The 50,403-nt window shown below is 57.3% G+C and carries 70 protein-coding genes and 6 pseudogenes (2 of these 76 only partly in view); 28 read left to right on the forward strand and 48 right to left on the reverse strand.

Annotated features, from left to right (window positions below):
- The 5 genes in view from DK870_RS03330 to DK870_RS03350 are tightly spaced (at most 58 nt apart) and all read right to left on the reverse strand, a layout consistent with a single transcriptional unit that may run on beyond the window.
- Window positions 1–426, reverse strand: the beginning of a protein-coding gene (locus DK870_RS03330; RefSeq protein ID WP_161547908.1) for an FAD-binding oxidoreductase. The gene continues 834 nt to the left of window position 1, outside the view; the window shows 426 of its 1,260 coding nt (coding positions 1–426); its start codon is at window positions 424–426; its stop codon lies beyond the left edge, outside the window.
- 2 nt (window positions 427–428) lie between these two features.
- On the reverse strand, window positions 429–2,000 hold the full coding sequence (locus tag DK870_RS03335; protein ID WP_161547909.1) for an aldehyde dehydrogenase (NADP(+)): 1,572 nt from the start codon (window positions 1,998–2,000) through the stop codon (window positions 429–431).
- A 58-nt stretch (window positions 2,001–2,058) separates the two neighbouring features.
- Window positions 2,059–3,006: a dihydrodipicolinate synthase family protein gene (locus tag DK870_RS03340; protein ID WP_060752744.1), complete on the reverse strand. Its 948-nt coding sequence runs from the start codon at window positions 3,004–3,006 to the stop codon at window positions 2,059–2,061.
- 35 nt (window positions 3,007–3,041) lie between these two features.
- Entirely contained in the window at window positions 3,042–3,968 is a 927-nt protein-coding gene (locus DK870_RS03345) for a 4-hydroxyproline epimerase (RefSeq protein WP_161547910.1), read from the reverse strand.
- Window positions 3,969–3,979: 11 nt separating this feature from the next.
- Complete coding sequence (locus DK870_RS03350; protein ID WP_161547911.1) at window positions 3,980–5,605, reverse strand: APC family permease; 1,626 nt, start codon at window positions 5,603–5,605, stop codon at window positions 3,980–3,982.
- Window positions 5,606–5,792: 187 nt separating this feature from the next.
- Here DK870_RS03350 and DK870_RS03355 point away from each other — a divergent pair, with 187 nt between their 5' ends.
- Both DK870_RS03355 and treS read left to right on the forward strand, forming a co-directional pair.
- The gene (locus DK870_RS03355; protein ID WP_161547912.1) at window positions 5,793–6,551 is read left to right on the forward strand and encodes an AraC family transcriptional regulator; all 759 of its coding nucleotides are present in this window, start codon (window positions 5,793–5,795) and stop codon (window positions 6,549–6,551) included.
- Between the two features lie 84 nt (window positions 6,552–6,635).
- Complete coding sequence (gene treS / locus DK870_RS03360; RefSeq protein ID WP_161547913.1) at window positions 6,636–8,702, forward strand: maltose alpha-D-glucosyltransferase; 2,067 nt, start codon at window positions 6,636–6,638, stop codon at window positions 8,700–8,702.
- Here treS and DK870_RS03365 read toward each other — a convergent pair.
- Window positions 8,680–9,294: a cysteine hydrolase gene (locus DK870_RS03365; protein WP_161547914.1), complete on the reverse strand. Its 615-nt coding sequence runs from the start codon at window positions 9,292–9,294 to the stop codon at window positions 8,680–8,682. The two genes, treS and DK870_RS03365, sit on opposite strands and share 23 nt — an antisense overlap.
- 141 nt (window positions 9,295–9,435) lie before the next feature.
- On the opposite strand from DK870_RS03365, the gene DK870_RS03370 reads away from it, so the two are divergent.
- Window positions 9,436–10,305 carry a S9 family peptidase gene (locus DK870_RS03370; protein WP_161547915.1) on the forward strand — a complete coding sequence of 290 codons (870 nt, stop codon included), beginning with the start codon at window positions 9,436–9,438 and terminating at the stop codon, window positions 10,303–10,305.
- 6 nt (window positions 10,306–10,311) lie between these two features.
- Here the strand turns inward: DK870_RS03370 and DK870_RS03375 are convergent, their stop codons facing one another.
- From DK870_RS03375 to DK870_RS03385, 3 genes are read right to left on the reverse strand one after another with little or no spacing between them, the layout of a single operon-like run.
- Window positions 10,312–11,055 (reverse strand): 2OG-Fe(II) oxygenase, encoded by a 744-nt coding sequence (locus DK870_RS03375; protein WP_372241638.1) that lies wholly within the window; start codon window positions 11,053–11,055, stop codon window positions 10,312–10,314.
- Window positions 11,039–11,311 (reverse strand): Ada metal-binding domain-containing protein, encoded by a 273-nt coding sequence (locus DK870_RS03380; RefSeq protein WP_161547916.1) that lies wholly within the window; start codon window positions 11,309–11,311, stop codon window positions 11,039–11,041. The genes DK870_RS03375 and DK870_RS03380 overlap by 17 nt, the downstream gene beginning before the upstream one ends.
- A complete protein-coding gene (locus DK870_RS03385) occupies window positions 11,304–11,900 on the reverse strand; it encodes a 2OG-Fe(II) oxygenase (RefSeq protein WP_161547917.1) in 597 nt (198 codons plus the stop codon). The genes DK870_RS03380 and DK870_RS03385 overlap by 8 nt, the downstream gene beginning before the upstream one ends.
- A 168-nt stretch (window positions 11,901–12,068) precedes the next feature.
- Here DK870_RS03385 and DK870_RS03390 point away from each other — a divergent pair, with 168 nt between their 5' ends.
- Complete coding sequence (locus tag DK870_RS03390) at window positions 12,069–12,620, forward strand: GNAT family N-acetyltransferase (RefSeq protein ID WP_161547918.1); 552 nt, start codon at window positions 12,069–12,071, stop codon at window positions 12,618–12,620.
- A 2-nt stretch (window positions 12,621–12,622) separates the two neighbouring features.
- Here DK870_RS03390 and DK870_RS03395 read toward each other — a convergent pair whose 3' ends face one another.
- Window positions 12,623–13,534 carry a LysR family transcriptional regulator gene (locus DK870_RS03395; protein ID WP_104993875.1) on the reverse strand — a complete coding sequence of 304 codons (912 nt, stop codon included), beginning with the start codon at window positions 13,532–13,534 and terminating at the stop codon, window positions 12,623–12,625.
- A 273-nt stretch (window positions 13,535–13,807) separates the two neighbouring features.
- On the opposite strand from DK870_RS03395, the gene DK870_RS03400 reads away from it, so the two are divergent.
- On the forward strand, window positions 13,808–15,526 hold the full coding sequence (locus DK870_RS03400) for a hydrogenase maturation protein (protein ID WP_161547919.1): 1,719 nt from the start codon (window positions 13,808–13,810) through the stop codon (window positions 15,524–15,526).
- A gap of 116 nt (window positions 15,527–15,642) precedes the next feature.
- Entirely contained in the window at window positions 15,643–17,238 is a 1,596-nt protein-coding gene (locus DK870_RS03405) for a histidine kinase famiy protein (RefSeq protein WP_104993873.1), read from the forward strand.
- 24 nt (window positions 17,239–17,262) lie between these two features.
- On the opposite strand, the pseudogene DK870_RS03410 reads toward DK870_RS03405, so the two are convergent.
- Window positions 17,263–17,779: pseudogene (locus DK870_RS03410) on the reverse strand (DNA cytosine methyltransferase); the annotation flags it as partial.
- A 56-nt stretch (window positions 17,780–17,835) separates the two neighbouring features.
- On the opposite strand from DK870_RS03410, the gene DK870_RS29545 reads away from it, so the two are divergent.
- Window positions 17,836–18,654 carry a DUF1799 domain-containing protein gene (locus DK870_RS29545; protein ID WP_256679798.1) on the forward strand — a complete coding sequence of 273 codons (819 nt, stop codon included), beginning with the start codon at window positions 17,836–17,838 and terminating at the stop codon, window positions 18,652–18,654.
- Between the two features lie 98 nt (window positions 18,655–18,752).
- Here DK870_RS29545 and DK870_RS03420 read toward each other — a convergent pair whose 3' ends face one another.
- The 3 genes from DK870_RS03420 to DK870_RS03430 all read right to left on the reverse strand — a co-directional run bounded on the left by DK870_RS03420 (window position 18,753) and on the right by DK870_RS03430 (window position 19,680).
- A complete protein-coding gene (locus DK870_RS03420; RefSeq protein ID WP_161547920.1) occupies window positions 18,753–19,031 on the reverse strand; it encodes a hypothetical protein in 279 nt (92 codons plus the stop codon).
- 70 nt (window positions 19,032–19,101) lie between these two features.
- Window positions 19,102–19,329 carry a hypothetical protein gene (locus tag DK870_RS03425; protein WP_161547921.1) on the reverse strand — a complete coding sequence of 76 codons (228 nt, stop codon included), beginning with the start codon at window positions 19,327–19,329 and terminating at the stop codon, window positions 19,102–19,104.
- Window positions 19,330–19,380: 51 nt separating this feature from the next.
- Window positions 19,381–19,680, reverse strand: a complete 300-nt coding sequence (locus tag DK870_RS03430; RefSeq protein WP_161547922.1) for a hypothetical protein — start codon at window positions 19,678–19,680, stop codon at window positions 19,381–19,383.
- Between the two features lie 1,002 nt (window positions 19,681–20,682).
- Between DK870_RS03430 and DK870_RS03435 the strand changes: the two genes are divergently transcribed.
- From DK870_RS03435 to DK870_RS03460, 8 genes and pseudogenes are all read left to right on the forward strand, one after another.
- Entirely contained in the window at window positions 20,683–20,907 is a 225-nt protein-coding gene (locus DK870_RS03435; RefSeq protein WP_161547923.1) for a hypothetical protein, read from the forward strand.
- Between the two features lie 141 nt (window positions 20,908–21,048).
- Complete coding sequence (locus DK870_RS03440) at window positions 21,049–21,666, forward strand: hypothetical protein (RefSeq protein ID WP_161547924.1); 618 nt, start codon at window positions 21,049–21,051, stop codon at window positions 21,664–21,666.
- A gap of 72 nt (window positions 21,667–21,738) precedes the next feature.
- Window positions 21,739–22,029 (forward strand): hypothetical protein, encoded by a 291-nt coding sequence (locus DK870_RS03445; RefSeq protein ID WP_256679799.1) that lies wholly within the window; start codon window positions 21,739–21,741, stop codon window positions 22,027–22,029.
- A 62-nt stretch (window positions 22,030–22,091) separates the two neighbouring features.
- Window positions 22,092–22,265, forward strand: a pseudogene (locus DK870_RS29550) (tail assembly protein); the annotation flags it as partial.
- 166 nt (window positions 22,266–22,431) lie between these two features.
- Window positions 22,432–22,794: a phage tail protein gene (locus DK870_RS29555; RefSeq protein WP_256679800.1), complete on the forward strand. Its 363-nt coding sequence runs from the start codon at window positions 22,432–22,434 to the stop codon at window positions 22,792–22,794.
- A 12-nt stretch (window positions 22,795–22,806) separates the two neighbouring features.
- Window positions 22,807–23,001, forward strand: a pseudogene (locus tag DK870_RS29560) (tail fiber assembly protein); the annotation flags it as partial.
- Window positions 22,988–23,521, forward strand: a pseudogene (locus DK870_RS03455) (glycoside hydrolase family 19 protein). The pseudogenes DK870_RS29560 and DK870_RS03455, both read left to right, overlap by 14 nt.
- Window positions 23,518–24,039 (forward strand): annotated as a pseudogene (locus tag DK870_RS03460) (lysis protein). Before DK870_RS03455 ends, DK870_RS03460 begins: the two co-directional pseudogenes overlap by 4 nt.
- 13 nt (window positions 24,040–24,052) lie before the next feature.
- Here the strand turns inward: DK870_RS03460 and DK870_RS03465 are convergent.
- Window positions 24,053–24,661, reverse strand: coding sequence for a hypothetical protein (locus DK870_RS03465; protein WP_161547926.1), 609 nt, complete (start codon window positions 24,659–24,661; stop codon window positions 24,053–24,055).
- Window positions 24,662–24,751: 90 nt separating this feature from the next.
- A pseudogene (locus DK870_RS03470) lies at window positions 24,752–25,397 on the reverse strand (SOS response-associated peptidase family protein).
- An 83-nt stretch (window positions 25,398–25,480) separates the two neighbouring features.
- Here DK870_RS03470 and DK870_RS03475 point away from each other — a divergent pair.
- A complete protein-coding gene (locus tag DK870_RS03475; protein WP_161547927.1) occupies window positions 25,481–25,690 on the forward strand; it encodes a hypothetical protein in 210 nt (69 codons plus the stop codon).
- 101 nt (window positions 25,691–25,791) lie between these two features.
- Here the strand turns inward: DK870_RS03475 and DK870_RS29565 are convergent, their stop codons facing one another.
- The 9 genes from DK870_RS29565 to DK870_RS03510 all read right to left on the reverse strand — a co-directional run bounded on the left by DK870_RS29565 (window position 25,792) and on the right by DK870_RS03510 (window position 30,052).
- Window positions 25,792–26,157 carry a hypothetical protein gene (locus DK870_RS29565; protein ID WP_256679801.1) on the reverse strand — a complete coding sequence of 122 codons (366 nt, stop codon included), beginning with the start codon at window positions 26,155–26,157 and terminating at the stop codon, window positions 25,792–25,794.
- A 312-nt stretch (window positions 26,158–26,469) separates the two neighbouring features.
- Window positions 26,470–26,712, reverse strand: coding sequence for a hypothetical protein (locus DK870_RS29570; protein ID WP_256679816.1), 243 nt, complete (start codon window positions 26,710–26,712; stop codon window positions 26,470–26,472).
- 318 nt (window positions 26,713–27,030) lie between these two features.
- On the reverse strand, window positions 27,031–28,065 hold the full coding sequence (xerC, locus tag DK870_RS03485; protein ID WP_161547928.1) for a tyrosine recombinase XerC: 1,035 nt from the start codon (window positions 28,063–28,065) through the stop codon (window positions 27,031–27,033).
- Window positions 28,066–28,278, reverse strand: a complete 213-nt coding sequence (locus tag DK870_RS03490) for a DUF4224 domain-containing protein (protein WP_161547929.1) — start codon at window positions 28,276–28,278, stop codon at window positions 28,066–28,068.
- Between the two features lie 2 nt (window positions 28,279–28,280).
- Window positions 28,281–28,499, reverse strand: coding sequence for a hypothetical protein (locus tag DK870_RS03495; protein ID WP_161547930.1), 219 nt, complete (start codon window positions 28,497–28,499; stop codon window positions 28,281–28,283).
- A gap of 34 nt (window positions 28,500–28,533) precedes the next feature.
- On the reverse strand, window positions 28,534–28,689 hold the full coding sequence (locus DK870_RS29295) for a hypothetical protein (protein ID WP_178126852.1): 156 nt from the start codon (window positions 28,687–28,689) through the stop codon (window positions 28,534–28,536).
- A 36-nt stretch (window positions 28,690–28,725) separates the two neighbouring features.
- Window positions 28,726–29,127 carry a hypothetical protein gene (locus DK870_RS03500; RefSeq protein WP_161547931.1) on the reverse strand — a complete coding sequence of 134 codons (402 nt, stop codon included), beginning with the start codon at window positions 29,125–29,127 and terminating at the stop codon, window positions 28,726–28,728.
- 51 nt (window positions 29,128–29,178) lie between these two features.
- Window positions 29,179–29,637, reverse strand: a complete 459-nt coding sequence (locus tag DK870_RS03505; protein WP_161547932.1) for a hypothetical protein — start codon at window positions 29,635–29,637, stop codon at window positions 29,179–29,181.
- Window positions 29,638–29,686: 49 nt separating this feature from the next.
- Window positions 29,687–30,052, reverse strand: a complete 366-nt coding sequence (locus DK870_RS03510) for an HNH endonuclease (RefSeq protein WP_161547933.1) — start codon at window positions 30,050–30,052, stop codon at window positions 29,687–29,689.
- A 128-nt stretch (window positions 30,053–30,180) separates the two neighbouring features.
- On the opposite strand from DK870_RS03510, the gene DK870_RS03515 reads away from it, so the two are divergent.
- The 3 genes from DK870_RS03515 (at window position 30,181) to DK870_RS29300 (ending at window position 32,454) form a co-directional block, all read left to right on the forward strand.
- On the forward strand, window positions 30,181–30,426 hold the full coding sequence (locus DK870_RS03515; RefSeq protein WP_161547934.1) for a hypothetical protein: 246 nt from the start codon (window positions 30,181–30,183) through the stop codon (window positions 30,424–30,426).
- Window positions 30,427–31,701: 1,275 nt separating this feature from the next.
- The gene (locus DK870_RS29575) at window positions 31,702–32,001 is read left to right on the forward strand and encodes a hypothetical protein (protein ID WP_256679802.1); all 300 of its coding nucleotides are present in this window, start codon (window positions 31,702–31,704) and stop codon (window positions 31,999–32,001) included.
- 180 nt (window positions 32,002–32,181) lie between these two features.
- The gene (locus DK870_RS29300) at window positions 32,182–32,454 is read left to right on the forward strand and encodes a hypothetical protein (protein ID WP_178126851.1); all 273 of its coding nucleotides are present in this window, start codon (window positions 32,182–32,184) and stop codon (window positions 32,452–32,454) included.
- A gap of 133 nt (window positions 32,455–32,587) precedes the next feature.
- Here DK870_RS29300 and DK870_RS03520 read toward each other — a convergent pair whose 3' ends face one another.
- The 3 genes from DK870_RS03520 to DK870_RS03530 form a co-directional block, all read right to left on the reverse strand.
- Entirely contained in the window at window positions 32,588–32,878 is a 291-nt protein-coding gene (locus DK870_RS03520) for a hypothetical protein (protein ID WP_256679803.1), read from the reverse strand.
- A gap of 372 nt (window positions 32,879–33,250) precedes the next feature.
- Window positions 33,251–33,763: a DUF4406 domain-containing protein gene (locus tag DK870_RS03525; RefSeq protein WP_256679804.1), complete on the reverse strand. Its 513-nt coding sequence runs from the start codon at window positions 33,761–33,763 to the stop codon at window positions 33,251–33,253.
- Between the two features lie 446 nt (window positions 33,764–34,209).
- On the reverse strand, window positions 34,210–34,989 hold the full coding sequence (locus DK870_RS03530; protein WP_161547935.1) for a DUF2786 domain-containing protein: 780 nt from the start codon (window positions 34,987–34,989) through the stop codon (window positions 34,210–34,212).
- An 80-nt stretch (window positions 34,990–35,069) separates the two neighbouring features.
- Between DK870_RS03530 and DK870_RS03535 the strand changes: the two genes are divergently transcribed.
- Window positions 35,070–35,801, forward strand: a complete 732-nt coding sequence (locus tag DK870_RS03535; protein WP_161547936.1) for a hypothetical protein — start codon at window positions 35,070–35,072, stop codon at window positions 35,799–35,801.
- A gap of 69 nt (window positions 35,802–35,870) precedes the next feature.
- Here the strand turns inward: DK870_RS03535 and DK870_RS03540 are convergent, their stop codons facing one another.
- The 13 genes from DK870_RS03540 to DK870_RS03595 form a co-directional block, all read right to left on the reverse strand.
- Window positions 35,871–36,686: a YfdQ family protein gene (locus tag DK870_RS03540; protein ID WP_161547937.1), complete on the reverse strand. Its 816-nt coding sequence runs from the start codon at window positions 36,684–36,686 to the stop codon at window positions 35,871–35,873.
- 45 nt (window positions 36,687–36,731) lie between these two features.
- Window positions 36,732–37,079 carry a hypothetical protein gene (locus tag DK870_RS03545; protein WP_161547938.1) on the reverse strand — a complete coding sequence of 116 codons (348 nt, stop codon included), beginning with the start codon at window positions 37,077–37,079 and terminating at the stop codon, window positions 36,732–36,734.
- A 78-nt stretch (window positions 37,080–37,157) separates the two neighbouring features.
- On the reverse strand, window positions 37,158–37,628 hold the full coding sequence (locus DK870_RS03550; RefSeq protein WP_161547939.1) for a hypothetical protein: 471 nt from the start codon (window positions 37,626–37,628) through the stop codon (window positions 37,158–37,160).
- Window positions 37,625–37,867: a hypothetical protein gene (locus DK870_RS03555; RefSeq protein WP_161547940.1), complete on the reverse strand. Its 243-nt coding sequence runs from the start codon at window positions 37,865–37,867 to the stop codon at window positions 37,625–37,627. Before DK870_RS03555 ends, DK870_RS03550 begins: the two co-directional genes overlap by 4 nt.
- Before the next feature lie 7 nt (window positions 37,868–37,874).
- Window positions 37,875–38,438 (reverse strand): siphovirus Gp157 family protein, encoded by a 564-nt coding sequence (locus DK870_RS03560; RefSeq protein ID WP_161547941.1) that lies wholly within the window; start codon window positions 38,436–38,438, stop codon window positions 37,875–37,877.
- Window positions 38,435–39,178 carry a hypothetical protein gene (locus DK870_RS03565; protein WP_161547942.1) on the reverse strand — a complete coding sequence of 248 codons (744 nt, stop codon included), beginning with the start codon at window positions 39,176–39,178 and terminating at the stop codon, window positions 38,435–38,437. Before DK870_RS03565 ends, DK870_RS03560 begins: the two co-directional genes overlap by 4 nt.
- Window positions 39,178–40,272, reverse strand: coding sequence for a hypothetical protein (locus tag DK870_RS03570; protein WP_161547943.1), 1,095 nt, complete (start codon window positions 40,270–40,272; stop codon window positions 39,178–39,180). Before DK870_RS03570 ends, DK870_RS03565 begins: the two co-directional genes overlap by 1 nt.
- A gap of 162 nt (window positions 40,273–40,434) precedes the next feature.
- The gene (locus tag DK870_RS29580; RefSeq protein WP_256679805.1) at window positions 40,435–40,806 is read right to left on the reverse strand and encodes a prominin family protein; all 372 of its coding nucleotides are present in this window, start codon (window positions 40,804–40,806) and stop codon (window positions 40,435–40,437) included.
- Window positions 40,803–40,952 (reverse strand): hypothetical protein, encoded by a 150-nt coding sequence (locus DK870_RS29305; RefSeq protein WP_178126853.1) that lies wholly within the window; start codon window positions 40,950–40,952, stop codon window positions 40,803–40,805. Before DK870_RS29305 ends, DK870_RS29580 begins: the two co-directional genes overlap by 4 nt.
- Window positions 40,949–41,140: a hypothetical protein gene (locus tag DK870_RS03580; RefSeq protein WP_161547944.1), complete on the reverse strand. Its 192-nt coding sequence runs from the start codon at window positions 41,138–41,140 to the stop codon at window positions 40,949–40,951. Before DK870_RS03580 ends, DK870_RS29305 begins: the two co-directional genes overlap by 4 nt.
- Window positions 41,137–41,568 (reverse strand): hypothetical protein, encoded by a 432-nt coding sequence (locus DK870_RS03585; protein ID WP_161547945.1) that lies wholly within the window; start codon window positions 41,566–41,568, stop codon window positions 41,137–41,139. Before DK870_RS03585 ends, DK870_RS03580 begins: the two co-directional genes overlap by 4 nt.
- A 25-nt stretch (window positions 41,569–41,593) precedes the next feature.
- Window positions 41,594–41,845: a hypothetical protein gene (locus DK870_RS03590; protein WP_161547946.1), complete on the reverse strand. Its 252-nt coding sequence runs from the start codon at window positions 41,843–41,845 to the stop codon at window positions 41,594–41,596.
- A 100-nt stretch (window positions 41,846–41,945) separates the two neighbouring features.
- Window positions 41,946–42,161, reverse strand: a complete 216-nt coding sequence (locus DK870_RS03595; protein WP_161547947.1) for a hypothetical protein — start codon at window positions 42,159–42,161, stop codon at window positions 41,946–41,948.
- 109 nt (window positions 42,162–42,270) lie between these two features.
- Here DK870_RS03595 and DK870_RS03600 point away from each other — a divergent pair, with 109 nt between their 5' ends.
- Window positions 42,271–42,528, forward strand: coding sequence for a hypothetical protein (locus tag DK870_RS03600; protein ID WP_161547948.1), 258 nt, complete (start codon window positions 42,271–42,273; stop codon window positions 42,526–42,528).
- A gap of 9 nt (window positions 42,529–42,537) precedes the next feature.
- Here DK870_RS03600 and DK870_RS03605 read toward each other — a convergent pair whose 3' ends face one another.
- Window positions 42,538–42,720: a hypothetical protein gene (locus DK870_RS03605; RefSeq protein WP_161547949.1), complete on the reverse strand. Its 183-nt coding sequence runs from the start codon at window positions 42,718–42,720 to the stop codon at window positions 42,538–42,540.
- 549 nt (window positions 42,721–43,269) lie between these two features.
- Here DK870_RS03605 and DK870_RS03610 point away from each other — a divergent pair.
- Window positions 43,270–43,581 carry a DUF1654 domain-containing protein gene (locus DK870_RS03610; RefSeq protein ID WP_161547950.1) on the forward strand — a complete coding sequence of 104 codons (312 nt, stop codon included), beginning with the start codon at window positions 43,270–43,272 and terminating at the stop codon, window positions 43,579–43,581.
- Window positions 43,582–43,630: 49 nt separating this feature from the next.
- Here DK870_RS03610 and DK870_RS03615 read toward each other — a convergent pair whose 3' ends face one another.
- The 6 genes from DK870_RS03615 to DK870_RS03640 form a co-directional block, all read right to left on the reverse strand.
- Window positions 43,631–44,113 carry a hypothetical protein gene (locus DK870_RS03615; RefSeq protein WP_161547951.1) on the reverse strand — a complete coding sequence of 161 codons (483 nt, stop codon included), beginning with the start codon at window positions 44,111–44,113 and terminating at the stop codon, window positions 43,631–43,633.
- 154 nt (window positions 44,114–44,267) lie between these two features.
- Window positions 44,268–44,486, reverse strand: a complete 219-nt coding sequence (locus tag DK870_RS03620) for a hypothetical protein (protein ID WP_161547952.1) — start codon at window positions 44,484–44,486, stop codon at window positions 44,268–44,270.
- A gap of 143 nt (window positions 44,487–44,629) precedes the next feature.
- On the reverse strand, window positions 44,630–44,947 hold the full coding sequence (locus DK870_RS03625) for a hypothetical protein (RefSeq protein ID WP_119739681.1): 318 nt from the start codon (window positions 44,945–44,947) through the stop codon (window positions 44,630–44,632).
- Complete coding sequence (locus DK870_RS03630; protein WP_161547953.1) at window positions 44,947–45,351, reverse strand: hypothetical protein; 405 nt, start codon at window positions 45,349–45,351, stop codon at window positions 44,947–44,949. Before DK870_RS03630 ends, DK870_RS03625 begins: the two co-directional genes overlap by 1 nt.
- A 403-nt stretch (window positions 45,352–45,754) precedes the next feature.
- Window positions 45,755–45,994, reverse strand: coding sequence for a hypothetical protein (locus DK870_RS03635; RefSeq protein WP_161547954.1), 240 nt, complete (start codon window positions 45,992–45,994; stop codon window positions 45,755–45,757).
- Between the two features lie 4 nt (window positions 45,995–45,998).
- Window positions 45,999–46,835 (reverse strand): S24 family peptidase, encoded by an 837-nt coding sequence (locus tag DK870_RS03640; protein WP_161548167.1) that lies wholly within the window; start codon window positions 46,833–46,835, stop codon window positions 45,999–46,001.
- A 112-nt stretch (window positions 46,836–46,947) separates the two neighbouring features.
- On the opposite strand from DK870_RS03640, the gene DK870_RS03645 reads away from it, so the two are divergent.
- The 6 genes from DK870_RS03645 to DK870_RS03670 form a co-directional block, all read left to right on the forward strand.
- Complete coding sequence (locus tag DK870_RS03645) at window positions 46,948–47,184, forward strand: hypothetical protein (RefSeq protein WP_017479602.1); 237 nt, start codon at window positions 46,948–46,950, stop codon at window positions 47,182–47,184.
- Window positions 47,185–47,264: 80 nt separating this feature from the next.
- Complete coding sequence (locus DK870_RS03650; protein WP_065905519.1) at window positions 47,265–47,690, forward strand: phage regulatory CII family protein; 426 nt, start codon at window positions 47,265–47,267, stop codon at window positions 47,688–47,690.
- Window positions 47,691–47,759: 69 nt separating this feature from the next.
- Complete coding sequence (locus DK870_RS03655) at window positions 47,760–48,581, forward strand: Rha family transcriptional regulator (RefSeq protein ID WP_161547955.1); 822 nt, start codon at window positions 47,760–47,762, stop codon at window positions 48,579–48,581.
- Window positions 48,581–49,375, forward strand: coding sequence for a Pyocin large subunit-like protein (locus DK870_RS03660; protein ID WP_161547956.1), 795 nt, complete (start codon window positions 48,581–48,583; stop codon window positions 49,373–49,375). The genes DK870_RS03655 and DK870_RS03660 overlap by 1 nt, the downstream gene beginning before the upstream one ends.
- Window positions 49,372–50,085 (forward strand): replication protein P, encoded by a 714-nt coding sequence (locus DK870_RS03665; RefSeq protein ID WP_161547957.1) that lies wholly within the window; start codon window positions 49,372–49,374, stop codon window positions 50,083–50,085. The genes DK870_RS03660 and DK870_RS03665 overlap by 4 nt, the downstream gene beginning before the upstream one ends.
- Window positions 50,082–50,403: the 5' portion of a hypothetical protein gene (locus DK870_RS03670; RefSeq protein WP_161547958.1), read on the forward strand. 221 nt of this gene lie beyond the right edge of the window; 322 of the gene's 543 nt are visible here — the first part of the coding sequence; its start codon is at window positions 50,082–50,084; its stop codon lies beyond the right edge, outside the window. The genes DK870_RS03665 and DK870_RS03670 overlap by 4 nt, the downstream gene beginning before the upstream one ends.

The raw sequence follows: 50,403 nt of genomic DNA on the forward strand, positions 1-50,403 counted from the left end.
CGAGCCGTCTGCACGCAGCAGTTGCGCTTGTTCAATCGACTGCAGCAAGCGCTGCCAGGCCCCGAGGCTGGCCTCATTGAGCGCACGGATGCCCGCCACCGTTTGCCGGTAGCGGGCCGGGCGCAGGTTCAGCAGCAGGCGCGCAAACCAGGGCAGGGCGCGCGGCAGGTATTTCCAGTCCAGGCGCAAGGGGCCCATGGGGTCCATCAGCATGGCCGGCAGGCGTTTGAGGATAGAACTATCGGCAATCGGGAACACCTGCTCGGTCGCCAGGTGCCCGGCATTGCCATAGGAGGCGCCCATGCCCGGGGCCTGCGGGTCGACGACTACCACGCGGTGGCCCTGACGCGCCAATTGCAGGGCACAGGCGACGCCGATAATGCCGGCGCCGACGACCGCGATATCGGCCGTGTTGGAAGCGCCCATGGCTACACCTCTCTCCGGCCGTTGAGCAAGCGCCGCAGCTGCAGCGGATTGGCCTGCTCAAGTGCGTGGGGCAGCAGGCTGTCCGGGAAGTCCTGATAACACACCGGGCGCAGGAAACGCAGGATCGCCGCCGTCCCCACCGAGGTACTGCGGGCGTCGGAGGTCGCCGGGAACGGGCCACCGTGGACCATGGCGTCGCAGACTTCCACGCCGGTCGGCCAGCCGTTGACCAGCAGGCGCCCGGCTTTGCGTTCAAGCACCGGCAGCAAGGCGCTGGCGCTGGCCAGGTCGGCTGCCTCCAGATGCAGGGTGGCGGTGAGCTGGCCTTCCAGATGCTCGCACACCTGGCGCACTTGCACATCGTCGGCACACACCACCAGCAGGGCGCTGGCCCCGAAGATCTCCGCTTGCAGGTGCTGGTTGGCGAGCAACGCGTCGGCCTGGGTGATGAACAGATGCGCCTGGCCCTGGTTCGGACCGGTGGCCGGCAACCCCTGGGCGACGACCTGTGCATGTTCCGCCAGTGCACTCACACCGGTGGCATAGGCATTGAAAATGCCGGGCGTGAGCATGGTCTGCGCCGTGCAGCCTTGCAGTCGCTCGCTCGCGGCACCGATGAAGCGATCCAGCGCCTCGCCTGCGCGGGCAATCAACAGACCGGGGTTGGTACAAAACTGCCCGGCCCCCTGGGTCAACGACGCCACAAAGCCCTCAGCCAACGCGGATGCGCGGGCTTGCAGCGCTGCGGGGAACAACAACACCGGGTTGATCGAGCTCATCTCGGCATACACCGGGATGGGTTCGGGCCGCGCCTGCGCCGCCTGGGTCAAGGCCAGACCGCCGCTGCGCGAGCCGGTAAACCCGACGGCCTTGATCCGTGCGTCGGTCACCAGCGCGATTCCCACTTCACGGCCCGAACCGTACAGCAGGGAGAACACGCCCGGCGGCAGACCGCAGGCACTCACCGCCCGGGCCACTGCGCGCCCGACCAGCTCGCTGGTGCCTGGGTGCGCGCCGTGGGCCTTGACGATCACCGGGCATCCCGCCGCCAGCGCCGACGCGGTGTCACCGCCGGCCACGGAAAAGGCCAGCGGGAAATTACTCGCACCGAAGACCGCTACCGGTCCGAGCGGCACCTGGCGTTGGCGCAGGTCCGCACGCGGCAGCGGTTGTCGCGCAGGCTCAGCGGTATCCACGCGTACGTCCAGCCATTCACCCGCACGCACGGTGCGCGCGAAGGTGCGCAATTGCCCGCAGGTACGGCCGCGCTCACCCTGGATGCGCTGGGGCGGCAGGCCGGTTTCGGCCACGGCGCGTTCGATCAGTTCATCGCCGAGCGCCTCGATGTGCTCGGCAATGCTTTCGAGAAAACTCGCGCGAACCTCCAGTGAGGTTTCACGAAAGGTGTCGAACGCCGCCCAGGCCAGGGCACAGGCGCGTTCGACGTGCTCGCCACTGCCGCCGTGATAGGCGGGCTCCAGCGGCCTGTTGGTGGCGGGGTTGATGGCCCGGATCGCTTCGCGATTGCCGTAAACGGCGTGCTGTCCGATCAGCATACTACCCGTCAGAGTCATGGAGTCGTCCTGCAAAAAAGGAAGGGGCCGCCGTGACCGTCACGGCGGCGCGAAAGGCTCAGGCGACGTTCTGTTCAGCCGACCAGTTGGCGTACCACTGGCGGAACAGGGCGTACTGGTTTTCGGCATAACGGCGTTGAGCGTCACTGAGTACGTCGGTTTCATTGAAGTGCAGGGCGTATTGCCGCTCGCCGTTGAGGACCATCAGGTGCTTGTAATACAGCACCAGGTCACAGCCTTCATCGAACGACGACAACACGCCCAGCGCCGCTTCCAGCTCACGGGCCAGGCGTCGAGCCTTGGCGTCGCCCTTGGCGGCTTGTTTGCTCAGTGCGACCAGTTGCAGCACTTCCCGAGGCAGCGCGTTGCCGATGCCGGTGATGGCGCCGGTGGCGTTGCAGTTGACGAAACCGTGGACCACTTGGGTGTCGACACCCACCATCAGGGTCACGTCATCGTCTTTGGAGGTGATGTTTTCCGCCGCATAACGCAGGTCCGCGCCACCGCCGAATTCCTTGAAGCCGATCAGGTTCGGGTGTTCGCGGCGCAGTTCGAAGAACAGGTCGGCGCGGGTGGCGAAACCGTAGTAAGGGCTGTTGTAGATCACCGCCGGCAGGTTCGGCGCCGCCTTGAGGATCGCCGCAAAGTGGGCCTTTTGCGCAGTGGCACTGGCACCACGCGACAGCACCCGGGGAATCACCATCAAACCGTGGGCGCCGACCTTGGCCGCATGGGCTGCGTGGGCCACCGCTTCACGGCTGTTCACTGCGCCGGTGCCGACAATCGTCGGTACCCCGGCCGCTACCAGGCGTGCCACACCTTCCTGGCGTTCGGCTTCGGTGAGCAACGGCCAGTCGCCCATCGAGCCGCAATACACCACGGCGCTCATGCCGATATCGACCAGTTCGCGGCCTTTGGCAACCAGCGCATCGAAGTCCGGTTTGCGTTCTGGGGTGCACGGGGTCATCAGGGCGGGGATGCAACCGGTGAAGATATTGTCGCTCATTGTTTTAGCTCCGTTCAGTTGAAGAGGCGGGGGGCTCAGATGCCCCAGGCAAAAGGGTCCTGTGCGTCGATCAGCAAGGTGCTGTCGGCGGTCATATAGGCGCGGCCGGTAATGAAGGGGCGTACGTGTTCGCCGTCCCACTCATAGCGGCCTTCGAATTGGCTGCCGGTGATGCTGGCTTGCACCCAGGTTTCACCCTCGGCGAGTTTTCCATCAGCGGCCAGGCACGCGAGTTTGGCGCTGGTGCCGGTGCCGCAAGGCGAGCGGTCGTAAGCGCCGCCGGGGCACATGACGAAGTTGCGGCTGTCGGCCTGGGCGTCATCGGCGAACAGCTCGATATGGTCGATCACGGCACCGTCTGCGCCAGAAATGCCCTGGGTGCGCAGCGCCTTGAGCAGCGTCCGGGTGTAGTCACTCAGGACGTCGACGTTATCCATCTGCAACGTCTGGCCGTGGTCCGACACCAGGAAAAACCAGTTGCCGCCCCAGGCGATATCGCCCTGCACCACGCCATGCCCAGGCACCTGCACCGACACGGCTTGGCGATAACGATAGGCCGGCACGTTGCGCAGGGTCACGGCACCGTCGGCGTGCAGCGTGGCGGCGACCGGGCCGACTGGCGTGTCGATGTGGTGGACGCCGGGTGCGATATCACCCAGGTGGTACAGCGAGGCCACCAGGCCGATGGTGCCGTGGCCGCACATGCCGAGGTAGCCGGCGTTATTGAAGAAGATCACCCCGCAGGTCGCGCCGGGTGTGATCGGCGCGCAGTACAGCGCGCCGACCAGCACATCATTGCCACGCGGTTCGAGCAGGCAGGCGCGGCGCCATTGGTCGTGATGGGTGCGCAGATAGTCGAGTTTTTCGGCGAGGGTATCGCCGACCAGTTCAGGAAAGCCGTCCATGACCAGGCGTGTGGGTTCGCCGCCGGTGTGGGAGTCGATAACGTGCAACCGTTTCATAAAACGCTCCATCAAGGGGTAGCCGGGGACAGGGGGGCGCTGTAGTGCGTGGCGCTCACGGCTTCGCTTTCGTCGTCTTCGTTTTCCAGGCGCACGAGGTGCGCAGGCACGCCGGTGGCGGCGCCCCAGTAATAAATCCCCAGGGCACAGGCCGCGACGACCAGCGTGTCGAATGGATGACTGAGCACGCCGATACCACCGAAACTGCCGAGCTTGGAGAGCAGGATGGTCACCGCGTAGAAACCGATCAGCCAGGCCGACGAGCGCACTTGCTGCTGCAGGTTCAGGTGCGCGGTCGGCACCCACCGGGCACACAGCAGGTACACCGCAAACATCAGGATTTGCAGGCCGAGCAGCCAGGACACGGTGCTCCAGCCGGACCAGTACACGATCAGTGCGGCAATGATGAACGACAGCGGGCCGAGCACCGCCATGCCCTTGACGCGGAACGGGCGCAGCATGTGCGGCGCATTGCGGCGCAGCGCGGCGACGGTCACCGGGGCTACCGCGTAACTGAGGATCAGGGCGGCGGAGACCACATTGATCAGCGCTTCCCAGGAGGGGAACGGCAGGGTCCAGAACACCGACAAGCCAAAGGTCAGCCACAGCGCCGGGCGCGGGATGCCGGATTTTTCATCGATGCGGGTGAAGACCTTGAAGAAGGTGCCGGTCTGCGCCCAGCCGTACACCACACGCGGCGTGGCATTCATGTAGATATTGCCGCAGCCGCTGGGGGAGATCACCGCGTCGGCCACCACCAGGTACGCCAGCCAACCCACACCCAGCGCCAGGGCGATGTCGCGATACGGCAGGGCGAGTTCCTTGCTGATTCCGGCCCAGCCGTTGGCGAGCATTTGCGTCGGCACACCCCCGAGGAAGGCGGTTTGCAGCAACACGTAGATTGCGGTGGACAGCAACACCGAAAGGATCAGTGCAATCGGAATCGTGCGTTGCGGGTTCTTCACTTCACTGGCCACCGAGATGATCGGCGTGAGGCCCAGGTACGCAAAAATCACACCGCCGGCCGACACGGCCATTTCAATTCCCGAAAGACCAAAGGGTGCGAAGCCATGCACCTGGAAATTCTCCGGCTTGAAGAAGGTGAACAGCACGCCGATTACCAGCAGCGGCACGATGAACTTGAACACGCTCACCAGGTTATTGGCGATGGCGAAGGTTTTCACGCTGCGGTAGTTGAGGATGAAAAACAGGCACAGCAGGGCAAACTGCACCAGCCAACCGAGGGTGGTCGGGTCGCTGGAACCGGCTTGGGTCAGCTCGGGAAACCAGGCCGCCGCATATTGGCGCGAGGCAACCACTTCAATCGCCACCAGGCTGGAAAACGCGATCAGCGTGATAAAACCCATCAGGTAGCCGAGCAGTGGGCCGTGGGAATACACCGGGTAGCGCACCACACCCCCGGCTCGGGGCAGAGCGGCGCCGAGTTCGCAGTACACAATGCCCAACAGCAGCACCGCGAAGCCACCCAGCAACCAGGAGAAAATCCCTGCGGGGCCGGCGATTGCAGACACGTGGCTGGCCGCAAACAACCAGCCCGAACCGAAGATGGCGCCCAGCCCGATAAAGGTGAGGTCCATCAGTGAAAGTTGTTTCTTGAACTTGCCTTGAGCAGACATGGCGGCGCCTTCTTGTGAGTTATTGGATAGGCATGCAGTGGCGCTATCCTGAACGCATCAAGGGGGGCGGCGATTGATGTTTTACGCGGATGTGAATGACGAATTCGGCACAATTTGCCGCGCTCGACAGGCGTGCGAACATGGCGCAATCTGCTCGGCGTCAAAGCCCAAACGAGCGGTTGAAATCATGATGCAGAGCGCGTTTACGGCCCTTCTCCAGGGGGCACGCCCACACAGCATCGAGCAGCTACTGGCGGGTATGGCGCAGCTGTTGCCGATGCTGGACGTGATCCCCAATGCCGCGATTTTCATCAAGGATGTCGACGCCCGTTACCTACTCGCCAACCACACGCTGGTGCAACGTTGCGGCCTCAAACAGCTGCAGCCGCTGTTGGGCAAGACCAGCGCCGAAGTGTTTCCGGCGCAGTTGGGGCCGGGTTACACCGAGCAGGATCGGCGCGTGCTGGAGCAAGGGTATGTGCTGGAGGATCAGCTTGAACTGCACCTGTATGGCACTCGCGAGCCGGGCTGGTGCCTGACCCATAAATGGCCCTTGTATAACCACGAAAACCAGATCATCGGCTTGGCGGGCATTTCGGTAGACCTGCAGTCGGCCAGCGAAAAACATCCGGCCTATCAGCGGCTCGCGGCTGTGGACGAGTATATCCGGCACAACTTCAATCGACGTGTCACCCTCGGTGAGTTGACGCGCATTGCCGGCATTTCTGTGGCGCAGCTCGAGCGTTATTGCAAGCGTGTCTTCCACCTCACGCCGCGCCAGATGATCCAGAAGGTGCGCTTGGAGAACGCCCATCGGCTGCTGCATACCGAACTGCCGATCACCGATGTGGCATTGCAGTGCGGCTATACCGACCACAGTGCGTTTACCCGGCAGTTCAAGGCGTCGACCGGGTTCACCCCGCGCCAATATCGGCAGTTGGAATAGTTAGCGCCAACGCAATGCAACGAATGACCGCCGTTGACCCTCCTATGCTTACCAATACCCTTTCACCACACAGGTATCAGGCTTATGACGGCGGTAGACAACGATCATGTGAACTGGCTAGTTGAGCAATCGATGCTGCACGCGGCACGCCAGCGGGCCAAGCTGTATTCCGGGCAGGGGCGCTTGTGGCAGCAGCCCTACGCGCAGACCCGGCCCCGTGATGCGTCAGCGTTGTCGTCTGTGTGGTTTACCGCGTACCCGGCGTCTATCGTGACCCGTGAAGGCGGCACGGTGCTGGAGGCGTTGGGGGATGAAAGCCTGTGGCACGCGCTGTCCAAGATCGGTATTCAGGGGATTCACAACGGCCCGCTGAAAAAATCCGGCGGGCTTTCCGGTACCCGGCATACGCCGACCATCGACGGCAATTTCGACCGCATCAGCTTTGAAATCGACCCGGAGCTGGGCACCGACGCGCAGTTGCAAGCGTTGACGCGCATGGCCGCAGCGCACAACGCGGTGGTCATCGATGACGTCATCCCCTCGCACACCGGCAAAGGCGCGGATTTTCGCCTGGCCGAGATGGCCTACGAAGACTATCCCGGCCTTTACCACATGGTGGAAATCCGCGAGGAAGACTGGCCGTTGCTGCCGGACGTCGCCCCGGGCCGCGATGCGCAGAACCTCAGCCCGACCCAGGTCGACGCCTTGCGCGACAAGCATTACATCGTCGGCCAGCTGCAACGGGTGATCTTCTTCGAACCGGGAGTCAAGGAAACCGACTGGAGCGCAACGCCCGTGGTGCAAGGCGTGGACGGCAAGCCGCGGCGCTGGGTGTACTTGCATTACTTCAAGGAGGGGCAGCCTTCGCTCAACTGGCTGGACCCTTCGTTCGCCGCGCAACAAATGATCATCGGTGACGCCTTGCATGCCATCGATGTGATGGGCTCCAAGATCCTGCGCCTGGACGCCAATGGCTTCCTGGGTGTGGAGCGCAAGCTTGATGGCACGGCCTGGTCGGAAAGCCACCCGCTGGCCGTCACCGGCAACCAGTTGTTGGGCGGGGCGATCCGCAAGGCGGGCGGCTTCAGCTTCCAGGAGTTGAACCTGACCGTGGACGATATCGCCGCCATGTCCCACGGCGGCGCGGACCTTTCCTATGACTTCATCACCCGGCCGGCCTACCAGCATGCCTTGCTGGTGGGTGACACGGAGTTTTTGCGCTTGATGCTGCGCGAGATGCACAGCCAGGGCATCGACCCCGGTTCGTTGATCCACGCGCTACAGAACCACGATGAACTGACCCTGGAGCTGGTGCATTTCTGGACCCTGCACGCCCATGACACTTATCTCTTTCAAGGCCAGACCTTCCCCGGCAATATCCTGCGCGAACATATCCGCGAGCAGATGTACGAACGCCTGGCCGGCGAACAGGCGCCGTATAACCTCAAGTTCGTGACCAACGGGGTGTCCTGCACTACGGCGAGCATCATCACGGCCGCCCTGGGTATTCGTGATCTGGAGGCGATCACCGCTGCCGATATCCGGCAGATCCGCCAGATACATCTGCTGCTGGCGATGTACAACGCGATGCAACCTGGGGTGTTCGCCTTGTCCGGCTGGGACCTGGTGGGCGCGTTGCCGTTGGCGGCGCAGGACGTGGCGCACCTGATGGCCGATGGCGACACACGCTGGATTCATCGCGGGGCCTACGACCTGGTGGACCTGAACCCGCAGGCCGAGCTGTCGGCGGGGCAAATGCCGCGCGCGCGAACCTTGTACGGCAATCTCAATGAACAGTTGCAGGACCCCGAATCGTTTGCCTCGCAACTGCAAAAGATCCTCGCGGTGCGCCGCGCCTATGACATTGCGGCCAGCCGTCAGATCCTGGTGCCGGACGTGGAGCATCCGGGCTTGCTGGTCATGGTTCACGAGTTGCCGGCGGGCAAGGGCACCCAGATCACAGCGCTCAACTTCGGCGCCACGCCGATTACCGAAACCTTGCACCTGCCGGATATCGCGCCAGGGCCGGTGGTCGACATCATCAACGAACGGGTTGAGGGCGACCTGACCGCCGAGGGGGAATTCACCCTCACGCTGGATGCCTATGAAGGCCTGGCGCTGCGGGTGATCAGCCATTCTCCGATGCTTTGAGTGCCGTCAGAAACGCGCTGTGTTTGAGGGTTTGGGAAAACATCGGTAGCGTGAAGTGCTCGGCCGCGTGCTGTTGTTCATCGCTGAATGTGGCCGTGCAGTCGGTGAGGGTGATCACGTCGTAGCCTTTTTCGTAACCCGATCGAACCGTGCCTTCGACGCAGCAATTGGTCAGGAACCCCGCGACCACCAGGTTCTGGATGCCGTTGTTACGCAGCACCAGGTCCAGGCCGGTGCTGGCGAACGCGTCCAGCCCACGCTTGCCTTCGACCAGGATGTCGGCAGGGTCGCGGCTCAGGGCGTCGCTGATCTCGGCGCCCCAACTCCCGGCCCGGAAGGCGCCGGCGTCGACGACACCTTTGAGAATCCCGTAGGCGCGCAAGGTCAGCTCAGGGTAGCCGACGGCAAACTGGATCGGCATATGGATGATGGTCACGCCGAGCTTGCGCGCCTGCTCAATGGTGGTGGCAGTGTTGGCCAGCATGTTGGAGGTTTGCATCACGTCTTTCACGGCGTCGTGGAACACGCCACCGGACGTGGTGAAGTCGTTCTGGAATTCGATCAAGACGATTGCTGTTTTGTGGGCCTGCATGGTGTTTCTCCTGATGCTGGAATAGGTGTGTGCGCTTAATCGTAGGCGATAGGCGTCGTCACTGCTGCGTCACGAGATGGCAACAGGGGACTGTCAAAGTGCCGCATCGGCACTCGGATGTGCTTTTTCCAGGATTGAATCATGCGCGGTTCCCTCAGCCTGTTATTGGGCCTGTTTGTGTTGTTGCCCACGCTCGTCCTCGCTGATGCCGTCAGCTTCACTACCCACGCAGTCCAATTTTCCAACGCCGGTATTACGCTCTCCGGCACGGCTTTACTGCCCGAGCATCCGGTTGTCGGTGTGGTGCTGGTGCACGGTTCCGGTCAGGAAAAGCGCATGATGAATTTCGCGACGCTACTGGCGGGTCATGGCATTGCGGTACTGACCTATGACAAGCGCGGCGTCGGGCAATCGGAAGGTGTCTATGTCGGGCCGGAGGTGGGCACTAATAATCTCGATGCGGCCAACCTGCAAACCTTGGCTGGTGATGCGAACGCAGCGGTCGCGGCCTTATCAACCCAGGTTGCGGCCACTGCGCTGCCGATTGGGCTGGTGGGGTTCAGCCAGGCCGGCTGGATCATCCCCATCGCTACCGAGCACAACCATGCCGTGAGCTTCATGGTGCTGTTCAGCGGGCCGCTGCTGACAACGCGTGAGCAGTTGCGCTTTCAGTTTCTGACCCAGGGCAAGGCGGATTTCTGGACCCAGTACAGTGAAGCGCAGGTGCGCAAACATATTGCGCAAGACCCTGACCGCTATCAATTTGCCGACACTGATCCTCGTAATTCGCTGGCCAAGGTTGCGATTCCGGGCCTCTGGTTGCTGGGCGGCAAGGATCTGCAAACCCCGGCTTTTTTAGCGGTGGAACGGTTGGACGCAATGAAGGCCAAGGGCAAACCGTTCGAATATCGACTGTATCCCGAGTTGGGTCACAACGTATCGCCGGGTGGCGCAGGCCCATCCGTCGACGATGCGCTGCAATGGCTCAAGGGCATGAAGGCTTCACATTGAGCGCATTCATTTGGCATCGTGGAAAATAATCCCGAGGGTTCTGCGCTCGCCGCCATGCAGACGGCTGACCCCGTGGCGGACACTCACGCGGCAAAATCCTCGGGTTGAGCGCGCCGGTCGGCTGTTCACTGCGAAAATCAACGCCTGGCCCTGTTCAAGCGCGATGGCCTCGGCCTGGCCGGGCTGGTTGGCGCGGGTCTGGGTGAGGACGAACTCGCCCCCGTCGAAATCCAGCCCCGGTTGATCCAGCAGAAACACGACCTGAAAAGGAAACACCTGCTCGCCATACAGGTCCTGGTGCAGGCAGGTGTAGTCATTTACCCGATAGCGCAGCATCAGCGGCGTAGGCCTGCATTGGCCCGCCTGATGACAAACGGCTTTGAAGGCGCTGTGGGTTTCGGGAAACCGTTGGCCAACGTTCAATGCCGAGTGCCAGCGGTTGGCGATGGGCGCCAGGTGGCTGTACAGCCGAGTTCGCAGGTCTTCGACGATGGGGGGCAGGGGATAACGAAAGTACTGGTATTCACCTCGCCCGAAGGCATGACGCTCCATGACGACGCGGCTGCGAAAGTGCTCGCTGTTCGAGTAGAGCGCCGCCAGCTCCAGACAGGTCTGGCGATTGAGCAAAGGTGGCAGTCGCGCAAACCCGTGGGTCATCAGTGCGGCTTCGATTATCTGCCAATCCAGCTCTTCCAGGCTGGCCCCAGGGGCACCCGGGCTATCGAGCATTAGCTCATTTTGACGATTCATTGTGTTTCCATCGCTGATATTCGGCGGGCATGCAGATGGCGCAAGGGCGATAGCCGGCAGCGATTGCGCCGGGCTCGTCAAGGAAAAATACGCGGTTTTTCACATAGCCCCCGCGTGCGATCGCTTGCAGCGCCGCTCGGCAATCGAGCGTGCCGTAACGTTTGCCCGTTCGGTGGCCGCCCAGCGTGCCCGGTTGAGTGCTGGGGCAGGCTTGGCCTGCTCGGCCCAATAGCATCCAGACACGCTCGTTATCCATGGACTCGCTCCGATGTGCCGTGAAAGTTCAGGAAAAACCCAACCCGTTCGCCGCTTCGAACCCGGCTGATAGCGCGTTTCATCGTGACGCGGTAGTAGCCCTTGCGGCCTTTGAAGGGCCGGTGCGCCGTGGTGATGATTGCGAGATCACCCAGCCGCAGGGGCACCACCATCGGGCGTGACTGCATCCTCGGCCGCTGTTCGATCAGCACCAACTCGCCGCCGGTGAAGTCCTGGCCTGGAGAGGACAGCAGGGCGGTCAACTGAAACGCAAACCCCCTTTCGTCATCGATGGCCTGCCCAAGCGGCAGAGACTCGCCTTCACGCAACCACATCAGCGGCGAGGAGGGTTGCCGCTGATCGGTTGAGCGTTGGAGCGGGAAGCCGTAGGGCCTCCCGGCGATCAGGTTCCATTGGTTTGCGATCTGTGCCAGCGGCGCATAAAACTCCTGCCTGAGGCTGTTCAGCAGTGCCGGGAGCTGTTCCCGCGCCCTGTTGGGTGGGCCCAGGAAACCCGGCAGCACGGCGAAGCCTTGCTGGTCGAGCTCCACGCGGATACTTTGCCAATCCAGGGTGTCGATTCGGTTCATGCGGGCTTCCTTCGTTCGACGGCCATTACCGGTGTCGCGGCCGTAAACACAGCGTAGGGAACCCGTTGAGAGGCTGAAACTCCGGTTCTTGCGGTGGAACTTCAAGCGCTGTTTAATCAAGCGCACCTGTGCCCCACGTGGGCACGTTCAGATTCCGGGAGAGCATGGATGCAATCGCTGCCTGTCGCTGCGTCAATCGTTGGGGATTCACTTGAGCTGCGTCCACTGGCGCCCGGGGATTTTGACGCGCTATATAACGTCGCATCCGACCCTTTGATCTGGGCACAGCACCCCAGCCCTACGCGTTATCAGGAAACGGTCTTTCGCGAATGGTTCAAGGAAGCCCTGACGTCGAACAGCGTGTTGGTGGTGATCGACCGTTCAAGCGGCAAGGTCGTGGGCAGTTCGCGCTATTACGAATTCAGCGAGAAGACCCGTGAGGTTGCTATCGGCTACACCTTTCTGGCCCGAGAAAAGTGGGGCGGCGGGGCGAACGCAGAACTCAAGCGCCTGATGCTCGAGCATGCCTTCCAGTGGGTCGACACGGTCTGGTTTCACATCGCGGCGCAAAATATCCGTTCGCAACGGGCCATGGAGAAAATCGGCGGGAAGTTCTCCCACTCGTCGATCAAAGAGCTGGCCGTCGGTACGCAGGAAAACTTCTTTTACAAGGTCGAACGCGCCACGTTCGCGCGTCGGCACTCGGTGAGCGATACCTGAACTCAGGCCGGTTTTTTCTGCTCAGCCAGCGCCAGTACCTGGCCGCGGAAAACGCTGACGATCGGGCGCAGGTCCACCTTGTGCCAGGCGGCCCAGAGCCTGACGCAGGGCCTGAACCAATCCAGCTCGCGCAGCACCACCGTCGGGCCTGCGCTGGTGGCCAGGCTGCTTTGCACCATGGCCAGGCCAAGTCCGGCGGACACCAGCCCGAGCACGCTCAAGGGGTCGGTCGCCTCCAGCGACAGCCGTGGGACGAAGCCGGCATCGGCGCACCGGGCGATGAAGTCGTCGCGTTTATTGATCGAGTCGGGTTGGCTGCCGGTGATGATCCATTCCTGTTCATGCAGGTCGGCGGGGGTGAGTTCGAGCTTGGCCGCCAGCGGGTGTTCGGTCGGGATCGCCAGCAGCATGGGGTCGTTCAGCACAGGGCGGGCGAGCAGGTCGGGGTCGTTGTCCGGCGGGGGCTCGCAGACCAGCGCGATGTCCAGGCTGCGTTGGCGCAGACCTTCAAATTGCTCGCGTGGGGTCATGTTGTAGAGGGCAATATGGATCTGTGGGCGCTCGGCGCGGATCGCCCGCACCGCGCCTGGCAACACGCCGGCATGGATAGCGTGGTTGACGTAGCCGATGCACAGGCCGCCTTCCTCGCCACGCCCCAGGCGCTTGCCCAGGGACTCCAGGCGCTCGGCGTGCTTGAGCAGGCCGCGGGCCTCGGACAGGAAGGTGCGCCCGTCAGCGGTGAGGAACAGCCGCTGGTTACGCCGTTCGAACAAGGCCAGGCCCAGATGATCTTCAAGCTGGGCGATCTGCCGGCTCAGAGGCGATTGGGAAATGTGCAGTTGTTCCGCTGCGCGGCCGACGTTTTCGCATTCCGCGACGGCGACGAAGTAGCGCAGCTGACGTAGATCTTGCATGGTAGCTCCTGGTAATTGCTTTACCTTTTTATCGAGGTGTTGCGTTGATGAACCTCGATAGCAGCCATCGTATGCTGCTGTTATAAAGACCGTCCAGGTCATAATTCGACAGACTTGAGACCTTTCGTGCATCCCTATCTTCGCTCAACCGGCTCAAGCTTGATCTCGATCAGGTGACCGCCCCGGTTCTCCCTCTACCCTGGCGTCTCCATCAAAGGCCAGGGAAGGCTGAATGAATGCCACTGGCCGCGCATTCTCAAGGAAGAGTCCGTCATGCGATCAATGAAGATCATATTGTTGTCATCGGCGTTCAACGGTTTGACCCAGCGCGCCTGGTTGGACCTGCGCCAATCAGGTTACGACCCCAGCGTGGTGTTGTTTACGGATGAGGCCACGGTGTGCCGACAAATCGAGGCATCGGCGGCCGATCTGGTGATCTGTCCGTTTCTCAAGGACCGCGTACCGGAGCAACTGTGGAGCAACCCGGATCGCCCGATTGTGATCATTCATCCGGGCATCGTCGGTGACCGTGGCGCCAGCGCGCTGGACTGGGCTATCACCCAGCAGGTCGGCCGCTGGGGCGTCACGGCGTTGCAGGCGGTCGAAGAAATGGATGCGGGGCCGGTCTGGTCGACGTTTGAATTCGACATGCCCGCCGATGTGCGCAAATCCGAGTTGTACAATGGTACGGTGAGTGACGCGGCAATCTATTGCATTCGCGACGTGGTGGAAAAATTTGCCGGCGGTTTCGTCCCCACGCCGCTCGATTACACGCAACCTAGCGTCGTCGGGCGTTTGCAGCCGAATATGAAGCAGATCGACCGCTCCTTCAGCTGGCATGACTGCGCACGGTTCATCAAGCGCAGCATCGACGCCGCCGACGGGCAGCCGGGTGTGTTGGCGAGTCTCGCGGGTGGGCAGTATTACCTGTACGACGCACACCTGGACGCGCGTTGCGGCCTGCCGGGAGAGATCCTGGCGGTTCAGGACGACGCGGTGCTGGTGGCCGCCGGTGATCGGAGCGTGTGGATCGGTTCGCTCAAACGCAAGGCCCAGCCAGGGGAGGAAACCTTCAAGCTGCCGGCACGCCAGGTGCTGGCTGGCCTGTTGAGGGATGTTCCGGTGCTGGACGGTTCAATCGCCAGCCAAGGAGCTGATGAGTCGGCCTATCAACCGATTCGTTATCGCGAGTTCGGCCACGTTGGCGAACTGACCTTCGAGTTCTACAACGGCGCCATGAGCACCGAACAATGCGTGCGGCTGGTGGCTGCGCTGCGTTGGGCCAAGGCGCGGGACACCCAGGTGCTGTTGATCAAGGGCGGGCGCGGGAGCTTTTCCAACGGTGTGCATCTCAACGTCATCCAGGCTGCGCCCGTACCGGGGCTGGAGGCCTGGGCCAATATCCAGGCGATCGACGATGTGTGCCAGGAGTTGCTGACGGCCCGCCAATTGGTGGTCAGTGGCCTGACCGGCAGCGCAGGGGCGGGCGGCGTGATGCTGGCGCTGGCGGCCGACATCGTGTTCGCCCGTGCAGGTGTCGTGTTGAACCCGCATTACAAGACCATGGGCCTCTACGGCTCCGAGTACTGGACCTACAGCCTGCCTCGCGCCGTCGGCAGTGAGCTTGCCTACAAACTTACCGAAGAGTGCCTGCCGATCAGCGCCGTGCAGGCACGGCAGTGGGGGATGGTCCAGGACATCGGCCCACGTTGCCCGCAGGAGTTCGGCCGCTGGTTGGCGCAAGAAGCGCAACGTACGGTGACTGATGGAAAGTACGCAGCGCATCGCGCACGCAAAGCCGATAAGGACTTCGCACAGATTGAGCGTTGCCGTGACCACGAACTTGCCCAGATGCAGTTGGACATGGTGCACAACCGCCAGCAGTTTGCCGAGAAGTGCCGCAACTTTGTGTTCAAGCGCAAGAGCTGCCAGACACCGCAGCGTTTGATTGCAGCATGGGCGGTGTCGCGTGAGAGCGTGTTGGTCGCCTGACGGCGCCGTTGTGCTCGGCATCGTGTCGCGAGGTCGTAGGCTCAAGCACTCTGAAAAAGGGAATTTGGGTGGGACGGTACGGTCCTACGATTTCAAATGTTGCTTGGAGGCGCGCGATGCCACACAAGAACCTTCGGGTAGACGATAACGTTTCTGCAGATATTTCTGATCATCCAAAAGACATCTTTTTTGCTGCAGTCGAAACGACTCGTATGCCGATGATCGTCACCGACCCCAATGCGCCGGACAACCCGATCATCTTCGCCAACCAGGCGTTTCTGGAAATGACCGGTTACGCGCATGATGAGATTGTCGGGAAAAATTGCCGCTTTCTCCAAGGCGTCGAGACCGATAGAGAAGTGGTGAATTCCATCAGGGACGCGGTAAAAAACAAGCAGGAGTTTTCGACCGAAGTTCTTAACTATAAGAAAGATGGAAGCAGTTTCTGGAATGCGCTTTTCATCTCGCCTATTCAAAATGAAAAAGGCGATGTGATTTATTTTTTTGCATCGCAGTTAGATATAAGCCGTCGCCGTGACGCTGAGGAAGGTTTGAGGCAGGCTCAGAAGATGGAGGCGCTGGGTCAGTTGACGGGCGGCATTGCGCATGACTTCAACAATCTGTTGCAGGTGATCGGTGGCTACGTCGACTTGATCGGCAGCGCCGTCGACAAACCTGAGCCGAGCCTGGAAAGAATCAAGAGAAGCGCCTTCCATGCCAAGTCCGCGGTGGAAAAAGCCAGTACGCTGACAAAGCAACTGTTGGCGTTTTCCCGAAAGCAGAAACTACAGGGCCGCGTCCTGAACTTAAATACGCTCGTTCACTTGGTCGAGCCTTTAATAGAGCGGACATTCGGCAACGCAGTGAAAGTGGAATCCGACCTTGATGGCTCGTTGAAAAACTGCCGGATTGATCCTACTCAGGCCGAGATGGCACTGCTCAACATTTTCATCAATGCCCGGGATGCGTTGATCGGGCGACATGAACCGAAAGTGTTCATTGAGACGCGCAATGTCCTGATCAAGGACTTGGCGACGTCCTATGACGGCTTGCTGCCAGGCGCCTACGTGAGCATCTCCGTTACCGACAACGGCGTAGGCATGTCCGCGGCCATCCGTGATCGCGTGATGGACCCATTCTTTACCACCAAGGATGAGGGCAAGGGCTCGGGCCTGGGCCTGTCGATGGTATATGGATTTGCCAAACAGTCCGGCGGGGCCGCCCGGATCTACTCGGAGGAGGGCATTGGTACGACGCTGCGCCTGTACTTTCCAGTGGACAGTGCGTCGGTATCTCCCGATGAGCTCAGGCTGAAATCCGATAACCAGGATGGCACCGAAAGGGTCCTGATCGTCGAGGACCGCCCGGATGTCGCAGAACTCGCCAAGATGGTGCTTGAGGACTACGGCTACATCACTGAAATATCGCTCAATGCGCGCGAAGCGCTGAAACGATACGAAGCGGGTGAACAGTATGACCTGCTCTTCACCGATCTGATCATGCCCGGAAGCATGAATGGGGTCATGTTGGCGAGAGAGGTCAGAAGACGCATCCCAAGCACCAAGGTGCTACTGACCACCGGCTATGCAGAGAACTCCATCGAGCGTACGGACGCTGGCGGGTCAGAGTTCGAGGTGATCTCCAAGCCGTATCTGCCACATGACCTTGCGCGTAAGGTCAGGCAGATCCTTGATTCGCCGGGGGGGCTTTAGTTTTCTTTCAGAAGTAGAAAAAGACGCGATTGTCCTTTTGGGGCCATACACACAATCAGCGTCCTGCCATTTTTTCCCTGGAGACTGCAGCTCGCAGTCTTCCCCAGCAAGCGCGCCAAGAAAGCATCCGAAGGCGTTCCCTTTGTCGCTGAGGACGTCGGGGACGTTCTCCCAGACGATGACGCTGGCAGGCTTTCGATGGCCGGCGCAAACATAGTCAACTGCATCTGCAAGCTCCACGTATTTGATGGTGAGGGCGCCGCGAGGGGCGGTGAGGCCTTCGCGCATGCCGGCTACAGAGAACGCCTGGCATGGGGTGCCGCCGACAAGCACGTCCGGCGCCGGGATCTTGCCGGCCAGCACATGGATGCCAGCCGGGTCATGTCGCCGTGGTTCGGCATATCGGGTAGTGATGGGCCAGTACCGCCGAGGGGAACGGCTCTATCTCGGCGAACCAGGCAGTCTTCATGCTCAGTGGGTGCCAGGCTTGTGTCGCTGCTTCGATGCCGCTGCACACAGAGCCGCAGGTAATTTCGGGCATGGGGTGATGCCCAACGCACCAAGCTTGGCTAGGTGTTTGGTAGTGCAGCTTCGCCGATGCGTTTAGGCAATCGAAGCTACGTCGGCGGCGTGAAGTGCACTGATAGCCGCGAGCTGGACGTGCACTGGTGCCGCCCCGACAAGTACGACTATCGCGCTCTGCGCACCAGCGCCAAGCCCTCGAAAGGAGCGCAAAAGGAGGCGCGCGCCGCCCAGGTCGCCGAGCATGAGCGCCTGCCGGCTCTGTTGAAGGAGCATTGCCCTGCCAGCATCGACATGGACGAAGCCAGGGAGGCGATCGGCCTGAACCCGGGCGCACCGTGGATGTACGGCGGCGTGTTCTTCGAACTTGATGGCGCGGTGTATTTGAACCTAGGCATTCGCCTTTGCCAGGCCGTTTCTGCGCTGCCTTTATTCCGCTGGCCGGCATTGCGAGCCAGATTTGACGTTTGCGTTGCTGAACTCGCTGTTTCATCGGAATGCAGGCTTCAGCGTGGGGTATCAGAGCGCGGTCAGTTAGGCTCGCCAGGGAAACTGAGGGCTGCAGCCAGCGCGATGTATGTAAGCGGTCAATCTGCTGAGCAGTTGGCTGCTCTCGGGCGTACGGCTGCCGACCTCGATGAGGAAGATGTGGAAGTTTGGCCCTGTAACTGGCCGGCATTCCTCTCGAATGTCCACCCAATGACGGGTGGGCACTGGCGGCGCAGTCGGTCTCGACCGCAACAGCATCGCGATGTGGTCAGCTTTCTCGGCATTAAGGAAAAGAAACTCGCTGAAATCTTCCCGGACCTCCAGGTGCTGGAAGGCGAAGCCCTGCGCGTTATAGCGAGACATCCGTGGCCTCAATTGCTTCGTTTTCATCCGTGTAGGACATAGGGCCTCCTGGCCAGACCTTTAGTGGGCGGAGGCTACTACTGGTCAATGTTCGGGCGTTACTGAGGGTTCGTACAGGCGGCAAGGGTTAGTCGAGCTCGCTAAGCGCCCAGAAAATCTATCAGCTCCATGGGTTTTAGGATGCTTTTCGCGTCACCAGTATCCTGATCATTTATGTGGGTTAGTAAGTGAGCGATGGTGTGACGAGAGCTTTCTCGAATAGGCCGCCCCCAGGGAAGGAGATAATCAGCGGCCCTGTATTTTTCGTTTGGCCAATCCTCTAACGCCTCAAGCAGCAGCTCACGCATTTTCGCCAGGGCGTAAGGGCCATCAGCCGGTTCCGTAAGCGCCTGTTTTAGCTTTCTGAAGTCGTGTTCCATAAACCGATCCATGGTTGGGCTTGAGTCTTTTGATCCAGTTATGGTGATGATCGCTATAGCTGGAGCGTATTTAATCGAGAGATTTGGGGCACTTGCTGGAGTCGATTGTGAGCCTTGATGAAGCCTCATCGAAATGGAACGTACGACCATCGACCTCAAGGTTTCTCTTAATGTGCTCCAACTCCGGCAGCTCACGAGGCTCAAGTCGAACAGTCGCTTTCTCTATTCCGGATCTGTAATTTTCGCCTATCTCCAGCCTAATGTTGTCAAGTAGAAGACTAAGCTCGTCGTTGGTCATTTGGTCGCTCATTGCGGGATCCTTACGTTGCCCGGCGGGCCGGGCGTTGGGTTACTTGAAATTGCGCTCATAAAGCAGCTGGCTGCACCGCCGAGCGACGTTCAGAAAATACCAACTGCTCAGTGCTAGGCCTCCCAAGAAGAGGAAAGCCAGAATAGCCTCGTGGGGGAGGCCGTGGATCTGCGAGAGATCGACCATTTCCGGCGTTACCTTCTTAACAATCAACCCATAGAAAGAACCTACCAAGAAGCTTGGTACGCCTATGAGGGCGAGCGCCCAGTCGTTGAGTTCTGCCCATGTTTTCTTCTTTCGATTGCGCCATGCAGCAGAAATAGATTTGAGGTTTTTCATAGCGATTACTCCACGTCGTTGAATGCAAGAAAACGGCTGGCTGGGCTTGGGGCCGGGACAAAGTAAGGTTGTTGAGTAGTACAGCCACATTGACCTCAGGGTTATAACGCGCCGATATTGGCGCAGTCCCAGTCCCAGTCCCAGTCCCAGTCCCAGTCCCTGGGCTTGCAGGCGAAGGACTGGAAAATCCTTTACGCTTTTGTCTGGGTTTTGACGATCAACTGCCACTGCGCGGGCACCGATTGGTTCGCATGCTGGTGTCGGTTTTGAGGAGGGAATTTTTCGTCTTTGTTGGAAGTGATCTCGTCACCGCATCCTGTGCATCGATAAATGCCAGAAGCAGGGACCGTGGCTCCAATTCCATAAGCGTTACTCCACTCCGGACCTGCTCCCAGAAGAGTGTTGGCGATCTGGGTAATGTGTAACGCCGTGTTCGCTGTCACTTGTGCCATTTTCAATCCCTTTCATGGCTTGCTGGATGCATTAAGCTACTACGGCGTGTTGAGCTTTGGTTACTGGCATTCCATCCACACTGGATGCCTGGACAGCTGGTAAATTGCTGGAGAGACAGAGGAACTTTTCCTTGGGATGGTGTCAATTTGACATGCTTTCGCGCAGAGCGCCTAGGGTGCCGAAAATAACGGGAGATTCCCGGCAAACCAAGGAAGAAAACGATGAGATTGATTTTCGTACTGCTAATGATGATCAGCGGTTATGCCTCCGCTGGCTGCGACAGCATTGGTGATTCGGATCAGCGCGCTTACTGCAGAGCGAAGGAGGGCCACGGTAGTTGCGGTTCGATCTCCGACAGGGACTTGTGTGCGAATGTGATGCCTTGAAACGCTGATTGAATATCAGGAAAGTGGATTTACTTCTCGAAAAATTTAGATGTGCCCCTCTAATGCATCAGTCTTAGCACCGACGACGCATTGGAAAGGGCCACTGCTGAGAGAATCCAAAGCGGGAAATGCTACAGTCCCGCTAAACCAAAGAGGGAACGACATGCGGATTTTGATAGCGGCGGTAGCGTTGGCTGCGCTTCTAATGGGATGCTCCACCCCACGACAATCGCCGGATAATCGTGATCCTTGCTTAGATTTTGGCGCACGTCAAAGTCCCGCGTTTAATGCTTGCTTGGAGCGGCGGGCCAATGCTCTGAAAGCGGTATTCAAAGACAGCAATGAAAATCAGCGCGAATTCGTTTCTGAGACGAAGGTTGATCCGTGAAGCTAGGTTCTAGCAGCCCGCACGATGTCAAGCAGGCGCTCGCGAATCAGAATAACTGCGCCCATGCGCGGCTTTCGTGCTGGCATTTTGATTTTAATTCTTCAGTGGTACAGTCGCGACTGTAATCAATGGAGATGATAGATGCGCACTTTACTTACTGCGGTATCACTTGGCATATTCCTTGCTGGTTGCGCAAGCTCGTCGGTCGACTATCGGGCGCCAGTGCCGAAAAGCATGACCAACACCAAGGAGGTGTCCGTTCCTTTCGATCAGGTGTGGGATGCCTTGGTCAGGCAGCTCAGCAGCGATTTTTTCGTGATCAACAATATCGACAAAAACTCCAGACTGATAAATCTCTCGTTCTCGACTCAGAAGCCCTCCGATTATGTGGATTGCGGGGTAACGAATCGAACATTTGAAAATGCTAGGGGTAAAACCAATTACAGTTATCCATCGGCTGACTCGTCTGCATTCAGTGTCACCAACGACAAATCAATAGCTTTCAATATGGCGCGCAAGACAAAACTCGAAGGTCGGGTGAATATTTATGTGGCTCCAATAGCGTCAGGAACCTCTGTAGCGGTAAATACAAAATACGTGCTTGATGTCGATTGGTCGGCTGTTAGCTTTGACGGTGCGCCTGGCGGAAATGGTAGAAATACCTTCGACTTTTCGACGAAGCAGGGCTACTCCTCTTCCGATCTAACCTGCTACGCCAAGGGAACGCTTGAGCGAAAAATTCTAGAAATGGTTAACTGACATGAGGGCGATGAAGTTTCTGGCTTTTGGCTCGTGATGGCGACGATTCTGTCCGGGTGCATGGCACCAACTATGAACGAAGCTCGCCAAGGCGGACCTTACAAGGTGCTGGGCTCGACGAAATTAGACGTCGCCCTAGCTAAATGTGTTCAGTACGAATGGCAAAACCAGCCGATCTTCGGCGGCACGCCTGGGGCAACTCTCCAGCCAGGTTGCGATACTGGATATATGGTTTTCACCGAGGGCTCGCAGTATTTCGTTGATATCCAGCCAAAGGGCTCTGGATCAGAGGCAAAATATTACGTGGTGGTTGATAACTGGATCGCTAATAAAAGGCTCTCTGCTCTGCAAGGCTGCCTGTAGCGATACATAAAATCATTCAAGGCTCGCTTCGGCGGGCTTTTTTTATTACCTGGAGAAAAAACATGGCCGCACAGGCGATCAACTCTCAACCGCTGATCACGATTCTGCTCTAAGGGCAGCTTCGGCAATTTGGGCGCTCTTTCAGGTTTTCTGTGCGAACTCCTTAGGAGGCTATCAAGGCGCTCTGTGTCCAGATCGCGGGTTTTGAGAGATTCCTGTCTAACGCAAAGTCACAGGAGATATGCGGCTACGGAACTGATGATGCGACGCTTCACTGGCTCGTCAGGCTGGGCAAAGTTCTACAGCACCGCAAACACCACTCGCGCCGCTGACGGCACACTTAAAGCGATCTAAATGACAACTCTAGCAGCAGTAAACATCCTCGGCGCTACTGGCGCTGTCATGGACGCAACCCTGAGTGTCAACTCCATTACCACAGAACACCCAGGGCCCGGTCAGTACTTGGTGTACGGCACGCTCGGGATGACACCGGCCCCGGAGGGTTGGGGTGACGTCGTGAACCAGAAGGACGCGTCGTGTTCGGTGGCGATCAGCTACAGCGATGCTGTGCTGGCGGTGAGTGTCGCCAAAGACGGCGAGCCCGCAGATCTCGCGCACAGCATTACCCTACATGTTGCGGTCGAGGACTTGCCGCTCGAGGTGCTGCCGCAATCGGCTCTACCGACAGATGACCCGCTGGAAGCCGCCCAAGAGGGAATCACCCGCCTACGATCATCCGCCTACCACGCAATCACACCATTTTAAGATGCTGTAGATGTCGACGAAGCCACCGATGCAGAAATTTCAGCTCTAAAGGCGTGGAAGAAGTATCGGATTGCGCTTAGCCGTGTGGTTGACCAGGTGGATTACCCGCAATCCATTCAATGGCCTGTCTTCCGGAATAACCTACTGTCTACCATCAGCCGCTTTGAGCGGTTTTTTTGTGCCTGGAGAAACCATGCCTATTACTGAGCAGCAGTTGCTGCAGATCCTCCCCAACGTCGGCCGTCAAGCCGGCGTTTTTTGTTCCTGGCCATGGGCGCTATGGAATCGTCGGCACGGCGCGAACCGTCCCATTTATCGCCCAGGTAAGGCATGAGTCGGAACAGTTGCGGTATGTCCGCGAGATCTGGGGACCGACTGCGCAGCAACTCGGCTATGAGGGGCGCGCCGATCTAAGTAACACCGTGAAGGGTGATGGCTCCAAGTTCCGTGGCCGTGGCCGTGGCCGTGGCCTGATCCAGATCACCGGCCGAGCGAACTATGCGGCGTGCGGTGAGGCCCTGGGCCTGAGCCTGATCAGCAACCCCCAGCTTCTGGAACTACCACAACACGTCGCGATGTCGGCGGCCTGGTTCTGGTCGACGCGTGGTTTGAACACCCTGGTAGACCAAGGAAAGTTCGTGACGATCACCCGGGCATCAATGGTGGGCTCACCGGTCAGGAAGATCGCCAGGCGCTGTACGACAAAGCGCCCAAGGTGCTGGCGTGACGCCGGTGCAGAGGCTGGCCGGGCTGGTCATTATGGTATTGCTGGCGATGGCCGTCGCCGCCGGGGTGACTTGGCAGGTGCAAGAGTGACGCATGGGCAAGAAGCTCGCCGAGCAAGGGTGGTATAAGGATGACCTGGCATCGATCAGTGACGCCGCCGTCGCCCAGGCCCGCGCCGATCAAGAAAAGCGCCTGACCCTAGAGCAATAGCTGGCAGGCCAGGACCAACAACACGCCCGAGAACTTTCCGATGCCCAACGTAACCAGGCTGCTTTACGCGATCGCCTTGCCACTGCTGATGTCTGGCTGTCAGTCCTTCTCGACGCCACGGATTCATCTAGTGGCTGCAACGTGCCTGCCGCTCCCGGCGTCGTAGGCGTGGTTCATGCAGCCCGTCGAGCCCAACTTGCCCCAGCGCATGCTCAACGAATTATCGAAATCACCAACGACGGCGACCAAGGACTGATCGCGTTATCGGCATGTCAATCGTTTATAAGAGAGGTTTCAAATGGTCTGTAGATTTTTATAATTACTACAGTTTTATGTCTGCTATATTTATTGTCATTCCGTTGATATGCTCTATCAAGGACTGGAACATGTCATTGGTTATGGTTAAAGGACCGGGCACAATATTCCATGAGAGTTCTTTCATTCTTTTTGGTTCATTTGTAAGTATTGATTTATTGTGGATGATGCAGTTCCTAATCAATCTTACGTCTCCCATGAGGTCGCTTGTGACGCGCTCGTTGATGCAGTTGTGTTCGTTAGCTATTAAAGTGCGATAGTGTTCGTCCCATGAAGTAAAAATTAATACAATTTGAGATTTTGCAAGAGTGTCATAGTAGCTTCCGTTCTCTTTCAAGGAGTTAGATAGTTCTCGCATATTAATTTTGGCATGGTACTTTCCATTGTTCGGGTGTCCATTTCCAAAGTACATGGTGCGCTCTGGGTTGTGTCGATTTTTCTTAAGGATTTTCGCGAAGTCATTCAGGCCAGTTGTGGAGATGTAGTAACAGATGTGTATGCTTTGACAGAAGGCTATAAATTCTTTAAGAACCAAGCTGTTTTCTGAAGCTTCATTAATAATGCCTTTAGACAGTTTGGCCGGATGCATCATGCGAGGAGTGGGAGCTTCGCTCATTAACTGATTCCTAGATTAGACCTTATTTAAATTGCGCGGTTGGGGCTGAGTTAAAATCGTGTTTATGTTCTAGATAGGGATTATAAGCTCTCATCCCTGGTTTTTCACATTCCCCACGGCTTTCCCACCGAGTACCATTCAAATTCTTCAGTAGGTAGGCAGAATCCCTGCGCCAACTCTGCAGCTCGTTCACGCTCAAGCGAGTTGGTCTAGCCATTCCCGAGCCAGGTCTGGCGTCAGCACCACGGGGCGCCGGTTATGAATGTCCACCATGCCGCCGGCGCTGTGTGCGGTGATTATCACAAAGCCGTCGTGCTCCCCTGGGCCTTCGTCGGCGTCAGGCAATTGATCAATTGCGGCACACAACACGGGGGCACGGTCCAACCGACGGATCATGTAGGGCTCTTTCTTCGGTCCGCCTTCATCTACCCACTCAAACCAGTTATCTATGGGCGTGATTGCCCGGTGTGGCCAGATCGCCCGGAAGAAAGGGCCGTGCGCGACCTTCTCAACGCGTGCATTGATCGGTGCGGCGCGGTCTTTAGCTCAGTGCGGCCGCCATCACCAGGGTACGTAGTCGGCCTGCAGCAGGTCTCCTTGCAGGTGGAGTAGTTGTGGGGGCGACGTTGTAGCGCTCGAGCGGCAGTTCACCCACTGAGTTCACCATTGCGTTGGGCATGCTCAGCGCTGCAACGAAGTCGTGAATCCCGCTGTACTGCGAGAGTCTTCCACACATAGCCGTCTCCCCTTTTCGAACCTGGTGAACCGACACGTTTCTACCGGTCTCTACCCAGTAGACATGGAGACGAGAGATTCGTCGTGACAACGGATATTCCACAGGTTAACGAGATGGAGGCGTGGTATGCGCTTCTCAGCGATGCTGAGTTTGAAGCCGGACCGCCGGAGTACCGATATGAAACCCGTCTTGCTCTTGCTGACAATATGCTTGAGCGGAGGGTAATCGACTGCAGCGAATGGCAGGATTTGGTGGAGGAGGCAGGCGCTGCTTATGCAGACGACGTTGGCTGACTTCCCACTTTAGGAACGAAGCTCTGACCGGAGCAGTTCGTGCAATCTTCCCTTAGCCCAAAGCGGTCGAAAAGTTGTGCATCTGATGAAACTGGCGGATATCAGCAGAGGTCTGGCTTCCGATAGCACTCGACATAATGCTCTTCCAGAGCAACCTGAGCGCAATCGACCAGTGCTCGATAGGTATCCGCGTTGCAATTGGCTGGATAAATCTTTCCGCAGATGACTTGCGCGGTCTGCACCAAATTGTACAGCTCGCCGGATGGCGTGGTCAGCGCTAACCCATTTATCAACCAAACCTCATTGTTCTGGCGAAGCATCAGACGCAGCTCATGCTTGTCGCCATACACCTTTCCATCAAACCCACCGGCACCCGGGCCAGCGAGTGAATAGAAGGTGTTGGCGATTATCTGCCCAATGCACTCTGAACTGGCTCGGTGCACTAGGTCGTAGTGGCCGCCAAACATGTATCCGGCAGCCGCGGTAACCAGCTCCTCGACAGCGTGCTAGTAGGCCGCGTCAACCAGTTCGTCCATCTCCAGCTTTTCCATGATCAATACCCCTGCCTCCAGCATGTCGCGAGTCTCCCATCTGCACATAGTCCTATGGGCCTTGGGGCTATCCATCCGGAACGCGTTGTTGTTGAGGATTCTTCGCCATTTGGCGAGCCATTCCTTTTTGAGTTGTGTAGGGGATATGTGAGCGGCTACTTATTTTTCTGTATGTGCGTACAGTAATCGAGGCTGGCCATCGACGCGATTTGAGGCGACGAGAGGCAGTCATTCAGGTGTGCTGAGGACTGCCAGGGTCATATTTATGAATTCCTCGTTCCTGTCCAGAGTGTCTAGCGCGCCGCGCATGTTATCAGCCAAGTCGACGGAGCCACGCTGCTCGACCCAATTCGATAGCTCCATGATGGAAGCCTCTAAGGCGATCTGGTTTTCGTAGTGCTTGGACAGTAGGGAGGGGAGTAGGTCTGAGTTGGGCCCGGCGTTCCTCTGTTGGAGTGAACAGCTTAGCAGCCGGTGTGTTCTTGGGATTTGATACAGATCGGCAGAACGCCTTGAGAGGAGTGTAAATAACTAATTGCGGACCACAGTCGCTTTTGCGGACCAGAAACAAAAAAGGCCTGCATGAAGTTCATCATGCAAGCCCTTGATATCTATGGTGCCCGAACCCGGAATCGAACCGGGACGCCCTTACGAGCGGGGGATTTTAAGTCCGCTAGGTATTTCCGATAAATCAACAGGTTAGCGATTATTTTGCACCGCTATGCATAGGTGTTACCTCCCTTGTAGCCCTTTATTTTCAATGGTGTAAAAATGATTGCGGTGCAGAATTCACTTGGTCGGAGTGACCTTTTTGCCGATTCTTTTCCTGATGTAGTTCTCGGTCATTACCACAGTGGTGTGCCCAAGTTGGTCGCGCGCCTGGAGAATGTCACCACTCGATTCGGCTTTGTCAGTACCCGCCTTAGCGCGCAGATCGCGCATCTGAAAATCTCCTTTCTCAACACCGGCCGCTTCTCGGGCCGCGTCAAACCTCCCGCGCAACATGCTCTTGGTCATTGGCTGTCCGTTATCCATAACGATGAGTCGGCTCGTTCTAATCTTGTGCCCGTCCTTTCTGGCCAGGATTCGATCAATCACGACCTTCAGCTGTCCAGTAATCTCAATCCTCCTTTTCGCATTGGTTTTACCCTGCATAACAGCAAGCCGGTTGTCGCGGATGTCGCGCTCATCCATTTTCAGGGTGTCGGCGATCCTCTGACCCGTCAGGTAGAACAGGTCCAGAGCATCCCGCAGCGGTTGTTCGGCGTGTTGGTACACCAGGGCGAACATCTCGTCCTCAATGTACTGATCGCGACCCGATTCCTTATGCCCTTTCACGCCGGCGCACGGGTTGGCTAGGGAGGTATAGCCACTACTTCGGGCAAAGTTCCATATCGCGCTGAGCAGTGCTTTCTCCCGGTTGGCTCGAACTGGAGCTGTCTTGCCCCGCTGGCGCAGGTACTGGACGACGTGCTGGGGCTCGATCGCCTCCAGCGGTGCTGGCGGATCGTCGAAGAACTTCAACAATTGCTTCAGCTCTCTGGCGTTATCCTTCTGGGTGGCTAAACCCTTGGTGGGAACCACCTCGAGCATGTAGATTTTTGCGACGTAGGCAAAGGTGAGTACGTCCTTTACCAAGGCCGAGGCCGCGCGGCTCTTCTCGAGCTTCGCGTACTCCACGATAGCCATTCCGTAATCGCTGCCCAGGGCGATCTCTTTTCTTGGCGTGCCCCCGAGGTCGTAGTAGTAATAGATGGTTCCGCTGCGTTGCTTACGCTTCCTGAGGCGCGTAACGCTGTCAGTTTGTGTTGGTTTCCTTCCCATTTAACTCACCAGACGTGGCTGCCATTTTGGTTTTTCTGTTTGCACTGATACCGGCTCGCCGGTCAGGGCGCTGGCGATAACGCAAGGCCAGCCGCTGCGCTTGATGGTGTGTCGGATACCGTTTCTTTTTAGAACTTGCACCTGGCCGGCCTTTGTCCTGGCCCCGGTTAGCGTGCATACCTCTTCATGCGACAGGAAGTGAATTTCGTCCATATCTACCCCCTGCCGGCCGTGGGCCGCGCTGTCTTGATGATGTGAACGATTACGCCGAAGGTGATCAGCATCCAGAAACAGGTGCCGACGAAGGCCCAGACTAAGCTTTCCTGGTCGCCATCCATCAGCAACTCCGGGCCGATCCAGAAGAACCAGCAGGTGGTGGCGCTGACGTAGAGCAACAGGGCCGCCATGATCGCGGTGAGTTTTATTGCGTACATAGGGGATTCCTTGCCGCCGGCGGCGGCCGAATATTTAGTGGATGGTCACGCTGTCCTGGCCAGGTGCGACGGCGCGCGCCTGTTGTTCAGTGCGGAAGGACATGTGCTGCTTGATGCCGTTGCAGTCGGCGATGACCCACCAATAACCGAAAAAGCGGTGTGGGCCTTTGATGATTTTGGTGATGGTCACGGGGTGTCCTTGCCGCGGCGGGCGGCAGAAGGTGGGTTAAGCGGACCGGCGCCCGCTCTCTTTTTGGCGCTCTACGTCGATCTGCTCATATAGGGCGTCGACTCTTTTTCTTTTCCTATCGATGGTCTGTGAGCGCTTGATGTGGTCCGACATAGCCTTGTCGTAAGGCTCAATTTGCTTGAGAAGTTGAAGCTTCTCTTCTGGGTCCCTCGACTCATTGAATCGGTTCGCAAGTCGGTCGCGAGCCTTGAAATCCACACCATCGAGCGCTCGGTTTTCCTTTTGCATCTCGTCCAGAACTTCGGCGGACTGCCGTTCCCAGCGCAGATACAAAACGTCGCTTCGCTTTGGGCGAAAGAAGTGCTGGTTTCTTATCCAGGCAACCAGTTCATCCTTCGTCATTTCATCGAGGACATCTTTCGAGGACGAATTTTTCATGCAGGACTACCTCGCCCGCCGCTCACCGGCAGGCATGTAGGGGGATTTGGATTAGGGTTTTGCTTCGGCTTTTCGCTTGCGTGCCGCGATTACCAGAGCTTTCGATGTACTGGCGACGCCGCCCGCGACGTCTTCCGGGAGAATCGCGGTCATGCAATGAGGGCAGAGCGGTGCCATCTTCGTACTGCGCCAGGCCTCGTCCATTACCTTCGCGGCGCGGCTGCGCATCTGGAAAGTTTCGGCCTCTGCCAATTCGCGCTGCCGTCGCTTCAGCGAGTTCATCCCGCCGCTGAAAACCCCGACAAGGCCAACGAATGCGTCGAAGGGCTCGACCTCGGATTCGCAGTCGCTGCACCAGACGCGGCGCTCCTTCTCGTCATACACCAGCTTCTTGTGTTGGCAACTGCTGGCCGGGCGCCGCGTCATGCCCCGAGCAACCCGAAGGTCTTCGATCTGCACAACCTTCACGCCGTATAGATAGTCCTGTGGCTCAATTGGAACATCGCTCATGGCCTGGGCCCTCGATAGATGAAGACGTAGGCGAACCAGAGGGTGGCGATCATGGCTGCTGCTCCTTTTCGAAGTGGAACACCACCGGCGCGCCAGTCTCCGCGACCAGTCCGTAGGACTTGGCCAAGCGGTAGATGGGGTGGTAGCTGTTTAGGGAATTGATGTGCCCGGCGATCCAGCCCCGCCAGCCTTCCAGCGTCTGCCGGCCCTTGCTGATGTTGCAGGGCACGCAGGCGGGCATCATGTTGGCGAGGTTGTGGTTATCGGCCTGTTCGGCCACGCGCTCATCACTGACCCTGATCACTGGCTCTCGGTGATCGGCGTGCCACCGGTCACCAAGCAGCACCCCGCAGTAGGCGCAGTGCCCGCCGTATTTCAGGCGCACTTGCTCGCGCTCAGCTTTCTTCAGGCGCATAGGTCTCCTTGCCGCTAGAGCGGCTGCTTTGAAAAAAAGGGGGGTAGTGGCCTTTCGCGTCAGTGGTGCAATCGACCGGGATAGTTGAAACTTGTAGTTATGCTTGGGAAAGCCCACAGGAGAGGGATATGCCGCACAGTTTGGATACGCCTATTGCTCACGAATACCGCGGGCACCGGCTGTTCTTGAAATTTGATTGGAACAGGCCTAACGACGAGACGCCGGTTGCGGCGCATGTCATTGAGAGCAGTGACATTCCCGGATACGCCAACACGGTTGCAGATCTATCGGGCCCGTGGCGGGATTATCAGAATGCACTGGCTGAGGCGATAGCCACTGCTGAGCGCTGGGTCGACAGTCATCAACTGAAGTAACCGGCCGTCTGCAATTTCTAACTGGATTCTGTGGTGATGTCACACTGATGTCGCGTTACGAATGGCGAAACCTCGCCGCTCGGTCCCGAATAAGTGTGCCGAAATGCCTTCGATTGATGATTTCCGCTTCACCGCCCATCACGTCCTACTCGATCTCGATGCTGCTACAAATCACCTTATGTTGCTTGTAGTCTCTCGTGAGGTGGAGGGCAGTCGATGGGATGATGCCGTGGCACTCCATAGGCAATCCTACGAAGCTTGGGCTTCAATATTCACGGGAGTTAAAACCGACCCGATGCCTGCACTTGATGGCCGACCAGCTGGAGTAAGTACCCCGACGGCAGAGTAGGAATGCAACTCGTCGTTGTGCATATAACCTATGCGGAGTAGGCATCCCGCTCAACGGCCCGGACGGTGCACCTCCGAGCAGTTAGCCTGACGAGTATTCCGCCATCTTGTGAAAAAACCAACAACTCAGTCATTTGTCCTCCGTGCAGCCAGCTGGCGTGATTTGATGAGATCGGGTATTACGGGTGACCGGCATGGAGCCGGTCAAGGAGCGAGACTTGAAGCGATTGCTGCTAACCATTGGCACGCTGCTGCCACTGGCTGCCTATGCTGGGGCATTGAACGAAATGTATCCGGGCCCCTGGATTTACGAATTCAACAACACCATCACCGACGCACTAGTTCAGGCAAAGGTGGATCACTGTGAAAACTACAGATATCGAGTCAGTCGCAGGAGCAACGGTGAGTTCCTCGTGTATTGTTCTCGCGATAATGAGAAGAACCAGGACGAGAGGGCATACATAGTTGTGCCTGAGACCAGCATGGTTATGGGGCCCTACGAACCATCGTTCCATGGATCTTCAACGCGATAGGTGAGGACGGGTTAGGCGTCTCCATTGATCTATTGAGCTACAACGGTCCGGGCTGTCAGCAACATTGCTTTGTTTGCCGTTGGGGGCGTAGAGGTGTTGCTCATGATGATCTAATTCCGGATCAAGCTGAAGGTCTCACCCCCACTCACAGCCGATAGCAAGGTACGTCCTATCGTTCAGGATGGCGCGCACCATCGGCGCCGGGAATCGGATTTTATTTCAGACATGGGTCTTCCTCGCCGCTATGGCGGGTTAAAGTTGTACATAGAATTTAGATTCGTATAGATATCTCGACCAGCTGTCAGTTGCGATCTAGATGCGCTTGCGATTTGCTTTCATAGGTTTAAATTTCGTCCCGACTCACCATTACAGTTGGCGGTAAGGAGGGGGCCCTATGAGACTTCGAGGCGATATCTACTGGAACTGGGCTGACCCCGAGCTTCACTCTCTAACGCACGATGAAACACTAAGCGATGGAACTCATATTGATGTGCATGTCAGGCTATCGCGAACAGGCAAGCTTGACATGTTCATCGGAATATATGCCGCAGATGGAATGGCTTTGTACGAAGAAGCTGATGACTCATACCCTCGCGAATCGATGACCAGAGCGCTGGCTTGGGGCGTCGGTCGAGCTCGTAAACTGGCTGCTGATGCTCGCGTGAGCCCTCACCGAAATGCTTCGTCAAAGTAGCGGATGGCTTTGAAGGGGGAGGGGTTACAGGTTCTGCAGGTGGGGTACAGATGTACTCTTTCATGCGTTTGGGGGTCTAGTCTACCTCTTATCGGATATTCAGTCCTGTGTAGTGGCTAAATGGCATTGCTTGAGATAGAAATATCTCAAGTTTTCACTGCAGCCAAGAGAGGTGTGTGTATGAAATGGATTCTTCGACTCATAAGCCCAGAAGGTGAAACGTTTTTTACTGAGCCTGTTGATTTCCAAGGCAATAGGCGCTTGTGCCGTAACTCCCAGTTTGCGGAGCTGTTCGATACCTTCCAAGCAGCAGAGCGAGGGTTAGCCGATTTTCAGCTGCTTTGGGAGTCTCGAGTATACGTTTTGGATATTCTAGAAATGGGCGCTAGCGATAGTTTTGCCTTAACAGATATGACAAACCAGAGTTCGACTGAAACCTCCGTTTCTTGTTAGTCGAGCTGCTTCGGTGCGTATAGCGCTGGCCGAATCTGATCTCTTCATCGCCTCCGTCCCATCATCAACTACCAGCGTCTTTCCGCAGGAGCGGCAGAACGCCTGCTGTTCAATAGCCTCCCTCGTCACCAGATCATGGGCATTCACAACCTGTGGAGGGGTGTCGTGTCCGGGGCACCCCTTTGCCGCTGAAGTCAAAGCCATCACACGGCGGTCCGAATGGAAGCACCTCTTTGTCCTGGGCCAATCCTTCGAGTAGAAGATTCTTCACCTCGCCGGTGGTGCATTCACGTCCGTCCACCCGGAACATGCCTTTGAGTTCGTGCTTGCTTACGTCGCGAATTGCGCCGCATACGCTCAGATGAATGTGGAAGGTGCGCCCATTCGTGCCGAAGTGGTCAGCTGCTTTGTTTTCTGTAGGCATAACAATGACCTACTCCGGGATTGCCCGGGTGGTGAAGAGCGTTGATCAATGAGATAAAATTAATTGGCCACAAGCAACGGAGGTCAAAATGGCTTGCTTTATTTGCGGGGGTAACGTCGAGCCAGTCGCGCTTTACGATAGTGAGGAATATGTATGCGCCGGATGCGGTCAATACCGGATCTCCGTAGCTGCGATTGAGCTGTATAAGCAGCGCGACTGGAGGTTTGATGTATATCTCGCCAGGCGCTGGATTGCAGATCAGCAAGGCAGCGGCACTATCCCTTTAATCGATTCGGACATGGCTACAAGGTTAATGCGGCATTAGGCTGTCTCCTTACAATTTTGACTTCTCTTCCCACATCGCAATGATGTTCATCCTGACGTCTCCATCAATACCAGATCATGGGTTTTCGCAACCGTCATGCCGAGCAGTTCGGCGCTCAGGAATTCCAGACGGGCACCTTGCGACTTCTCCCAGTCGGGCAGCAGGGCGATCACACCGCGCAGACCCAGGCGCGTCAGGTCGTAGGCCATGTAGTCGGCCCACTGCGCACCCTCGACGATGCCGTGGTCTGCCGGGTTATCGACTTCGTAGCACAGGGCGCGCAGCTGATCGGCCACGGCGTTGAAGGCGGGGTAGTTGAAGTCCTCGATCCCCGTCATTGGCCCGGCCACGTAGACGCGATGGGCGCGGTCGGCCTGGAGGTTTACACCTGGCAGCAGGAACGACCTGATGCGGTCAACTGCTCGATCAACAGGTGCCTGGATGAATGACGGCAGCGGCTCGTTCGCCGGCGGCGTAGTCCGAGTAACAGCGGCGATCATGCCGACGTGCGAGTCGGTAACGATGCTGCGGATGTCGGGCTTGCGGTTTTCGGTAGGCATGGGGAGCCCTTGCCAGGCGATGCCCGGGAGGTGGTTAGGTTTAAAGAATCGGCTACAGTTCGAAGATCATATCTAAGGACAGATCTATGACATGCTTTATTTGCGGCGAGAAAGCGCTCGCAACCGATGTTGGCGAGGATTACGAAGAAAGAGTCTGTCAAAAATGCGGTCACTATCGAATCACCAGTGCGGCACTCATTCTTCTGAAGTCTCGCGATTGGAGCTTTGACGAGGAGCTGGCGAGAACGTGGCTTGAGCAGCAAAAGCGTCGTGGATTTATACCTACCATAGATGATCAGCAGGCAAGTCGACTGATCCGCGTTTAGACCGCCTCATCCTGGCCCTCACTCACTCGCACTCAAAAGTGCAGAGCAGGCTTTAATTTTGTTTTTTGGGGGCATGGGGAGTCCTTGCCGGGCCATGCCCGGGCGGTGGAATAAGCTGATTTAGGCTGTTGCGGACAACGCAAGGATGTCTTCACCGCCGCGTGCAATGCCGGCGTGAAGGTCAACCTTTCTGCCTGCGAGCATTCCGGCGACCTGGGCGTTGAGATCCAACTCTACGGCTTTGCTTTTCCTGGACTCCCCGATTTCCTGGGTGGCGAGATATTCGCTGATCAGGGCCTTGTCCTGGTTTTGAATCGCGACGAGGTCCTGGCCGGTAGCGGTGGGCCCGAGCTGGTCGTCTTCGCCTTGAGGGACCAGCGATTTCAGCTTCGACTGGACTTCCCAAACCCAGGCCAGCGCAAAGTGATCTCCTGCAGTTTCTGCGGAATACTGACTACGATGAACGCCCGATCTGACCGCCGAGCAGTAGGCTTTGCGGGCCTGAGTGAGCTTGGTGTGCAGTGCCTCATAGGCATACAGGGCTATGTTCTGAGCAGGAGAAACGCCGACGAATGTCGCGCACTCAATGATTCGGCCTTTCGAGGAGCTCCACTTCCTGCGCCGCAGGGTTGTACAACTAAATGCGTCTGCCACAGCGATACTGAGTTGTTGATCCCATGCCGGTCGACGCTGAGCGCGGAACAGGGACGACTCTACTTCACCAACATCGCTCAACTTCACATCCATTTCGGTCAGCCGGTACTCGCGCATCAATGCCTGGGCTTGTCGGAGCGCAGTGGCGGCTTCGTTCTCGTTGGCGCTCTGCGCCATTGCCAGGCAGTGCTTGATCTTGCGGATGGCGCGCTCGAGCTTCTTTTCGTCGATCTGTTGTGCGGACATAGGGGAGCCTCGCCTGGGTGGCGTGATTGGTTGGATTGGGGTATTAATAGAATTTAGTACGGGCGTATTAGGAGAGAGATATGTCGCGATTTGAGAATGCTATGGAAGTTTTATCAGCAGCAGAAGAGATCATAGCGCAGTTAGATGAGGACTATAAAAAAGCAAGAGCCGCAGAGAGCGTTTTGCATGTCTCGAAAACAAAGGTCAAGTCGGCGTTGGAGTATATACGGAGCGCCCTGGAGTATATAGCTCAAGACGTTTGGGCGTCTTATACAAAAAAAGGTAATAGTGTTTATTTTCCATATGGGAAAGATGAGGTCGAGTTTTTAAAAAGCGTAAAGAAAAATCTACCTGCTTTGGATGAGCAGGCGCCGAAATTGTTCTCGATCATTCGGTCTATACAGCCTTTTTGTTGTGGTGATGAGTGGCTTGTTTCTGTTTGCAAGGCTTCTAACTTTAACAAGCACAATGGGTTAAGTGCGCAGGTTAGAAAGCAGTCAAAGAGTAATGTCATAAATATTAACGGGTTTGGAACTTTTTCTAACTGTGAGGGGTTGATTCTCGATAACTGTAGCTTTAATGGTATTCCTATTGCTAAATCGAATCGCATGGTTTTATCAAACTCAATGCCTACATCCGAATTGCAAGACCAGATTTCCGAAGGTATTGTGCTGTCTCGAGAGTTTGATTGGGTGGAGTTTCACTTTGAGGACTATGGTGTTGACGTTCTTTTACTGATAACGAAGGCGCACTCAGCTGTTTTGGATCTTGTTGTTCAAGTCAATAATGAGATAAACGGACGCGATATTTGATTTTTCACATATTTGCATTCTCAGCATATGGCGACCAGGGGGAGGCGGCCGGTTTCCCGGCCGGATGATTTACTTAGGATCGAACGAGCCAAGAGAAAGCGATGCGCTCGTGCCGATCTTCTCTTGAAGAACCGTCTTGAATTCCTGCGCGATGTCTTCGCGCTGAACTTCTTCACCTACCCAGCGCAGTTTCAGCACCGGCACTGCGCCGCTGGTGATAACCGAAAGGCGCAGAGTGATGACTTGTTCGGTCAATCCCTCGAACGGAACGGTGCTGAATTGCAACGATACCGGCAGAGTTTCTTTGCTGCGCGCTTCGATTTGGTCCATGGCGCTGCGGCTGGCGCTGGTTTCGCCTACCATGGTTTCCGATTCGCTCGACGCCTTGATCGTGATGGTGCGCACTGCCGCAATGGCCCTGGCCACAGGGATGGCGTTACCGGCCTCGTCAATCGGCGTGAGGTACTGGTGCCAGTCTTCGATCCAATCGCTCAAATCCTTTTGGCTGATACCGCGACCGCCAATTTGCTGGGCAGCGGTGTACCCGGCGGTCGGCTTCAGTTTCAGGATGGCGCGGTCATCGGCGTGCCCGGGAGATGCAGCAGTGCCCAGGTTGAACAGCAAAATGCAGCTCATTGCGTCCTGATCGATGAAGCCACGGGCGCCCGATTCTGCACGCTCTGCCACATACAACGCAAAATCTTCCAGCGAATGGGTGCTGTAGGTGCCACGGAAGCGGCTGCGACCAGCCTGGTATCGTTCAAGGTCGATGATTTTTGCGCTATCCGGCAAGACCACCGTAGGCACAAACGTCTCCAGCTTCTTGCCAGTGGCTTCCAGTGCGTTATCGGTAATGAGCTGAATTGCTTCTTTGGTAAGTGACATCGGTTATTTCCTTGGCTTACTGGAGGGAGGGTGTAGCGGGGCGGTTCAGCTGCGCTTAGGGATAGGCGCGTCATCGCGGGTGAAGAGCTGGTCGTGCTTCTCCGCGAATAAGGTCACACGGCCGCCGGTGCCCACATGCATGGGGGTATCGAGGCTGGTGTTTTCGCTACGAGTGCCACGTTTGGTAGGCACCTTGTAGTCGAGCTTGTGTTTGATCTTGACCTGATGCGATTCGCCGATTTGGCTGAAATCCAGGGTTATCACCACTTTTCCAGCCTTGCCGTGGTCAACGACCCCGGCGGCTACTTCGGAAAGGGCGTGGCCTATTTGGCTGGCGAAAGCGCCGCCGTTGAGTTCTTCAAGGAACTCGGCTGTGTCGGTTGCGACTGACATTGTTGAATCTCCGGGGGTGATTGATTCCGCTGGCCGGCAGAGCGAGCCAGGTTTGACGTTTGCGTTGCTGGTGACGGGCTATGCGGCGCATGAATCGACTTTCACCTGACCCCATGCGCCGGCGGCGAGGAAAAGCTTCGCGGCGTGGGCTTCGTCGAGCGTGACCTCGGCGGGAACGGCGATCCAACCTGACGCAACTATGTGGTTCGGGTTGCAGCCGTCTCGCAGCTCCAGGTAGTAGTGCTCAATGGCGTCAGTCAGGCGCTCGGCCTTGTAGATGCCCTCGGGCGAGATCTCTACCGACTTGACGTACTCAACGCCACGCTCGTTGCGACACATGGCGCTGATGTAGATCGTCCAGTGATAGGAGAAGTCGAAGAGGGCGTTGGCAATAGCCAGGCTGCGAATCTGCTTGCAGCTCTTCCAATTCACCATGATCTGCAAGCCGCTGGGGTCGATGTTCATGACGGCGACGTGATTGGTGTTGAGCAGTGACCGACAAGCGCGCTCGGCCCGGGCGAAGCAGTTGTTGGGCTTGCGCTTGCTCATAGCGAGTTCGCCATCAGCCGAAGGGCCTTGCGATCTGCTGCGGTCAGCCCCTTGGGCTTCCGGTAGAGGACCGTTTCAGGGTCTATCCAATCTCGGCGCTTGGGTGGCGGTGAAGGTTTGGCGGGAGGAATTTCCCGGTAGCGACCCCCTGGCGTCCTCCAGAAGTCGGCCACCGCCGCAGCAAGCCGATCAGATTCGATCTGTTTTTCTCGAACTGCGTAAAGGTTCAGACTGATCATGGTGGCCTCACTTGATGCGAATCGAGCTGTCGCCGCGCTCAAGATGAGCCCACTTCGGCTCTTCGAGCAGTTCGTGTTCGGCATCCTCGCCAGCTGCAATCCGCTTGCGCACGGCCTCGTTGTGGTCGCGAATTTCCTTGAGCTTGACGGCGATGGCCTTTTTGTCAGGGGCGATGCTTGATTTAACGGTCGTCAGTTCGTCCGGTACCGCGTCTTCGTTGTCCACGATCACCCGCTCACTGCCCATGGCCAGGGTTATGGTGAACAGTGGCCGCTTGATCGACTTGATGTTGGCGGCTTCCATATTGCGGCGCAGGTAGTCGCTGATTTGCGACACGCTGTTGGACTTGATGCGCTTCAATTCGGCCAGGCGCTCAATCTCGTTTTCGATTGCCGTCACATCGCTCTCGATATTGCGGCGCAGCATGACGATGTTGTCGGCTTTGATGTTGAAGTCGCCCTGGATCTCATCCATTGCGTGCTGCAAGGCCTCCTTGAGGCCCTCTTCATCGGTGTCGGCCATGGCCTGCAATTCAGCGAGTTGGCCGGTGAGTGTGTAGAGATTTGTCATGCTGCATCCTCTTGAATGTTTTCGAGTTGCGCTTTGCGTTCTTCGAATGCTTTGGTTATGCGTTTGATGAAGGACGCTTCATTACGGCGCGTGGCTTCGCGGAGATACTTCACATTGATCAAATTCAATTCGTGAAGAGATACGGCTTTGCCGATGGTTTCGACGGCCGACGCGAGCCAGTCCACGCGTTCCTGCTTCTGGCGCAGCTGCTCAGCGTCCTTGTCTTCCGCTTTCTCGAGTGCGAACACTTCGGTGATGGTGTCGACGTAGCTGGGGTCGTCGAACATGCCCAGGTAAATGTCAGCTGCGAAGCCCAAGGCTTGCAGGCATTTACCGATGCCGTCGGTGAGGGACTTCTTCGCCGTATCCCAGTCAGTCAGGATTTTTCCCTTCTGCAGGTACACGAAAGGGGTGTGGCCGTACTGCTGGATCGTGCACTTTTGCCCGTCTTTGCCCGTGTACCAAAGCTCAACTTTTACGGTGTGAACCTTTGCGCAAATCATTGGTGCACCGGGCCACTCTTTCGTAGGGGCTTGGATCGGGGCGCCTTCGTCGAAGCGGTCCTCAAGTACAGTCCAGCCCCAGCCTTCACCGCAGGGGCCGAATAGCTCGGTAGCTCGATGCATGAGGTATGTTGGCCTGATGGCGGTGCCCTGAAAGCCACCGGCACCGATGAATTTCTTGGTAACTTCGGGATCGGTTTGGTTGACTTCGTCCCATATCCTGGTGTTTTTTGTCATCACTTGTTCCTCCAGCCATCAGAGCGCTTAACCAGGTCTTTGAAGGAAGCCGCCGGTAGCCTGCTCATGTACTTTTTATTGTCGCGGTACCACTCTTCGAGAGCGTCCCGTGGGGTCTGGATCGCCACAATGTGAGTGATCCGCTCGCGGTAGGATGTTGAGTTGGCTACTTGTGAGTGGAAGGCGCTGCGAACGACCACAGTGTTGGTCATCCCTTTTTTCACAAGGGCTGTGAGTTCCTCCTGAGATTTCACAGCTATCGCGCCTGGGTGTTTTTTCTGGAAGAGCCGGTAGCACGCTTCCTTCACCAGTTCGGTAGTCCCGTACTCGACGTATTCAACGTCCGGAATGCCTTTTTCAATCATCTCGGCCACCTCATCGAGCTGGCCGGTGTCGATCCAGGCATTTTTCGAAACCTGTCTCAGATCCCATCCGCAGACCGTCTGTCTGTCGCGTTCGAGCTTCAAATACTCGGGCAGGATGTCGTAGCCGTAGGTCAGCTCGGTGTCGCACACGTAGAGCGAGCCCACATACAGCTTTCCGGGCCGCGATGGCAGGATGTGCCCGTATTTGCTGCCGATCACGTCGCTCATTGCCGGCTGCATCCGCAGGCACATGCCACGGATCTCCTCCTCGTGTTCGGAGGTGATGCCGGAAATGATGAACTCAACGCCCTGATTGGGCCGGTGCGCCGGCGTCTCGTTGATGCAAAGCACCTCGGCGTCGAATTGGGCGCTGTGCCTGAACTCAGGAACCCATTGTTTGTTGCCGTTGAGGACTGTTACGCCGAAGCCGTTGCGGGTCAGTACCAGCATGGCGATTTTGTAGCCCTCGCCAAAACTGCCAATCGCGTCATCGCGGTCGGACTTGGAAGTGCTGCCCAGCACCAGGGTGCTGGCCTCCAGCCTTGCGAACCGGCTGGTGATGAACAACTGGCCTTGCGCAAAGGCATATTCAAAAGGGGATTCACTGTCCAGGGCGTTCTGGATCAACTCGCGCACAGCCTCTTTCAGGCCCCAGTGGCGCACGTAATCCCGCGAAAGAGGAAGTTCATAGGATTTGGAACGGATGCGGTCTGCAATTGCTGCGAGCATGACTATCTCCCGCGCCATCCTTGCGGTGGGCGCTGTGCGAAATGATTTATTGGGTGATCAGGCCGCCGATGGCGGGGCCCAGGAATACAACTGCGATGAAGGTCAGGCCGACGATGGCCGAGGTCAGGCGGATGGCGCGGCGCCGGTAGCGCTGGCGGGTAGTCATGGGCGCTGCCTCAGCTGCTGCAGCACCAGTTCGTGCAGTGCTTGACCGTTGCGGCTCATACGCTGCCCACGAAGCTGCCACTTTTTCGTGCTGGGCCAACAGTCGATCATTCGGCCATCGGGAAGCGTCAGAACGACGTGGTAGCCGTTGTTGTGCTTCTTGTGGGCAATGCCGGTTCGAGATAGCCAGCCGTCAAAGCGCTGCATGGCTTCGGCCTTCATGCGCTTTTTGTGACCTGCCGGATTTGGTTCGCTGCACTCACCACCACAATTAAGGCAGCAGCGCGGAAAGCCAACACTGTCGCCGATGGGTTGGCAGCAGCTCATGCAGTGAGAGCCATCAGCCACGCTCTCCTCATAGAAGCTCACGCCTTCACCTCATAAGCGACTGTCCATTCACCGCACAGGCAAATCCGGCGGCTCCAGGCGTGAACGTTTTCGATACCTGCGTCGTAGGCAAGCGACAGCACGCCGAGCCAGGATTTGTGGGTAAAGGCCAGGGTCATGGTGTTCATGGATTCTCCTTGCGCCGCTGGCTGATTTTGAGCAGGCGCTTGCAGTAGTGGTTGAACTCTTCGACGGAAATTGAATTGCCTTCCATCATCCTGGTAATCATTTCCAGGACGGCACGCTGGGCGCCTCGCTCGCTACTGGGATGCTCCAAGGCTTCGAGAGCCTCGTCGATTAGGATGTGGGCGCTCAAAAGCCGACCCTCCGCTCCAGCTCGTCCTGCTCTTCCTGCAGCTGAACGGCTATCCCCGCATGAGGCTTAAGCAGGTCAACCGCGAGCTGCTTGAGGGCCGTTTTAGACCCCAGCAGATAAATCGCCAGGTCCAACATCAGGCCGGCGCTGCCGAATCCCATAGCGTGGATCACCAGCTGGCCCAGTGCGTCGATTTTGTCCTCGCCGTCAATCTGGCGCTGGTTGACGTGGTCCTGTACCGCCTTGGCGAACATGGCCTGGGTCACTTCGCCCTTCTCGGACTTGCTGAACCCCCATTCCACCCGATAGCCCAGCATCAGACGCTCGGCGTTCGCGTCGATCCACTCGACTTCCGCCAGGTCGTCTTCGCTCACCGGAGGCGGCAATAATTCGTCGTGCAGAAACTGAGTCTTGCGTAATGCAGACATGGTCGCCTCCAGGGTGACGGGTTGGTTAGACGGGTAGATCTGACCAGCCTTGAACAAGGTTGGTGACATAGCTCCCATAATTCGGGATGTAGTCGTTTTCGGATTCAGGGCCACGCTCGAACAATTCGCACAGCGGAGTGAAGTCGCCAGCGGTGCGGTGCTGATCGGATTTGAAAATGCCCAGGCAATAGCGGAATTCCTCGACCGTGAAGTCTTCGAAACCGCACTCATAGCCCATGACGTACGTCGATACTCGAATGCGATTTCCAGCTTTCATCGCTGACTCCTCTTTTTGGTCACCTGTATTCGTCAACACTCATGCCTCCCGCTGGTTGCCTATGGGCGCGGGGGAGGAGTGCTGACGTGGCGCTGGTTGTTCAGTGGTGAAGCGTGCCCTGGCCAAAAGGCTTGAAGCAGCATGCGCAGACGGCGATACCTGTCTCCTGCTTGATCTCAATGCTGCGCGCGGTGTTGCGGTACATCACTGCAGCGGATGAAAGGCCGGCTCGCTCAGCTTCGTCCGCTACCAGAAGCCATCCCGCGATTGCTGGGTTTGGCGTCGCTGGCGCGGCCAACTCGATTTCGATTTGCATCGTCTTGCCCTCGGTTGTTTTCCCAATGCACCCGGGTAACCAGGTGCATCAGTGAAAAGGTCCGTCATACCAAAACGTTGTTGTCGTACTGCCGGGAGCCTGTGTCGCAATGGCTATGGCCTTGGGAAATTGCGTCGTAGTGGTAGAACAGCGAACCAGTAGCGCGGCACTCTCCGCTTTCTTCATCAGCGATCACGACCGCTGTGATCCGAGTGTTTCGAGCGCTGCTGGTGAAGTGAGCGCTGTATTAACCCAGGCGGGCGATGGTCTTGCCGTTTTCTTCTGTGCTGGTGAAGTTGAACATTGCGTCGCCCTCCAGGGCTCGGTTGTCATCCCAAGCAGCCCTCGCAAGAAGGCTGCTCAGTGATGAGGTCCGTCATAGCCCGCTGAGCTCCAGCAGTTCGCTTTTGATTTCGCAGAGGACCTCAAGTGAGGCTTCGTCGCCAGCCGCTGCCGCCGCACCTTGCATCATGGTGATGGCGTCGAGCTCGGAGCATTCGTGAGCCACTTGTACTTTCGTGATCGCCATCACCGCGGTTTGCAAATTCAGACTTGTCATTCCGATGTCCTCCGTTGATTTCCAATGCCGCCTCATAGAAGCGGCATCAGTAAATCTGTGGGTGTTTCATCTCCACCACGCGCATCGCCCGATTCGTATCTCTGGCCGGCGTCACACATTTCGTGGACGGTGTTCTTCGCCGACCGGCTTGCGTGGTTTCGCGTACTCACATCTGGTGAGCACGGCCAGTTCCAGAGCTGGCATGGGGATCGAATTTGTTTTTCGCGCTGTTCGCCGTATTGGCGATGCCTCAAGGGCTTCCCGTTTCCAGGGATCGATCCGCGAAGATTTCAGGTTGTTAAAGAGCGTCGGGCGGAGGCCCTTCGCAGTGGCTGTGTGTCGCTGCGATGGAGTTAATTTAGCCTCAAGCTAAAATATCGTCAATAGCTCCAAGCTAAATATTTAGCGATGGGCGAAATTAATTCCATTCGCCAGGTCTCGCCGCGCCGCTGGCTGGGGTCCATAAGCGCTTTACGCGCCAGTTAGCAGTGAGCTATGATTTTTCCATTTGCTGTATGGATATACAGTATTTAACTGGGAGGGGATTTCATGGCAAAGAAGCAGGCGGCACTGGCAGCAAAGCAGGAAATGAGCGGCATGGAGCGCCTCGCGCTGCGCGTCTCATCGATGATCAATCACCCGGTCGCGCAGGCGCAGCGCTGGGTGACGATTCATCGTCTGGACACGGACGGGGATCGAGAGTGGGAAGAGGTGCTGAGCGTGATCGCTGACACTGACGAGCTTGAGTTGACGCTCAATGACGACGGCAGCGTGACGGTGAGGTGGGAGCAGCAGGAAGTCGAGGTGGCAGGGAGGGGAGAGGTCGAGTTTGAGCCAGAAGAAGAGGCGGCGCCTTTCTGATAGGCATGAAAAAGCCCGCATTCGGCGGGCCTCTTGTATTCCTTGATGGTCATTCAGTCTCTGTGTAAACCCTTTTGAGTCCGGCCATATCCGCCTCATTGATTGAGCTTTCCGTGCCGCATACCTTGAACTCAACAAGCTTGGCCGTAGCGATCTTCTGTAGTGCCGCACGATCAAGAATTAAGTCGAATCTCTCGATTGCTGCCGATGCAGACCGATCAGCGCTGTATTTGGTCGTCAGGTACGGAGCGGATTGTCCATCAACAAGCCAGTCAACTTGATTGCAGTCGTTGTACTGCATTGAGTCGGCATAAGTGATCAACTGAACCTGGTACTGGTAGGGCTTGGCCTGGCCCTTTGGATAAAAAGCGAAAGTCGAAACCGCAAATGTTTCCGCCTCAGATGGAATAGTGGTCCACGCCACTACTCGAGATCCAGTAAATCGATCGGTCTTATCCCCAAAGACCCCGGCCACAGCTCCTGCCGAAAAAAACAATAGCGCGGCGGTTAAGAAAATCGGCAGCACTCGCATTTGGATCCCTCCCATAATTGAGCCAGCACTTTACCATTCGTGGCGTACAGCCACCATTGGCATCCAGGGGGAGGGTGCGCAACAACCAAGTGGGCTGGTCGTTAACATGCCAGGCACCTACTGAGTAGTTAATTGCGTTGGATGCGCGGGCAGATCAGTGGAGTACAGGGGAAAAGAGCGCTTTGGCAGCCTCGTCCAGTAGCCTATCGATCTCAACCAGTTCGGCTTCTTGGATATCAATCGCGCTTTTGTAGGCGCACGCCATTAGCTGCAGCACCTCAAGATCAGAAATCTTAGCAAGCTCATCTTTCAGGTCGGGGCGCTGGGAGAGCAGGAGCGCTCTAATCTCTTCTGCGGTTTTCGACTTGTCCATGGGAATCCCTCCATAGCTCAGCCCAATTTTAGCCGATGAGGATACGGAGTAATGCCCGCTGATCGCCAGATTGACCGAAGGGGGCTGGTCCAGAAACAAGAAGCCCGGCGCTTAGCCGGACATTTCCAGAAGAACAGGCTATTTCATCGGGTGCGATTCATTGCCTCGGAAATTTTCTTACTGACAACAAACGGCATTATGACCAGTGCACACCCGCCAACAAAGAAAGCAGCTGTTACGTCTGGAATCTTGGAAACGTAAGCTGGATAGCCAGAGGTGAATACAAATGCGAAACCGCTTGGCAGAGTCGTGAAAGTGAATGCCTTTGCCACGCATTCAAAGGCGCGCGACGTATCGCATTTATAGCAGCCGAACAGGATCATTCCAGCTAAGAAGCCCACAGCTGAATTTATTGGTTGTAGATTCTTAAAAACAATGTCCGCGGCTTCAAAAACGGTCATCAAGCATTCCTTGCTTTCGCAGAAACAAACTTACCTATCGCTAAGCCACAGATGGATGCAGCGATTCCCAAGCCGACTGGAGACGGAACCGCTGACGCAACGCTCCAGCAGACACCGGCCACCGAGCTGAAGAAAAAAGCCGACCCAATCATCACAGGGATATCAATCAAGTCAATGTGAAGCAAGGCTTTAATCATCTTCTTTCGCTCCATAGCTGCGTTGGGTGCTACCCACTCAGTATACATGCGAAACCGCTCATCAACTGGCGAAAACCTAATTGTATGAGAAACCTCTATGTTTTCAACAGTCATGAAAAAACCATGCGCAAAGGAGACCTTCCCCTGAGTAGGAATTTCAGTTTCCACCAAATCAAAATATCTAGATGACTCCATAACAGCGCTCATGGGTGGTCACTCGACATAGCTTTAAAGGATATCCCCGTGTGGAAAAATCTTGTATCGCCGCAAAAATCGCAGCTAGCGGCAAAAAACCAGACCCCAATTTTAGGTAAATTAGGAACAGGAGTCGCAACCACGCCAGCAGTTTCCCCTGTCGGAGATGGTGCAACCTGATACTTACCGGAGGAGCAGAATGAGCACGTCCTCTCAGGCCTCATCCGCTCAAGAAACCCCTCAAAAGCATCTTTGGGCACCTTCAAAGCTTTGTGTTCTGCTGGCTCGTCAGCAACTTGCGACTCATCAGGCAAACTTTCCTCAACTGTATCGACCACTATGATTCCCTTCTTGTGCGAAAAGCTATAAGAAATAAGTTTACTATTACAACATCTTGCCGCGTCGAACCATGCGCCTATTCGGACTTGCGCCGAACTATTTGCCCCGCCTTCACCTCATCCGCATACCCAGCCAGCCGATCCTCGTCCGCATGAAGCACAGTGCACATCTTCAGCACGGCTTGGGCGTCCGCCTCATTCCCGGCAAGGCTCAGCCGCTCCGCAATCCTCATCAGCTCTACGGCTGACCACTTGAGGTCGGAGGCGACGCCTTGCAGGTCGCGCTTTAGGTCTTGGTTTGGCTTGGTCAGGGACATAGCGTCACACCGGTTGTCCGTTCCAGACATAAAGCACCCGGGCCAGGATATGGGTGTCATCCACTCGAATGTCCTCTGGGGCGTGATGCTTGTTGTCCGAAATCATCTTGAAGCGATCCTTGCCTTTCTTTTGAAGGCGCTTCACGTACAGCATCTCGTCGTGGGAGAAGAGGTAGATGCCATCGCCGGAGAACTCCCGGATCGTGATGTCGACCAGTAGCGGGTCGCGATCCTTGATGGTTGGAGCCATCGACTGACCCCAGCCGGTGATCATCTTGAGATGGAAGTGTTCTTTGAAGGTGACGCCCAGGTCACGCAGGTGCTTAGGGCTGACCCGTATGTCCTGGAGCATTTCCGGGTATTCATGCGGAATTTGACCGCCGCCCATCGCTGCGCGCACGTCGTAGTGGGCAATCCACACTTCATCGCCGACCTGGCCAGGGCGAGAGAAGTCGACGGTAATGACGTTACTTGTCTCGTCAGCCGCCGCGATGATCCGGTCACGAGCAGTGCTCGTCAATCCTTTGACCCTCGAAAGCATCTGCTTTATCTGGTCCGCTGCGGTTTGCGCTGACGCCTCACCTGGGTCGTCGCCCGATATCTGATCGTCGCCCAAAGTCATCGACTCGCCCAGAGATAGGGAATCAAACCAACCTCTGGGCAGCTTCTCGATCGCCTCAATTCTCCGCGCTACGTCGTCTCCCAAATTCTTCGCAGTCTTGTCCGACAAAATCTGGCTCAGGTGCGCAGGGGCCATCCCCCAGCGCTCGGCGCATGCGCCTTTCCGCTGGGTTCCTATGAGGCTGATCAGTTTCTGCTTGCGAATCGCATAAATATCCATGCGGGCAAGAATGCCAGCGTTTAGCTCAATGCTAAATGTGCTCAAAGCTAAATATTCCTTGCTGATATATTAGCCATAAGCTAAATTTCTCCTATGTTTAAGGAGAGATCCCATGAATGACCATCTGCGTGACTGGCTCGCCAGCGCTTCAAACGAACGGCGCCAGTCAGTGGCTGCTGCTGCCAAGACGACGGTAGGGCACCTGTGGCAGCTGGCAGGCGGTCACCGAAAAGCCTCGGCCGACCTAGCAGAGCGCCTTCAGGACGCATCAGGTGGAGAGATCACCATCGCAGGTTTGCGACCGGATCTTCTCGACCTGGCGCACAAAGTCCTACGCGGCGCCGCCTGACATCCCTGTCCGCCGTTCCATTGAGCAAATGATCGCCTCTGCACCTGCAGGGCGCCACGTAAAGAATTTCGAGGTGTTACATGCAGGAATTGATGAAGGCGATCTATGACGTGGTGGACGACCACGGGGCAGGGCGGATTGCAGAGGGTGCCAGCTTCTCTTCGAAGACACTGCTTTCCCAGAAAGCGAACCCGGACTACGACAGCCACAAGCTGAACGTCCAGGAGCTGCACCGGATTATGAAGTTCACCCAGGACTTCCGCCCACTGAAGGCATGGGCTGAGGCTTTTGGCTTCGACTTGGTGCCGAAGGAAAAGCCCGAGGGCATCAACCTCAACACAGCACTGCTGCGCCTGCACGCCGACCTGGCCGATGTGACCCGCCTTGCGTTCGACGCCCAGGCCGATGGTCGCGTTTGCTCTCGCGAGAAATCCGAACTGCTCAAGGAGGCTGAGGAAGTGATCGTCAGCCTGGAAGTGTTCAAGCAGTCCGTGAAGGCGGCCTGAATTACAGACACAAAAAAGCCACCGGACGAGGGTGGCTTTTTCTACAGCGGTAAACAACTGGAGCGAATCATGCACCAATACACAGAATCGATCAATAGCCCCAACAATCTCGCGCCACGTTTTGTGCAATCGCAAAACGTGGCGCGGACAATGTCGTCTCGGGAAATCGCCGAATTGACCGGCAAGCAACATCAGCACGTTAAGCGCGACGTGGAAAAGATGCTTGGCGAACTCGAAGAAGATGCGTCCAGTTTTGGACGGATCTATTTGGACACGATGAACCGCCAGCAGACGGAGTATTTGCTCGACCGGGAGCATACCGACTGCCTTCTCACCGGCTACAGCGCGGCAATGCGCATGGCCGTTATCAAGCGCTGGCGAGAACTGGAAGGTGGCCGTGTCATTGCAACCCTCCCTGACTTCTCAAATCCGGCAGCGGCTGCCCGCGCATGGGCGGACGAGGTAGAGCAGAAGCAGGCGGCTGAACAGGCTCGCCTTCAGTTGAGCGTTGAGGTGCAGGCTCAAGCAACCAAGATCCACTCCTTGGAGAACCTGTTCAAGGAGGGCATGACCCACACCCAGTTCTGCAAAGGCCTCAATGGGGTCAACGTTATGCAGGTGGGCAAGTACCTGGAAGCGCGGAGCTGGCTCTACAACGAGAGCAAGTCCGGCCTACGTCACCGTGTTGGCTCCTACGCGCGCGACAAGTACATGACTGAGCATCAGCACGAAGTCACCCCTCACGGCAAAGACCCCTTCATCTCCTACACGCCGATCCTGCTGAAGAAGGGCGCCGCACGCCTGTATGACCTGTACCTGGCCAACGAACTGCCCATGAAGAAGAGCTGGGACGGCCTGTTCACCCACGACAAAGCAATGAGGGCCGCGTAATGGCCGGGGACTGGATCAAAATGCGAATAGACCTTCAGACGCATCCGAAAGTGTTCCGCATGGTGTCCGCATTGAAAGCGGACAGGTTGCGGATCATCGGCGGACTGCATATCGCTTGGAGCATCTTCGACACCCATTGTGATGATGGCGTGCTGGTTGGCTACACCGTCGACGCGATGGATGCGGTGGTGGGCTGGCCAGGTTTTACCCAGGCCATGATTGACGTGGAATGGGCGGGTATCCAAGACGATGGAAGCCTCGTAATGCCTCGCTTTGAAGAGCATAACGGGGCCAGCGCTAAGCGCCGCGCCAACGATAACGAGCGCAAGCGCAACGACAGAAAGGCAAAGAATGTCCGCAATGTGTCCGCTAGTGATGCGGACAAATTGCGGACCAGAGAAGAGAAGAGAAGAGAAGATAAAGAACAAAAGCCTTATGGCGATGATGCGGTCGATCACGCTGAGTTGTTCGCGCAGTTCTGGGCCCTGTATCCACGCAAGGTGGGCAAGGAGGCTGCACGCAAGGCGTGGGACAAGCTCAAGCTGACCAACGAGTTATTCGATTCTTTGATTCAGGCCCTGGGCGCGCAGTGCCTCACGACAGACTGGACCAAGGACAACGGCCAGTTCATCCCGCACCCATCGACATGGATTAACGGCAAGCGCTGGGAAGACGAAGTGCCAGACCCGGCGCCGCTCGGTAGCAACGTTCACCAGTTCACCCCGAGGCCTCAGTCTGGCGAGCCTGACTTCAACAGCAACGCGTGGGCTGACGGCCTCGTGGTCCGCCCATGAAGCCGGTCAACCAACTGATGGCGACCATGGGCAACCTGCCCGCTGAAAGCCATGTCCAGCCGCTCGACATCACGCCGCAAACTGTCGAGGTGGTGAACGACCTGTTCCGCCGTCTGCGTGGGATCTTCCCTGCATGGCGCCAGGCTTGGCCGTCCACCGAAGCGCTCGATGCTGCCAAGGCCGAATGGATCAAGGAGTTCGCCGACGAGGGCATACGCACCCTGGAGCAGATCGAGTTCGGTATCCAGAAGTGCCGCAAGCTCAAGAAGCCGTTCGCTCCAAGCGTGGGGGAGTTCATCGCGATGTGCGTGCCGAGCCCTGAAGACTTCGGCATGCCCTCGGCTGCCGGGGCATGGGTGGAGGCTCTGATGGGGACCTACAGCCACGAAGGCGTGAAGATCGCGGCCATTGCCACGGGTCTGTTCGACCTGCGCTCAGCCAAGCAGGAAGACAAGGGCCTGCGCCAGCGCTTCGACCACAACTACGCCGTGGTGATCCGCCGCGCCCAGGAAGGCCAGGCGCTGAACGGGAAGATCCTCACCGGGATCGGCCACGACAGCCAGAAGACCGACTTCGATCTCGCCAATGAGCTGGCCAACCAGCAGACCCAGGCGCGAATCCTTCAGCAGGGCATCCCGACTGACGGCAAGTCGGCCCGCGCACTGCTGCTGGCCAAGTTCGGCAAGAAGACAACGGAGCAACGGACATGACCGACAACACCGAATTGAAGCGTGCGGCATCGGCTTCAAAAAACTGGGGCGGCGAAGTTGGCGAGGGCCGTTGGTACGCCGCCGAGTGCTTCAAGCGCCCATATTTCAGTGCCCAAGATGCTGAGTTCATTGCTGCTTGCGATCCTGGGCGCGTCCTGGCCCTGATCGCCGAGAACGAGCGACTGAACACGGAATGCAAACAGCTGATCCTGCTGGAGCATCACGGTGGAACCGTCGAAGCTGCGACAAACCTGCTGGCCGAGCGAGACCAGCTCAAGGCCGAGAACGAGGCGCTGCGCAAGGACGCGGATAAGTGGC

The sequence above is a fragment of the Pseudomonas sp. Q1 genome (assembly GCF_009935975.1).
GTDB lineage: Bacteria > Pseudomonadota > Gammaproteobacteria > Pseudomonadales > Pseudomonadaceae > Aquipseudomonas > Aquipseudomonas palleroniana.

Excerpts from the sequence above, each read along its gene's own strand:
- DK870_RS03335 (WP_161547909.1), bottom strand. The coding sequence starts at position 2,000 with ATGACTCTGACGGGTAGTATGCTGATCGGACAGCACGCCGTTTACGGC.
- DK870_RS03340 (WP_060752744.1), bottom strand. The coding sequence starts at position 3,006 with ATGAGCGACAATATCTTCACCGGTTGCATCCCCGCCCTGATGACCCCG.
- DK870_RS03345 (WP_161547910.1), bottom strand. The coding sequence starts at position 3,968 with ATGAAACGGTTGCACGTTATCGACTCCCACACCGGCGGCGAACCCACA.
- DK870_RS03350 (WP_161547911.1), bottom strand. The coding sequence starts at position 5,605 with ATGTCTGCTCAAGGCAAGTTCAAGAAACAACTTTCACTGATGGACCTC.
- DK870_RS03355 (WP_161547912.1), top strand. The coding sequence starts at position 5,793 with ATGATGCAGAGCGCGTTTACGGCCCTTCTCCAGGGGGCACGCCCACAC.
- treS (WP_161547913.1), top strand. The coding sequence starts at position 6,636 with ATGACGGCGGTAGACAACGATCATGTGAACTGGCTAGTTGAGCAATCG.
- DK870_RS03365 (WP_161547914.1), bottom strand. The coding sequence starts at position 9,294 with ATGCAGGCCCACAAAACAGCAATCGTCTTGATCGAATTCCAGAACGAC.
- DK870_RS03370 (WP_161547915.1), top strand. The coding sequence starts at position 9,436 with ATGCGCGGTTCCCTCAGCCTGTTATTGGGCCTGTTTGTGTTGTTGCCC.
- DK870_RS03375 (WP_372241638.1), bottom strand. The coding sequence starts at position 11,055 with ATGAATCGTCAAAATGAGCTAATGCTCGATAGCCCGGGTGCCCCTGGG.
- DK870_RS03380 (WP_161547916.1), bottom strand. The coding sequence starts at position 11,311 with ATGGATAACGAGCGTGTCTGGATGCTATTGGGCCGAGCAGGCCAAGCC.
- DK870_RS03385 (WP_161547917.1), bottom strand. The coding sequence starts at position 11,900 with ATGAACCGAATCGACACCCTGGATTGGCAAAGTATCCGCGTGGAGCTC.
- DK870_RS03390 (WP_161547918.1), top strand. The coding sequence starts at position 12,069 with ATGCAATCGCTGCCTGTCGCTGCGTCAATCGTTGGGGATTCACTTGAG.
- DK870_RS03395 (WP_104993875.1), bottom strand. The coding sequence starts at position 13,534 with ATGCAAGATCTACGTCAGCTGCGCTACTTCGTCGCCGTCGCGGAATGC.
- DK870_RS03400 (WP_161547919.1), top strand. The coding sequence starts at position 13,808 with ATGCGATCAATGAAGATCATATTGTTGTCATCGGCGTTCAACGGTTTG.
- DK870_RS03405 (WP_104993873.1), top strand. The coding sequence starts at position 15,643 with ATGCCACACAAGAACCTTCGGGTAGACGATAACGTTTCTGCAGATATT.
- DK870_RS29545 (WP_256679798.1), top strand. The coding sequence starts at position 17,836 with ATGCGTTTAGGCAATCGAAGCTACGTCGGCGGCGTGAAGTGCACTGAT.
- DK870_RS03420 (WP_161547920.1), bottom strand. The coding sequence starts at position 19,031 with ATGGAACACGACTTCAGAAAGCTAAAACAGGCGCTTACGGAACCGGCT.
- DK870_RS03425 (WP_161547921.1), bottom strand. The coding sequence starts at position 19,329 with ATGACCAACGACGAGCTTAGTCTTCTACTTGACAACATTAGGCTGGAG.
- DK870_RS03430 (WP_161547922.1), bottom strand. The coding sequence starts at position 19,680 with ATGAAAAACCTCAAATCTATTTCTGCTGCATGGCGCAATCGAAAGAAG.
- DK870_RS03435 (WP_161547923.1), top strand. The coding sequence starts at position 20,683 with ATGCGGATTTTGATAGCGGCGGTAGCGTTGGCTGCGCTTCTAATGGGA.
- DK870_RS03440 (WP_161547924.1), top strand. The coding sequence starts at position 21,049 with ATGCGCACTTTACTTACTGCGGTATCACTTGGCATATTCCTTGCTGGT.
- DK870_RS03445 (WP_256679799.1), top strand. The coding sequence starts at position 21,739 with ATGAACGAAGCTCGCCAAGGCGGACCTTACAAGGTGCTGGGCTCGACG.
- DK870_RS29555 (WP_256679800.1), top strand. The coding sequence starts at position 22,432 with ATGGACGCAACCCTGAGTGTCAACTCCATTACCACAGAACACCCAGGG.
- DK870_RS03465 (WP_161547926.1), bottom strand. The coding sequence starts at position 24,661 with ATGAGCGAAGCTCCCACTCCTCGCATGATGCATCCGGCCAAACTGTCT.
- DK870_RS29565 (WP_256679801.1), bottom strand. The coding sequence starts at position 26,157 with ATGTTTGGCGGCCACTACGACCTAGTGCACCGAGCCAGTTCAGAGTGC.
- xerC (WP_161547928.1), bottom strand. The coding sequence starts at position 28,065 with ATGGGAAGGAAACCAACACAAACTGACAGCGTTACGCGCCTCAGGAAG.
- DK870_RS03490 (WP_161547929.1), bottom strand. The coding sequence starts at position 28,278 with ATGGACGAAATTCACTTCCTGTCGCATGAAGAGGTATGCACGCTAACC.
- DK870_RS03495 (WP_161547930.1), bottom strand. The coding sequence starts at position 28,499 with ATGTACGCAATAAAACTCACCGCGATCATGGCGGCCCTGTTGCTCTAC.
- DK870_RS03500 (WP_161547931.1), bottom strand. The coding sequence starts at position 29,127 with ATGAAAAATTCGTCCTCGAAAGATGTCCTCGATGAAATGACGAAGGAT.
- DK870_RS03505 (WP_161547932.1), bottom strand. The coding sequence starts at position 29,637 with ATGAGCGATGTTCCAATTGAGCCACAGGACTATCTATACGGCGTGAAG.
- DK870_RS03510 (WP_161547933.1), bottom strand. The coding sequence starts at position 30,052 with ATGCGCCTGAAGAAAGCTGAGCGCGAGCAAGTGCGCCTGAAATACGGC.
- DK870_RS03515 (WP_161547934.1), top strand. The coding sequence starts at position 30,181 with ATGCCGCACAGTTTGGATACGCCTATTGCTCACGAATACCGCGGGCAC.
- DK870_RS29575 (WP_256679802.1), top strand. The coding sequence starts at position 31,702 with ATGAGACTTCGAGGCGATATCTACTGGAACTGGGCTGACCCCGAGCTT.
- DK870_RS29300 (WP_178126851.1), top strand. The coding sequence starts at position 32,182 with ATGAAATGGATTCTTCGACTCATAAGCCCAGAAGGTGAAACGTTTTTT.
- DK870_RS03520 (WP_256679803.1), bottom strand. The coding sequence starts at position 32,878 with ATGCCTACAGAAAACAAAGCAGCTGACCACTTCGGCACGAATGGGCGC.
- DK870_RS03525 (WP_256679804.1), bottom strand. The coding sequence starts at position 33,763 with ATGCCTACCGAAAACCGCAAGCCCGACATCCGCAGCATCGTTACCGAC.
- DK870_RS03530 (WP_161547935.1), bottom strand. The coding sequence starts at position 34,989 with ATGTCCGCACAACAGATCGACGAAAAGAAGCTCGAGCGCGCCATCCGC.
- DK870_RS03535 (WP_161547936.1), top strand. The coding sequence starts at position 35,070 with ATGTCGCGATTTGAGAATGCTATGGAAGTTTTATCAGCAGCAGAAGAG.
- DK870_RS03540 (WP_161547937.1), bottom strand. The coding sequence starts at position 36,686 with ATGTCACTTACCAAAGAAGCAATTCAGCTCATTACCGATAACGCACTG.
- DK870_RS03545 (WP_161547938.1), bottom strand. The coding sequence starts at position 37,079 with ATGTCAGTCGCAACCGACACAGCCGAGTTCCTTGAAGAACTCAACGGC.
- DK870_RS03550 (WP_161547939.1), bottom strand. The coding sequence starts at position 37,628 with ATGAGCAAGCGCAAGCCCAACAACTGCTTCGCCCGGGCCGAGCGCGCT.
- DK870_RS03555 (WP_161547940.1), bottom strand. The coding sequence starts at position 37,867 with ATGATCAGTCTGAACCTTTACGCAGTTCGAGAAAAACAGATCGAATCT.
- DK870_RS03560 (WP_161547941.1), bottom strand. The coding sequence starts at position 38,438 with ATGACAAATCTCTACACACTCACCGGCCAACTCGCTGAATTGCAGGCC.
- DK870_RS03565 (WP_161547942.1), bottom strand. The coding sequence starts at position 39,178 with ATGACAAAAAACACCAGGATATGGGACGAAGTCAACCAAACCGATCCC.
- DK870_RS03570 (WP_161547943.1), bottom strand. The coding sequence starts at position 40,272 with ATGCTCGCAGCAATTGCAGACCGCATCCGTTCCAAATCCTATGAACTT.
- DK870_RS29305 (WP_178126853.1), bottom strand. The coding sequence starts at position 40,952 with ATGAACACCATGACCCTGGCCTTTACCCACAAATCCTGGCTCGGCGTG.
- DK870_RS03585 (WP_161547945.1), bottom strand. The coding sequence starts at position 41,568 with ATGTCTGCATTACGCAAGACTCAGTTTCTGCACGACGAATTATTGCCG.
- DK870_RS03590 (WP_161547946.1), bottom strand. The coding sequence starts at position 41,845 with ATGAAAGCTGGAAATCGCATTCGAGTATCGACGTACGTCATGGGCTAT.
- DK870_RS03595 (WP_161547947.1), bottom strand. The coding sequence starts at position 42,161 with ATGCAAATCGAAATCGAGTTGGCCGCGCCAGCGACGCCAAACCCAGCA.
- DK870_RS03600 (WP_161547948.1), top strand. The coding sequence starts at position 42,271 with ATGGCTATGGCCTTGGGAAATTGCGTCGTAGTGGTAGAACAGCGAACC.
- DK870_RS03605 (WP_161547949.1), bottom strand. The coding sequence starts at position 42,720 with ATGACAAGTCTGAATTTGCAAACCGCGGTGATGGCGATCACGAAAGTA.
- DK870_RS03610 (WP_161547950.1), top strand. The coding sequence starts at position 43,270 with ATGGCAAAGAAGCAGGCGGCACTGGCAGCAAAGCAGGAAATGAGCGGC.
- DK870_RS03615 (WP_161547951.1), bottom strand. The coding sequence starts at position 44,113 with ATGCGAGTGCTGCCGATTTTCTTAACCGCCGCGCTATTGTTTTTTTCG.
- DK870_RS03620 (WP_161547952.1), bottom strand. The coding sequence starts at position 44,486 with ATGGACAAGTCGAAAACCGCAGAAGAGATTAGAGCGCTCCTGCTCTCC.
- DK870_RS03625 (WP_119739681.1), bottom strand. The coding sequence starts at position 44,947 with ATGACCGTTTTTGAAGCCGCGGACATTGTTTTTAAGAATCTACAACCA.
- DK870_RS03630 (WP_161547953.1), bottom strand. The coding sequence starts at position 45,351 with ATGAGCGCTGTTATGGAGTCATCTAGATATTTTGATTTGGTGGAAACT.
- DK870_RS03635 (WP_161547954.1), bottom strand. The coding sequence starts at position 45,994 with ATGTCCCTGACCAAGCCAAACCAAGACCTAAAGCGCGACCTGCAAGGC.
- DK870_RS03640 (WP_161548167.1), bottom strand. The coding sequence starts at position 46,835 with ATGGATATTTATGCGATTCGCAAGCAGAAACTGATCAGCCTCATAGGA.
- DK870_RS03645 (WP_017479602.1), top strand. The coding sequence starts at position 46,948 with ATGAATGACCATCTGCGTGACTGGCTCGCCAGCGCTTCAAACGAACGG.
- DK870_RS03650 (WP_065905519.1), top strand. The coding sequence starts at position 47,265 with ATGCAGGAATTGATGAAGGCGATCTATGACGTGGTGGACGACCACGGG.
- DK870_RS03655 (WP_161547955.1), top strand. The coding sequence starts at position 47,760 with ATGCACCAATACACAGAATCGATCAATAGCCCCAACAATCTCGCGCCA.
- DK870_RS03660 (WP_161547956.1), top strand. The coding sequence starts at position 48,581 with ATGGCCGGGGACTGGATCAAAATGCGAATAGACCTTCAGACGCATCCG.
- DK870_RS03665 (WP_161547957.1), top strand. The coding sequence starts at position 49,372 with ATGAAGCCGGTCAACCAACTGATGGCGACCATGGGCAACCTGCCCGCT.